Consider the following 57,671-nt stretch of genomic DNA (forward strand, 5'->3'; position numbering starts at 1 on the left):
ACACATGCAAGTCGAGCGGCAGCGGGAAGTAGTTTACTACTTTGCCGGCGAGCGGCGGACGGGTGAGTAATGTCTGGGAAACTGCCTGATGGAGGGGGATAACTACTGGAAACGGTAGCTAATACCGCATGACCTCGCAAGAGCAAAGTGGGGGACCTTCGGGCCTCACGCCATCGGATGTGCCCAGATGGGATTAGCTAGTAGGTGGGGTAATGGCTCACCTAGGCGACGATCCCTAGCTGGTCTGAGAGGATGACCAGCCACACTGGAACTGAGACACGGTCCAGACTCCTACGGGAGGCAGCAGTGGGGAATATTGCACAATGGGCGCAAGCCTGATGCAGCCATGCCGCGTGTGTGAAGAAGGCCTTCGGGTTGTAAAGCACTTTCAGCGAGGAGGAAGGCAATCGTGTTAATAGCACGGTTGATTGACGTTACTCGCAGAAGAAGCACCGGCTAACTCCGTGCCAGCAGCCGCGGTAATACGGAGGGTGCAAGCGTTAATCGGAATTACTGGGCGTAAAGCGCACGCAGGCGGTTTGTTAAGTCAGATGTGAAATCCCCGCGCTTAACGTGGGAACTGCATTTGAAACTGGCAAGCTAGAGTCTTGTAGAGGGGGGTAGAATTCCAGGTGTAGCGGTGAAATGCGTAGAGATCTGGAGGAATACCGGTGGCGAAGGCGGCCCCCTGGACAAAGACTGACGCTCAGGTGCGAAAGCGTGGGGAGCAAACAGGATTAGATACCCTGGTAGTCCACGCTGTAAACGATGTCGACTTGGAGGTTGTGCCCTTGAGGCGTGGCTTCCGGAGCTAACGCGTTAAGTCGACCGCCTGGGGAGTACGGCCGCAAGGTTAAAACTCAAATGAATTGACGGGGGCCCGCACAAGCGGTGGAGCATGTGGTTTAATTCGATGCAACGCGAAGAACCTTACCTACTCTTGACATCCACAGAACTTAGCAGAGATGCTTCGGTGCCTTCGGGAACTGTGAGACAGGTGCTGCATGGCTGTCGTCAGCTCGTGTTGTGAAATGTTGGGTTAAGTCCCGCAACGAGCGCAACCCTTATCCTTTGTTGCCAGCACGTAATGGTGGGAACTCAAGGGAGACTGCCGGTGATAAACCGGAGGAAGGTGGGGATGACGTCAAGTCATCATGGCCCTTACGAGTAGGGCTACACACGTGCTACAATGGCAGATACAAAGTGAAGCGAACTCGCGAGAGCAAGCGGACCACATAAAGTCTGTCGTAGTCCGGATTGGAGTCTGCAACTCGACTCCATGAAGTCGGAATCGCTAGTAATCGTAGATCAGAATGCTACGGTGAATACGTTCCCGGGCCTTGTACACACCGCCCGTCACACCATGGGAGTGGGTTGCAAAAGAAGTAGGTAGCTTAACCTTCGGGAGGGCGCTTACCACTTTGTGATTCATGACTGGGGTGAAGTCGTAACAAGGTAACCGTAGGGGAACCTGCGGTTGGATCACCTCCTTACCTAACGATACGCATTGCGCAGTGTCCACACAGATTGTCTGATAGAAAGTAACGAGCAAATAAGGCCGGACTGAGAGATTAGTCGGGCTTTAGTACCTTGTTGGGTCTGTAGCTCAGGTGGTTAGAGCGCACCCCTGATAAGGGTGAGGTCGGTGGTTCAAGTCCACTCAGACCCACCAACTCATCCTCATAGTGCGTTACAGACACACTCGTTTATACCCATAAACGTCGCGTGACTGCACCTTGTCTGAGAATGAGTTATGCCGATAAGGTATTTTGCTTTTTATATGGGGCTATAGCTCAGCTGGGAGAGCGCCTGCCTTGCACGCAGGAGGTCAGCGGTTCGATCCCGCTTAGCTCCACCATATAAAAAAACTATTTCAAAACGTACTGCGGCCGTAAGGCACAGTGTGTTGTGAAATATTGCTCTTTAACAATCTGGAACAAGCTGAAAATTGAAACATTACAGCTGAAATTTATCTCTCCGTAGATGTACTGAGATAAAAAGTAACCTGTAATAGAGTCTCTCAAATAATCGCAATGCCAATGGGTAATCATTGTTGCAGTGTGAGCGAGAAGACACTCAGCAAGGCGTACAGCGCACAGCAACCGGAGTGAACTTAACGTTCATGAGGATTGCGCGCACTGCACAACATAGCCGAGTGTGTTCACAGCCACACCAATAACGAAAAACACCTTTGGGTTGTGAGGTTAAGCGACTAAGCGTACACGGTGGATGCCTAGGCAGTCAGAGGCGATGAAGGGCGTGCTAATCTGCGAAAAGCGTCGGTAAGCTGATATGAAGCGTTACAACCGACGATACCCGAATGGGGAAACCCAGTGCAATTCGTTGCACTATTGCATGGTGAATACATAGCCATGCAAGGCGAACCGGGGGAACTGAAACATCTAAGTACCCCGAGGAAAAGAAATCAACCGAGATTCCCCCAGTAGCGGCGAGCGAACGGGGAAGAGCCCAGAGTCTGAATCAGTTTGTGTGTTAGTGGAAGCGTCTGGAAAGTCGCACGGTACAGGGTGATAGTCCCGTACACCAAAACACACTTGCTGTGAACTCGATGAGTAGGGCGGGACACGTGACATCCTGTCTGAATATGGGGGGACCATCCTCCAAGGCTAAATACTCCTGACTGACCGATAGTGAACCAGTACCGTGAGGGAAAGGCGAAAAGAACCCCGGCGAGGGGAGTGAAATAGAACCTGAAACCGTGTACGTACAAGCAGTGGGAGCCTACTTTGTTGGGTGACTGCGTACCTTTTGTATAATGGGTCAGCGACTTATATTTTGTAGCAAGGTTAACCGAATAGGGGAGCCGTAGGGAAACCGAGTCTTAACTGGGCGTCTAGTTGCAAGGTATAGACCCGAAACCCGGTGATCTAGCCATGGGCAGGTTGAAGGTTGGGTAACACTAACTGGAGGACCGAACCGACTAATGTTGAAAAATTAGCGGATGACTTGTGGCTGGGGGTGAAAGGCCAATCAAACCGGGAGATAGCTGGTTCTCCCCGAAAGCTATTTAGGTAGCGCCTCGTGAACTCATCTTCGGGGGTAGAGCACTGTTTCGGCTAGGGGGTCATCCCGACTTACCAAACCGATGCAAACTCCGAATACCGAAGAATGTTATCACGGGAGACACACGGCGGGTGCTAACGTCCGTCGTGAAGAGGGAAACAACCCAGACCGCCAGCTAAGGTCCCAAAGTCATGGTTAAGTGGGAAACGATGTGGGAAGGCATAGACAGCCAGGATGTTGGCTTAGAAGCAGCCATCATTTAAAGAAAGCGTAATAGCTCACTGGTCGAGTCGGCCTGCGCGGAAGATGTAACGGGGCTAAACCATGCACCGAAGCTGCGGCAGCGACACTTAGGTGTTGTTGGGTAGGGGAGCGTTCTGTAAGCCGTTGAAGGTGACCTGTGAGGGTTGCTGGAGGTATCAGAAGTGCGAATGCTGACATAAGTAACGATAATGCGGGTGAAAAACCCGCACGCCGGAAGACCAAGGGTTCCTGTCCAACGTTAATCGGGGCAGGGTGAGTCGACCCCTAAGGCGAGGCTGAAAAGCGTAGTCGATGGGAAACAGGTTAATATTCCTGTACTTGGTGTTACTGCGAAGGGGGGACGGAGAAGGCTAGGCTAGCCGGGCGACGGTTGTCCCGGTTTAAGCATGTAGGCGGAGTGACTTGGTAAATCCGGTTGCTTATCAACGCTGAGGTGTGATGACGAGCCACTACGGTGGTGAAGTAGTTGATGCCAAGCTTCCAGGAAAAGCCTCTAAGCATCAGGTAACATTAAATCGTACCCCAAACCGACACAGGTGGTCAGGTAGAGAATACTCAGGCGCTTGAGAGAACTCGGGTGAAGGAACTAGGCAAAATGGTGCCGTAACTTCGGGAGAAGGCACGCTGGCATTAGGTAATGGGACTTGCTCCCGGCGCCGAAGCCAGTCGCAGATACCAGCTGGCTGCAACTGTTTAATAAAAACACAGCACTGTGCAAACACGAAAGTGGACGTATACGGTGTGACGCCTGCCCGGTGCTGGAAGGTTAATTGATGGGGTCAGCCGCAAGGCGAAGCTCTTGATCGAAGCCCCAGTAAACGGCGGCCGTAACTATAACGGTCCTAAGGTAGCGAAATTCCTTGTCGGGTAAGTTCCGACCTGCACGAATGGCGTAATGATGGCCAGGCTGTCTCCACCCGAGACTCAGTGAAATTGAACTCGCTGTGAAGATGCAGTGTACCCGCGGCAAGACGGAAAGACCCCGTGAACCTTTACTATAGCTTGACACTGAACATTGAGCCTTGATGTGTAGGATAGGTGGGAGGCATCGAAGTGTGGACGCCAGTCTGCATGGAGCCAACCTTGAAATACCACCCTTTAATGTTTGATGTTCTAACTCGGCCCCGTGATCCGGGGTGAGGACAGTGTCTGGTGGGTAGTTTGACTGGGGCGGTCTCCTCCCAAAGAGTAACGGAGGAGCACGAAGGTTAGCTAATCACGGTCGGACATCGTGAGGTTAGTGCAAAGGCATAAGCTAGCTTGACTGCGAGAGTGACGGCTCGAGCAGGTACGAAAGTAGGTCTTAGTGATCCGGTGGTTCTGAATGGAAGGGCCATCGCTCAACGGATAAAAGGTACTCCGGGGATAACAGGCTGATACCGCCCAAGAGTTCATATCGACGGCGGTGTTTGGCACCTCGATGTCGGCTCATCACATCCTGGGGCTGAAGTAGGTCCCAAGGGTATGGCTGTTCGCCATTTAAAGTGGTACGCGAGCTGGGTTTAGAACGTCGTGAGACAGTTCGGTCCCTATCTGCCGTGGGCGTTGGAAGATTGAGAGGGGCTGCTCCTAGTACGAGAGGACCGGAGTGGACGAATCACTGGTGTTCGGGTTGTCATGCCAATGGCATTGCCCGGTAGCTAAATTCGGAAGAGATAACCGCTGAAAGCATCTAAGCGGGAAACTTGCCTCGAGATGAGTCTTCCCTGGGGCTTTAAGCCCCCTGAAGGAACGTTAAAGACTATGACGTTGATAGGCTGGGTGTGTAAGTGCAGCGATGCATTGAGCTAACCAGTACTAATGATCCGTGAGGCTTAACCTTACAACACCAAAGGTGTTTTAGATTTGAGAGATAGAAATTTTCAGCGAAGTTCCGAGATTGGGCTGGCTGGCTGTGTGCAGGATTGCATAGCGGGTTAGTTTAGACAGAATTTGCCTGGCGGCCATAGCGCGGTGGTCCCACCTGATCCCATGCCGAACTCAGAAGTGAAACGCCGTAGCGCCGATGGTAGTGTGGGGTCTCCCCATGCGAGAGTAGGACACTGCCAGGCATCAAATAAAGCCGAGACCCCATGCCAAAAGCGTGGGGTTTTTGCTATGGGCAGAATAGTGAAATAGGTATAAATAGTGACCTTAGAGTGGTTGCGTCGCAGGGCTCATAGTCAGACGAGTCAAATATTGCAGGGGCAGGTGAGTCAAATCCGGCCGTCACAGCGATGAATAAAACAAAAGGCTACCTTGATAGGTGGCTTTTTTTGTTTATGGATTTAGCTGTGAGGATTTGAACCAGGTAAGTAAGGTTTTATCGTAGGAATAGCGTGTTTATTGCTGTAGTGGGGTCAGTTTGCCGCTTGATAAAGGCTGTAACCTGTCATTGCACCGGCGACGTCCCAGGCAAAATCCTTCCAGCTCCAGCCAGTCCCACCTTGACGACTATCATATAACTCCTTACCCGCCCCGATCCCGATAGAAAACAGCAGGCCAAAATTACGGCTCTTGGCATCGGACCAATTTTGATGTTCACCATAGGCAGTGCCAGCGGCGGCTAAAACGGCGGAGGCAAAGAAATGTTGTGCCTTATCTTTCCCAGTCCAATTATCATTAGCCATATGCGTGCATGCAGAACTGAGAAAAAACAGTGGGGCGATAAGTAATGGGCGAAGATAAGGTGGGCACCACATGCCGTCTCTCCTCTGGCTAGATACAAAAAACCCGGCATGTAACCGGGCTTTCATATTTATAGAATGCGGCTAATCAGCCGATCGATACGGATCCTGCGCAAACGACGGATCAATTTGCGAACCTTGACTGGATATTGCTGAATATTCTCAAGCTCAAGGTAATGTGAAACAACTTTAGTATGAGTACGGATACACTCCAGCTCTTTAGCGCGCTGCTCGTGCATCTCATGCTTAGGATCGTGGATCAAAATGGCATTTTCCAGATCCAAACGCCATGCGCGTGGATTCAGGTTATTACCGGTAATCAACTGCCAATTATTATCAACCCACATTCCTTTCAGATGATAAGTATTGTCGCCATCTTTCCACAGGCGCACGATTAATTGCCCGCTATCGACAAAACGCTGTAAGCGACTCAGGAAGCGACGCAGGTTGATTTCGTATAAGTAAGGTAACGCGCCAATAATCTTAAACGGTTGATCTTCTGGAATATAAAAGTCATTTGCTGTTTTGTCACCAACAATAATCTCGACCTGTTTGCCTTCACGCAGTAGATAAATGATATTGCGGACTAACAGTGCTGGCAGATTAAAGTAAGGTGTACAAATAGTGAGTCGTTCGTCAGCGGAGGCCATTAAATGATGAATCGTTTTATTCAGTTGACTCTTTTTGCCTAAGCCAACCAATGGGGTGACGGCCAGTTCATCATTACTCGCTTGTGCCGGAAATTGATAGCCGATGTCGCGCAGTGACGAGCGAAACTGTCGGGTCTCATTTTTAATCTCAGGATTGGTCGGCCGATCAGCACGATCCAAGCGTTGCACCGCTCCTGCACTTAGCATCCGTTGTTTCACGTAATCGACCATAATTTCGGCCAATGATGGGTTCGTGATTAATTGGTATCGGTCATAACGATACTTATCGTTTTGATAGAGGTAGACATCATTGATACTGGCACCACTGTAAATCACAGTATCATCAATGATAAAACCTTTCAGATGCAACACGCCAAGTGCTTCGCGAGTATTGACTGGAACACCGTAAATCGGAACGCAAACATTCGGATGATTGGCCGCCATTTCACAGTACCAATCAGCATTGGTATTGACCGCTGCGGCTCCAATACGCCCACGTTGTGCGCGGTGCCAGTCTACCAGCACGCAAATCTCCAGTTCTGGGCGCTGAAGCTTAGCCTGATAGAGGGCATTCATTACGTCCCGGCCTGCATCATCCTGCTCCAGGTAGAGCGCCACCAGATAAATACGTTTGGTCGCCAGGCCTATTAAATCCAGCAGAGTGGAGCGGAAAACCTTGGGGCAATAAAGTGTTTGGACATCATCAACTGACTGAGGGAGTTTGGGCAGTTGTGCAAGGTGTTGTTGATGTTTACTACGTTTGAATTTTGACAACATCACAGTGCGCTTCTTCTCTTGTTATTTGATGGCAGAACCGCCATATCCTAAAAACACTAATCCATTGAGTTGGGCGATAATACCACTACTTTCGCGGATTGTGCGCAAGTTTTGCCTGCCAAAGACCGAATCGTTTGGGGTTGTGGTATATATCACGGTGATTCATGTAACTGAAATCAAAGTGTCAGCTCCAGATTAACGATCCCATCTTCCATCTGTACATCAATACTAAAACCGAGTTTTTTAGCTAAACCGATCATGCCACGGTTGTTGGGCATGGTGACTGCGGTTAACCGTGTTAACCCATGGCTGCGAGTATACTGAATCATCTTTTCTAATAGTTCCCGCCCCAGACCCAGCCCTTTAAGGTCTGAGCGCACCAACACGGCAAACTCGGCGTCAATATTGTCAGGGTCAGACAATGCGCGCGTGACGCCAATAATTTCAGGGCCATTATTTTTTTGGCGCACAGCGACAAATGCCATTTCTCGATCATAGTCAATCTGCGTCATATTCGCCAAATCATCATGGCTGAATTCATTTATTTCACTGAAGTAGCGATAGTAGAGATCTTCTTTAGTGACTTGATCAATAAACAATTTTAGTAGTGGTTCATCTTCTGGCAAAATTGGGCGGAACAGACAGTGAGAACCATCTTTAAGTTCGACCTTTTGTTCCAACTCGTGTGGATAGGGGCGGATCGCCAACCGTGCCTGCGGATCGCCGCTGACAGGTGCCAGTTGCATCGAAACATCCAACAGCGTGAATTCGCTGCCTGACGCAAGTACCGGGTGAATATCTAACCGGCTGATTTCGGGGCAATCGAGAATTAGATTAGAGACTTGTACCAGTAAACGGCTCAAGCCAGGGATATCCAAGGGTTGTAATGATCCACGGCTGCGAATTTTGCCGCCTTTGACCGCTTGTATAATCAGGTAGCGGGCCAGTGCCATATTGAGTGGCGGCAGCGCGACGGCGGCCTGAGTTTCATGATGCCATTCGATGCCACCTTCACCTAACATGATCAACGGGCCGAAAATCGCATCTTGCTCTACTGCAATTCGCAATTCCTGAGCGCCTGCGCGGTTCGCCATACTTTGCACCAGCAACCCGTGGATACGGGCTTGCGGATAAGTGCGCCTTACCCGGTCAAGAATATCGTCAGCAGCCCGCTGTACTTCAATTGCGGTACGAAGATACAGCATTACGCCCTGGACTTCTGACTTGTGCGGGATATCCGGCGAGCGTAGTTTGATGGCAACCGGATAGCCCAATCGTTCGGCGATATGCACCGCTTCTACGCTGTCACTGGCAATCCAGGTTGGCAGTGTGCTGAGGCCATAAGCTTCAAGTATCGGTTGTACTTCATGGGTATCAAGCTGGGTGGCACCTTCTGCCAGCGCCTGGCGAATCAACTGATGCACGTGGGCGGTGTTGGCGGTGAGGCCGACAGGCAGCGCAGGTGTCTCTTTCAATTGCTTCTGGTTACGGCGATATTCCACCATATGCATAAAGGCAGTAATCGCCCCTTCCGGTGTGCGATAGGTGGGGATCCCGGCTTCGGTGAACAGTCGGCGTGCATCTTGCGATGAATATTCACCACACCAGTTAGTGAGCAGAGTAAGGCGCTTGCCACGTGGGTGCTGACGGATAGCGGAAATCAGTAATTCTGCTGTTTTGCTCCCTGGCGCAGCAGCGCTCGGGGAATGAATCAGCAATAGCGCATCGTAGTCGGTACTGTCGAGTAGCGGTTTAAGCGCCGCCAGATAGCGCTCAGCGCTGGCATCATCGCGCAAGTCTATGGGGTTACGTAAGGAAACAAAAGAGGGTAGCACGGCACTCAGCGCCGATTGGGTGGTATCAGACAGTGTTGCCAACTTGCCATTACGGCTGATCAGCTCATCCAGCGCCATGGCCGCCGGGGCGGAACCATTGCTGACAATCAATAACCGTTCACCCCGTAGTGGGTGCATGTGGCTGAGTGTTTCGACGGCGGAGAATAGCTCGTGAGTATCCTGCACCCGCAGCAGGCCTGCCCGCTGAATCGCCGCATCATAAGCCGCGTCCAGCCCTTGCTGACCATTTAGCAACTGCTGAGCACGCTGTGTGCGGCCACTTTTGACCACCAGAATCGGTTTATTGCGCGAAGCGCTGCGCGAGGCGGATAAAAACCGGCGCGCATCACTGATATGTTCGATATACAGCATAATGGCACTGGTTTTGCCATCTCTGGCCAGGAAATCGAGTAAGTCATCGACATCAATATCCAGGCTGTCACCCAGCGCAATAAAATACGAGAAGCCAACTTCCCGCTGCTGCGCCCAGTCGAGAATGGTGTTGGCTACCGCGGCTGATTGAGAGATAAATGCCAGCCGCCCTTTCTTGATGGGAACGGGTGAGAAACTGGCATTTAACCCTTGCCACGGAGCCAGCAAACCCAGGCTGTTGGGGCCAAGTAAGCGCATATGATGGCGTTGCGCGCAGGCTTTCAGCTCTGGGAACTGTTCGGTTGCGGCAGACAGAATGATGACTGCTTTACAGCCACGGATGCCGAGATCTTCCAACAGGGCCAAATTGCGGCTGTCATGAGTACACAAAATCGCCAGATCGGGCGTAATCGGCAGGCTAGCGATATCTGCGTAAGCCAACACACCACATACTGCTTTATGGGTTGGGGTCACCGGTAGAATAGGGCCATTGAAGCCGCCATCCAGCAAATTACGCATCATCAGGAAACCGGCGCGATCCGGTTTTTCAGAAGCGCCGATAACCGCAATAGACTTCGGGCGTAGTAGTGCTTCTAATCCACGTTGGCTCATCGTTTATCCCCGTTATCTTTCAAGTTGCAGGTGTGTTGGCTGCGCTCACTCAGCCTGCGGGCTCGCATCAATACTGTTCAAACTGGTTCCAGAACGATTCGCCGCCTTTCTGCGCCCTGAAATCTATTGGGTATAAGTTAAAGACAGCTTATCTGATTTTATGTGCTTTCTTCGACAGTTGCTGTGACTCGCCCCACTGGATGGTGAGGTTTTCCCGCTAAATATTGCTGGCGGAAATAGAGGAAATGGGCCGTTAATTGGTCTGCGGCCTGAATATCACCCGCTTGTTGTAGCAGAGCAGCGGCGACTTCGACCGTGCAGTGTTGCTCTGGGCGTGGGGCTTCGCGTAACAGATAATCCGAGCTATTAGTGACATTGAGTGACAGCATCGGCAGGTCAGCCAGATAGGGACTTTTGCGGAACATCTTTTTGGCTTCGTTCCAGGTGCCGTCCAGCAGTATAAATAGCGGAGGCTTATCGCTAATGGGCAAGTGATTAAGTATCTGCCGTGGCGGTTCAGCGTATTTTTCTGGGAATACGACATATGGCTGGCGCGCAGGGTCGCCAATGGCCGCCAGCAATGCAGGGTCAACTTCAGTGCGCGCCCAGAGAAAGGCTTGGGTGTCGGGTAGAATATCTGCGATCAAGCGGCCGGTATTGCTGGGTTTTAGGGGTTCGGTATCAAACATAATCAGGCAAAAGCGGCTGGCGGCTGGCTGCGGTTTTATGGTATCGCACAAACAAAAACGCTCTGCCAACAGGCAGCCCTGACAACGTATTGCGCGACAGCCACGGGCACGATAGGCGCGCGTGGATGCGGCTAAACGCTGCCGGCGTAAACGCAGTACGGCATTTTCCGTCGTGAGGATCGTATCTAATAAAGCATGGTCAGTGATCAATATTTCAGTCACGACGGACTCCTGATGAAATAGCGCTATTCTAATCAACCCATACGCTTAGTCATACCATAAAACAAAAAAACAATGCCCCGACAAAAAACTGTCAGGGCATCAATCTCACCGGGCGACTACGTTGCGCCGAGACGCGATAAATGAGTTAAACTAGCTTATCGGGCGGCTGGCTCTACTGATAATTGCTCATCTAGCCAATGATCAAAAGGCGCTTTTGGCAATGCGCCACTGAGCATGTCGACCATTTTACCGTTGCGGTACAGCATAATAGTAGGAATGCTGCGGATACGGAAACGGGTACTAAGCTCGGGTTCGGCTTCGGTGTTAACTTTGACGAAACGGACTTTTCCGGCGCGTTCTGCGGCAACATCTTCAAAGATAGGCGCGAAGCTGCGGCAAGGCCCGCACCACGGAGCCCAGAAGTCGATGACCACCGGCAGGTCATCTTGCAGCAATTTATCCAGCGTTTCAGTGGTGGCGTTAATCACCTCGCCATCAAATAAAGAGTGGCCGCAGCGCCCACATTTAGCGCCGTCATCAATACGTTCTTCCGGTAGGCGGTTAGTCGCCATACAAGCTGTACATACCGTATTCATAAATTAGCCTTTATTTAGTGTCTCTATAGATAGAAGAGAAAACATCGCTGACTTGTTTCCTTGTTGTTATCTATTATGGAGATAAATGGGATAAGTGCCAAAAAGGTTTATTCGATGAATACGATAGTTGCTAGCTTTTAGCGCTTGCTTATGGCTAACCGGGCGGACATCAGGTAATCTTCGCGCCCTGCGCGTTGGTGGAGAAGACAATGAACGATTCATTTAGTGGCAAAAACGGCAAAGTTAAAGTGATGTACGTCCGCAGTGACGAAAGCAGCAGTGACGACCGTAACAACAATAACCGTAGTAAAAACCAGCGTCCGGCAAGCAAAGGTCGTCCAGGTGACAATGCGAGTCGGGGCAGTTCATCGCGTAATAATGATTCACGTCGTAATGATTCCGGCCGTAATGAACGCGTGAGTCCTAGCCGCCCGGCACGTTCTGAAGGCAATGGCCCTTACGATTCACCGTGGAAAACGGTATCCCGTGCGCCATCAGAAGAGCCAGAGTTTGATCATGGTGGCATCAGCGGTAAAAGTCATGTAGATCCGGCGCAATTGCGCCGTCAGCGGGCTGAAGAAACACGTGTTTATGGTGAGAATGCTTGTAAGGCATTGTTTGAAAGCCGCCCAGACGCTATCGTCCGCGCCTGGTTTGTGCAGTCAGTTACCCCTCGTTTTCGCGAAGCGTTGAAATGGATGGCGGCTAACCGCAAGGCTTATCATGTGGTTGAAGAAGAGGAGCTGGCGAAGGCTTCTGGCACTGAACACCATGGTGGTGTGTGCTTCCTTATCAAGAAACGTCAGGGTCTGGATGCAGAAACCTATCTGCAACAGCAGACTCAGGCTAAAGATTGTGTACTGGCGCTGGAAGATGTGGGTAACCCACATAACCTCGGCGGCATTATGCGGACCTGTGCGCATTTCGGTATTAACGGCGTGTTGTTGCAAGATCCGGCGATGCTGGAATCGGGTGCTGCAGTGCGTACGGCTGAAGGTGGTGCGGAGCATATCAAGGCTATCAATGCAGACGATTTCCTCTCGGTATTGGATACCTTCCGTAAAGCCGGTTACACCATCGTGACCACATCGAGTCATAAAGGTGTCAGTCTGTCAAAAGCTGAACTGCCTGCCAAAATGGTGCTGGTATTAGGTCAAGAGAGTGATGGCCTGACCGACAGTGCCTGGCAGCAGGGCGATATGAGTGTGTCTATCGGCGGTACTGGCCGGGTAGAAAGCCTGAATGTGTCAGTGGCAACCGGTATTTTGCTGTCGGAGTGGTGGCGTCAGAATAGCGCCCAATAATACCCTGGTCCTTGCAGCAGCAGGGTTGTTAGCGGCATTGCTTGCTGCCTACCTGCAACTCCAATGACTTTGGGTATATCATTGAGCTAGAAAAATAAAAAAGGGCGCTGATGATAAGTCAGTGCCCTTTTTGTTGCTCAGCGTTAGCCGCTAGTGCGCACCGCCGCCGCCACCGGAGGTAAAGGGTGGCTTGGCAAACCACACCAGCGCCAGCAGCAGCAGGAATACCCCCGCCGAGAGCCAGAAGATCTCATTTGCTGAGATAATCAGCCCCTGATTGGTAATTTCCCGTGCCAGATAAGCCGAGGCTTGTTGCTGATTCATCCCCAGTTTTTCCAACTCCTGATACATCAATGTCGCATTCGGGTTGAACGGGTTAACAAACTCGGTCAGTTGCGAATGGTGCATCGATTCTCTTTGCGTCCAGAGCGTCGTGGTGATGGAGGTACCAATCGATCCCGCCAAGGTTCGCAGGAAGTTAGACAAACTGGATGCTGCGGCCATGCGCTCTGGCGGCAAGCCAGATAACGTAATGGCGGTCAGTGGCATAAAGAAGCAGGCAATAGCAAAGCCTTGCACAAATTGTGGCCACGCCGATGCACCAAAATCCATTCCCGGTTCGAATGTGTAAGCCCGCCAGTAGAAACATACCGCATACATAATGAAGCTGAAGGTGACTAACTGTCGCATATCAATTCGATGAGAGAAGCGGCCAATGATCGGTGATAACAGCACCGGCAATATGCCTACCGGCGCAGATGCCAAGCCAGCCCAGGTGGCGGTGTAGCCATATACCTCCTGTAGTAGTTGTGGCAGCAAGACAATAGCGCCAAAGTACAACATATAGGCCAGGCTGATACACAAGCAACCAATGGTAAAGTTTCTCGATTTGAATAACGAGAGATCAATCACTGGGTGGTCGTCGGTTAGTTCCCAGACTATCAAGAAGGTAATGGCAATCACGGCAATGACCGTCAGGACGATAATCTCGGTCGAGTTAAACCAATCCAGCTCCTTACCTTGGTCAAGCATGATTTGTAACGCGCCGATCCCAACCACCAATAGCACCAGCCCCACCGTATCAATGGGTTTGATTTCAGTTTTGGTCTCACGCCCTTTTAAGGTACTGCCTGCGACCAAAATAACCACCAGCCCGATAGGGATGTTGATAAAGAAGATCCAGCCCCAGTGATAGTTATCGCTGATATAACCGCCGAGGATCGGCCCAAATATCGGGGCCACGACAATTGTCATCGACCACAATGCCAAGGCCATACTTCGCTTGGCTGGCGGATAATTATTCAGTAACAGGCTTTGCGATAGCGGAATCAATGGCCCTGCGACCAACCCCTGAATCACCCGGAAGAAGATAAGCATCCCCAAGCTGTTGGAAATACCACACAACCATGAAGCCAGAGCAAATAGTCCGGTTGCCCACAGGAACAGGCGCACTTCACCAATGCGCTTGGCCAGCCAGCCGGTGATGGGGATCGAAATAGCATTTGCCACCCCGAACGAAGTAATAACCCAAGTGCCTTGCGAATTGGATGAGCCTAAATCACCGGCAATAGTAGGAATAGCCACGTTTGCAATGGTGGAGTCCAACACCTGCATGAAGGTTGCTAATGATAGCGCGACCGTCATCCAGGCGAGTTGGGCACCCTCAAGCGGTTTTTGTGCCACAGAGGCCTCCGGCGCGCTTAACTTGCATTTGCATCAACATTAACCCGCATTCGCATGAACAATGTCGCTAATCATTTGATTAACCGGTGCTAAATCCAGTGACAGCGCGTTAGTTACAAATGCAGGTTCTTTACGCACATTTTGTGCCAGCACTTGGCCGTCGGTATTGGCGGTATCCACTCTAACCGTGGTAGACAGGCCAATACGCAGCGGATGTTCAGCCAGTTGTTTGTTATCCAGTTCGATACGGACTGGCAGGCGCTGAACCACTTTAATCCAGTTACCGGTGGCATTTTGCGCCGGTAACAGTGAGAAGGCGCTGCCGGTCCCCATGTCCAGACCAACCACTTTCCCCTGATAAACCACGTCATCACCATAGAAATCAGTTATGACTGTGGCGCTTTGGCCAATGCGCATATTCGCTAACTGTGTCTCTTTAAAGTTAGCGTCAACCCACATCTGGTTTGCCGGGATAACTGCCATTAATGGCGCGCCATTGGCAATTTCAGCACCCACTTGCACACTGCGGCGTGAAACAAAACCGTCTACCGGGCTGACAACTTTGGTCCGTTGCAAGGAGAGCCAGGCATCACGTAACTTGGCCGCAGCCTGCTCGACAGCCGGTTGTTTTTCCAATGGGGTATTTAAAACCAATGCCTGATTGGCATTGTATTGTGCAATCGCAACATCCAGCGAAGCCTGTGCGGCATCGACGGCATCACGGGCGTGTTGCAGCTCTTCACGGCCAATGACATTAGCCGAACCGAGCACCACACGGCGTTGTAGGTCATTTTGTGATTTACTCAGTTCAGTTTTTTTCAGGGCAATATTCGCCTGATACTGCTTACTGTTAATCATGAGCTGGTGGGTTTGACGCACACTGTTAGCCAGTGCGGTTTTTGCCTGCTCAAACGCCTGTTCGGCATCAGTTGGGTCAAGAGCCAGCAGTACATCGCCACTTTTAACAAAATCTGTATTTTCGAAATTGACACTGACTACGCTGCCGGGAACCTGCGACATGATCTGTATCTGGTTGCCTGAAATATAAGCATTATCAGTCTCTTGATGATGACGTAACACCAAGAACCAATAAATAAAATAGGCCACGCCAAGGATGATAAAAATAACCGTCAGGAGAAGAAGTATGCGTTTACGTTGCTTCTTCTTGTTCTGCGGTTGTTGCGGGATTTGAGCTTCCGCGCTTGTACTCATGGTCTTCCCCACATTTTATATTGTTTTATTTTGTGAACCCTCATTGACCGGGGCCTGATGACCACCACCCAATGAACGGATCAAACTAATCTTGGCCTGCAATAAATGGTTGCTGGCGCTAAGTTCCGATTGTTGCTGTTGTAGATATTGTGATTCGGTTACCAACAGCTCATCACTGCCGATAATCCCAGTTTTATAACGGACGTTGGGCTGCAATATCCGGGTATTAGCCGAGTAAATCAATCGTCAGTTCAGCCCTTAAAAAATGGCGAACAAAGGCGTGAGTCTCCAGCTATGTGGGGATCGCATAGTTGTTTACTTGGATCAAGTAATGCGCCTGGATAGATATATTGGAATTACTGCTCCGGTACTTCCATTTGATCTAAACGAGACAGTAATTTGCGCGTCAGCGTTTCAAGCTGTTGCTGTTCGTCAGCGTCTAGGGTTGACCAAAGAAAATGCAGACATTTATGTTGTGGGGGCAGCAGCTGATTCAAAAACTCAACGCCCGCCTCGGTCAGATGCAAATGCAAACAACGGCGGTCATTGTGGCTTTCGCGGCGCTCAATCCAACCTTTCTTTTCCAGTTCGTCAGCAATGCGGGTCGCATTGGTGCGCGAAGAACCCAGTGCCGCACTCAGTTCAGACGGTTGGATACTGCGACTTTCCTGCGCATCCAGCGTAATTAATGCCATAAATAAGGTTTCGTTAATTCCTTGTGCTTTCAGCATCTTGTTGCGATTTTCTAGCAACTTACTGTGCATATGCATACACAAGCGTGTCAGTAGAATTTCCTGATAAGGGAAATCTTTCTGGCGTTTGGCACGAAAATTAAGCATCTGTTCTATAGGACTAAACGAACTTTCCATTATAATGAGCCTCATTAATTTCAAATGGTACAGTAACGATAGTGACTAATAATGTAAACGGTATAATTCGAGAAAAATTTAGCAATTCGTGTTATTCAGTCACTGTTTGTAAGTAATTAGTATTACTAATTGTAAGGTTATTGTGTTTTAGCTCACAATTCAGGCAATCTCTTATCCCAAAATCATGAGCAATTTGAATGTCAGTCCATAGCTGATCGCGCCAAATAACGTGGCGAAGATAATACTGTTGGTTTTATAAAAGCAGCCACAGATAACCAGAAAGCCAATCAGTGTCGGCATGAGTTTCTGCGGGTTATGCATAATTTCTGGTGTACTGGAAACCACCAATAACGCACAGATAGAAGCAATCCCAATGCTGTCCAACAGCAGTGAAACTCTGCCTCGTTGCAGACCCGCTTGTTTACGTGCTGGTCCCAGGCGCAGTGGCAAATAACGAAACAGGTAATTTACCGTCCCCACCACTAACCCAATAATCAGGACATCTGAATTCATGGTGTCGACTCCTGCTCATTATTTTCACTGTGTTCGGTCACCACTTCTGGTGTGGGTTGCAGCAGGGCGGCCAGGCACCCTGCGCCAATTCCGGCCAAAATCGCCACCGGAATAGAGAACAACACGGCGCCGAGCAATGCGCCACTCAGCGAGGCGATAACGGTTAGGCTGTATTGGCGTTTAAATGAGGCCAGCAGAAAGCTCAAGAACAACGCCGGTAACATAAAGGAGAGGGAGGCCTCAATAGCGGGATAATTCTCCAACGGGCCATTGCCAAACATGGCACCGATTGCGGTACCTGCCACCCAAGATAGCCAAGAGGTAAACGCGATACCGAGCATCCAGTTTTCGCTCCAGCGTCGCTCTTCTTTCATTAACTTGGTGGTGGCAGCAGCAAACACTTCATCGGTCAAACCAAATGCCCACAGCGCGGTTTTTTTACCGGATAATTTGGTCAGAATACGGTGTTTGAGTGCCGGTCCATACAAGATATGACGGATATCCATTGCCATCACGGTTAAGGCGGAAACCCATAATGACATCCCGGCGCTGAGCAGGGCGGTAATAACGAATTGGCTGGCACCGGCATAAATGATGCAAGAGAAGAAAATACCTTCCAGCGGGGTAAAACCCAGTTTTACCGAACTCAGACCAAAGGCGAAGGCGACGGGTAAATAGCCGATAACGATAGGCAGGCTATCGGTAATGCCCTCCGTAAAGGTGGCGGTTGACCGGGTAGCTGGCGGAGAGTCGGTGATTTGGCTTGGCATAAGATCTTTGGGTTACAGGGCAAAATAACAAGTTAGGTAACATTACCAGAGTGGTAATTTTCTTAACACCCTATAACCCAAATTTATATCTGCATTGATTATTAGTTAGCTAACTAATTAAGGTCACTCAACGGGTTGATTAGCGGGAGGATCAAAGCGTTTACCGGCCAGCCACGTCGTAATATTTAGTATGCACAGCACCAAACCGGCCATTGCCACACCATACCAGCCGGCATGTTGGTATGCTGCTGCTGAAATCAGCGAACCTAACGCCCCGCCGATAAAGTAAGTGGTCATATAACCGGCGGTTAAGCGATTTCTGGCTTCCGGCATCATGCGATATATCACGCTCTGATTGGTGACATGCACCCCCTGAACCGCCAGATCCAACACCACAATGCCGATAATCAGCGCGATGATGGAATGCTGCCCCAGGGCGATAGGTATCCAAGACAACAGCAGTAATCCCAAACCAACACTGGTGGTGATGCGGGCTTTACCTTTATCCGCCAATTGGCCCGCTTTGGTCGCCATCAACGCGCCAGCAGCACCGACCAGGCCAAATAGCCCGATAGTAGCTTCTGAGTAGCCGAAGGGGGGAGAAGCCAGTAAGAAGGCCATCGACGTCCACAACACACTAAAGTTGGCAAACGAGAGCGCGCCGAGCAAGGCACGGGTGCGCAGCACGGGTGTGCGAATAAACAGCGAGAATATTGAACCAAGCAGCTGGCCGTAATTTAAACCGGTATGTTGTTTATAGCGCGGCAGGTAGCGCCACAATACCAATGCCATGACGAACATCAGCGCGCTGGCGACCCAATAAATGGTGCGCCAACCGCCAATGGAGGCCAGTGCTCCTGCCACGGTTCGTGCCAGCAAAATCCCCAGCAGTAGACCACTCATAATAATACCGACCACCTTACCGCGTTTTTCCGGCGCAGCCAGAGTGGCCGCCAGCGGCACCAGTAATTGTGCCACCACTGAGAACAAACCAGTGAGCGCGGTGCCAACAATCATCATAGTGAGGTTTTGTGACATTGCGGTAATCAGCATGCCGCCAGCAGCCAGCAAGGTCATGCCCACAATCAGCCCACGGCGTTCAAACATATCCCCTAGCGGCACCAGGAACATTAATCCCACAGCATAGCCCAACTGGGCCGCAGTAACGATAAATCCAGCTTGATTGACCGAGAGATTAAAGGCTTGTGCGATGGTTTCCAGCAGTGGCTGGGCATAGTAGTTGCTGGCAACAGCCAGTCCGGTTGCGACCGACATCAACACGATCAATGCCGGACTTAACCCGGAGTTTTCAGCTTTTTGTGTCATAAGGAATTATTCTGAATTGATAAGAGCGACAGTATTAGATAATTAGGAATGATAAACCAAGGGATAAATTTTATCTCAGTTCAGATCGGGTTTTAGTTGATACTCGATCGGTGATCACTTTGCTTCAACCAAGCAGGCTAATCGAACCGTGGCCGACTCGCTGGCGAATGACAGATAGCACTCAGCATGAAAATTATCTTATTACTGCGGTGGGCTTGTGTGCTATTTTCCGCAAAAATGCTTATGCTGAAACGATAGTTTCATTGGCCGGAGAAGGGTATGAAACAGATTGATGAACGTTTGCGGGCGCATTATGCACAGTTGACCCCGCAGGAGCAGCGCGTTACTGATTTTATTTTTGATCATTTTGACGACCTGATTAGCTATAACAGTGCTGAATTGGCGCGCTTGAGTGGGGTGTCTAAGGCCACGGTTAGCCGGCTGTTTAAGCGCTTGGGGTACGCCAGTTATCGGGAAATGCGTGAAGAAGTACGCACCTTGCGTCAAAGCGGTATGCCATTGACCGATAGTCGTGATGCGGTACAAGGGAACACCTTGCTGGCGCGCCACTATAAGCAAGAAATGGCGAATTTAACGCATTGGGTGAGTCAGTTGGATAGCCGTCAGTTAGCCGAGGTTATCGATGCGATGATACGTGCGCCGCGTATCTTATTATTGGGGCTACGAAACAGTTACCCGGTTGCTCTGCATTTACGTCAACAGTTGTTGCAGGTGCGCCAGCACGTGCAGTTGGTGCCACAAGCGGGGCAGACGCTGGCAGAGGAGTTGGTGGATGTCACGCCGCGTGATTTAGTTATTGTGGTGGCATTTCGCCGCCGGCCAAAAGTTATCCGCGAGATCCTGCTACAAATGCAGGTACAAGGCGTGCCGACGCTGCTGATTTGTGAGCCGCAAGCTCAGTCAATATTGCCGTTAGCACGTTGGCGGTTGACTACGCCGCTCGACAGCGTATCGGCTTTTGATAGCTACTCTTCGGCCATGAGTCTGGCAAATTTACTGAGTAATGCTTTATTGCATGAAATGCTCGCACAGGGCCGTCAGCGAATTCATCAAATCGCTGATTTATATGATGATTTAGGAGAGTTAGAGCAACGGTAGTTTGTTCGCCATATAGGTCAAAAGGCTATCGTTTAGTTCAGTGTCCGAAGGGGTAACACTCTTCTGGCTGTTGCGACAGCTTATGTCACTTTCACCTCCCGGCGGCGCGCTAACGCCTTCTTTTTATCAATTAATGCACTTTTGTGGTGCATTTTGATTGTTGATTTGCACCTTGATTGTGAGTCTCTCTCTTCGATTTATTCCTTGTGATTCGTGTAGTGAGCCTAAATATGGGCCTCTCGTCATAGGTTATCATTGGCATAGTAGTTGCAACGATGGTTTCAGTATTTGCTTTTAAAGAACCCATCGTTTCATTACTGAGTTATTGGAGATATGCTATGAACATGAAAAAGCGGATGTTGGCCTTGCTGGGTGCTGCACTGATATGGGTTCAGGCTCCTTCGGTGTTAGCCGATCAGTTAGAGCAAATTCAGCAGCGTGGTGTGTTGCGGGTCGCCGTTCCACAGGATTTCCCGCCATTTGGCTCGGTTGGTACGGATCTTCAGCCGCAGGGTTATGACATCGACATGGCACATTATTTGGCCGATAAGATGAAACTAAAGTTGCAACTGGTGCCGGTGACCAGTGCCAACCGAGTGCCTTATCTGCAAACGGATAAAGTGGATTTAGTGATTTCCAGCTTGGGTAAAAATCCTGAACGGGAAAAAGCTATCGCATTTAGCCGTGCCTATGCACCGTTTTTCTTGGGTGTATTTGGTGCTAAAGACGATGCACTGAAGCAACCAGAACAATTGGCAGGTAAAACGGTGGGGGTAACCCGTGGTGCAGTGGAAGATATGGTGCTGAGTGAGTTAGCCCCTAAAGATGCTCAGATTAAACGGTATGAAGATAACAACACTACGCTGTCAGCCTACCTGTCTGGTCAGGTGAATTATTTGGCGACGGGCAATTTGGTGGTCAGTGCACTGGTTCGCCAGAATCCAACCCAGGCACCGGTGGCGAAGTTTATGCTGAAAGATTCACCGTGTTATATCGGTTTGCGTCAGGGAGAAACGGCTCTGAAAGCCAAAGTGGATGCACTGATTGGGGAAGCATTGCAGGATAACACGCTAAATGGTTTGTCCGAGAAATGGTTGAAGGCGCCGTTACCGGCTGATTTGGGTGCATAACAGGAGTTGGCTATGACCTATCAGCTTAATTTCTCTGCTTTGTGGCCTTATCTGCCTGAACTATTGTCGGGCCTGTTGACCACCATTGAGCTGACGGCTATGGCCACCCTCGGCGGTATTGCGCTGGGGATAGCGGGAGCCGCAATTCGCTGTGGTGATAGGGTTATATTGCGCCGGATATGGGGCGGTTATGTAGAAATTGTGCGTAATACCCCATTCGTGGTGCAACTGTTTTTTATTGTGTTTGGTTTACCGGCACTTGGCTTGAAACTTAGTGCCGGTCAGGCAGCCTTATTGGCGATGACTATCAATCTGGGCGCTTATAGCACGGAGATTATTCGTGCCGGGATTCAAGCCAGCGCTAAAGGCCAGTGGGAGGCGGGGCGGGTATTAGGGTTACGCCGTAGTCAGACTTTTTTCCGCGTGATCCTACCGCCGTCGTTACAGCGCATTTATCCGGCGCTGGTAAGCCAGTGCATTATTGTGATGCTCGGTTCTGCGGTGGTATCACAGGTGTCATTTGAAGAACTGACATTTGCCGCCAACCTGATTCAGTCGCGCACCTTCCTCAGTTTTGAAGTCTATCTGGTGACCACCTTGCTCTATTTGTTGTTAGCCATCGCAATGCGCCAATTACTGCTGGCGGTTGGCCGTCGATTCTTTGGGAGCCATAACTCATGATGTTTACTGACTGGGATATCATCCGTAACTTGTTATTGGCCGCCCGCTGGACGCTGTTACTGTCACTAACGGCCTTTTTTGGCGGCACATTAGTGACATTACCATTGATGTTGATGCGCTTGAGTCGTTGGTGTTGGGCAGCTCGTTTTGTCCGTCTATATACCGAATTGTTTCAGGGTACGCCGTTGCTGATGCAACTGTTTCTGGCCTTCTTCGGCTTAGCGCTGTTGGGTATTGATGTTAGCCCGTGGGCGGCTGCGGCGATGGCTTTGACACTGTTTACCAGTGCCTTTCTGGTGGATATCTGGTGTGGCAGTATTGCAGCGTTGCCGAAAGGCCAGTGGGAGGCCTCCCGCTGTCTGGGTCTGAGTTTCAGCCAGACGTTATTGCGGGTGATTGTGCCGCAGGCGATGCGTATCGCAATTGCACCGACCGTGGGTTTCTCGGTGCAGGTTATCAAGGGCACAGCACTGGCATCGATCATTGGTTTTGTCGAATTAACCAAAGCGGGCACCATGCTCAATAATGTCACTTATCAGCCGTTTAAAGTTTTTGGCTTAGTGGCGCTGGGCTATTTCCTGATGTGTTATCCGTTGTCGCGTTACAGCCATTATCTGGAGAGGAAATTTCATGCCGCTGATCACCATTAATCAGGTTCAAAAATACTATGGCCAGAATCATGTACTTAAAGGCGTAGATCTGGATATCGAGATGGGCGAAGTGATCTCGATAATTGGCCGCAGTGGTTCAGGTAAAAGTACCTTATTGCGTTGTATCAACGGGCTGGAGGGATATCAGGACGGCAGTATCAAGTTGGGCGGTATGACGGTAACGGATCGTGATTCGCAGGCGCGGGAGATTAGCCGCTCGGTAGGCATGGTGTTCCAGAGTTTTAATCTGTTCCCACATATGACAGCGTTGGAGAATGTGATGCTGGCACCGCGTCGGGTACTGAAAAAGAGCACGACCGCGTGCCGTGAACTGGCGGCGTTGATGCTGGAAAAAGTTGGGCTGGCCGACCGGCTCGATTATTACCCGGCTAATCTTTCCGGTGGGCAGCAGCAGCGTGTGGCGATTGCCCGTGCGCTGGCGATGCAGCCGAAGGTATTGCTGTGCGATGAGATCACCTCGGCTTTGGATCCTGAGTTAGTGGGGGAAGTGTTGAAAGTCCTCGAACAGTTGGCGGCAGAAGGTATGACACTGATTCTGGTGACCCATGAGATGAATTTTGCCCGTGAAGTGGGTGACCGGGTGGTGTTTATGCATCAAGGGCGGGTGTGGGAGCAGGGCGAAAGTCGCGCCTTATTTGCTAATCCACAAACTACTGAATTAAAACAGTTTATATCATCGGTCCGTGGTTTGTAGGCCACATTTCACTGAATTATTTAAGGATGGAGATTTTCTATGTCGGCAATAAACCCTAATCCGCTGTTTTGTCAGATTAACCCACCGGCACGGTTGCTGATGGGGCCGGGGCCGATCAATGCCGATCCCCGGGTATTGCGGGCGATGGCCAGTCAGTTGATCGGGCAATACGATCCGGCGATGACAGAGTATATGAATCAGGTGATGGCGCTATATCGTGGGGTTTTCCGCACTGAGAATCAGTGGACGATGTTGATCGATGGCACCTCTCGTGCGGGTATTGAGGCGGTTCTGCTGTCGGCCATCCGCCCTGGCGATAAAGTTCTGGTGCCGGTTTTTGGCCGTTTTGGTCACTTATTGTGTGAAATTGCCCGCCGTTGCCGGGCCGAAGTCCACACTATCGAGGTGGCGTGGGGCGAGGTATTCAGCCCAGAGATGATTGAAGATGCTATCAAGAAAGTACACCCACGGCTGCTATTGACGGTGCAGGGCGATACGTCAACCACCATGTTGCAGCCGCTGGCTGAGTTGGGCGAGATCTGTCGCCGCCATCAAGTGTTGTTTTATACCGATGCGACTGCATCGCTGGGGGGGAACCTATTGGAAACTGACGCCTGGGGGTTGGACGCAGTATCTGCCGGGTTGCAAAAGTGCCTTGGCGGGCCATCAGGCAGTGCTCCGGTGACCCTCAGCCCACAATTCGCTGAGCAAATTCGGCGGCGCAAATGTATTGAGCAGGGGATCCGTACTCAGGATCATGCTGATGGCGACGAAGAGATGATCTATTCCAATTACTTTGATTTGGGCATGATCATGGATTATTGGGGGCCGGAGCGCCTGAATCATCATACCGAAGCCACCAGTATGCTGTTTGCGGCACGGGAATGCGCACGAGTAATACTGGAAGAGGGATTGGATAACGGTATTGCCCGTCATGCTTTGCATGGTGCAGCGTTGTTGGCGGGCATTCAGGGAATGGGGCTGGCGGTGTTCGGTGATATGAAGCACCGCATGAACAATGTGTTGGGGGTGGTTATTCCGACCGGTGTTCCTGGTGAGCAAGTGCGGCAACTGATGCTAAATGATTTTGGTATCGAGATTGGTACCTCATTCGGGCCGCTAAATGGCAAAATTTGGCGCATCGGCACTATGGGATATAACGCGCGTAAAGATTGTGTGATGCAAACGCTGGTGGCATTGGAGGCGGTATTAAACCGTTTAGGTTTTGCCACGGTTCAGGGCAACGGATTGCAAAGCGCGTGGAATGTCTATCAAGCTGAGAGTGATAAACCGGCTATTGATCCACTAAACGGAGCGAACTGATGGCTGTTACCCTGCCGGATGCCGAGGCAGAGCAGGCTGCATTACGGGTCTTGGCCCGTTGTGATGTGCTGGCGGCAATCAGTGAATCAGCGGATGCGCTGACGCGGGTGTACCTGTCTTCTGAACATTTGCGGGCAAATCAGCAAGTGGGTGAATGGATGCAGGCGGTCGGGATGCGCGTGTGGCAGGATGCAGTTGGTAATATTTGCGGCCGTTATGAAGGGCTGCAACCTGATGCGCCGGCCCTATTGTTAGGCTCTCATCTTGATACGGTGCGCAACGCCGGCCGTTACGATGGCATGCTAGGTGTATTAAGTGCGCTAGAAGTGGTGGGGTATTTGTATCGTCAGCAGCAGCGGCTGCCGGTGGCCATTGAGGTGATTGGTTTTGCCGATGAAGAGGGTACGCGCTTTGGTATCACCCTGCTGGGTAGTAAAGGTATCACTGGGCGCTGGCCGGCCGATTGGTTGAGTAAAACCGATGCTGAGGGTGTCAGTGTGGCGCAGGCCATGGAGAATCTTGATTTTGACCCGGCGGCTATTGTCAGTGCGCGACGTGAGGTGAGTGATTTTTGTGCTTATCTGGAGCTGCATATTGAACAGGGGCCGTGTTTAGAAAAGGCCGATTTGGCATTGGGTGTGGTGACGGCAATCAATGGCGCGCGCCGTCTGAATTGCCGATTTATTGGCTTAGCGGGCCACGCTGGTACGGTGCCGATGGGGCAGCGGCAAGATGCATTGGCCGGTGCTGCGCAATGGATTGGTGCCGTTGAACAGTTGACTGCTTGCTATGGTGAACATTTAGTGGCGACAGTTGGAACACTCAGTTGTTCGCCAGGTGCTGTGAATGTGATTGCCGCAGAGGTGGTTCTGACGCTGGATATTCGTGGCCCGCAAGACTGTCACGTGGACCAGTTACTGGCCAGCTTGTTGGCGCAGGCGCAAGTGATAGCAGCACAGCGCGGCCTGACTTTTTCATCAGAAGAGTTTTACCGTATCAGTGCTACCGAATGTGATATGGCTTTGCGCCAGCGAATCAACGCCAGTATTGATCGGGTACAGGGGCGCTCATTATTGCTGCCCAGCGGTGCGGGGCATGATGCCATTGCTGTTGCTGAGTGCTGGCCAGTAGGGATGTTGTTTGTGCGCTGCAAAGGAGGGGTAAGCCATCATCCTGATGAATCCGTCATGCATAGTGATATTGCGCTAGCCATTCAGGCTTATCTGGAAACGGTGCTATCCTGGCAGCGGGTTTAATACACTTGGGGAGCACTTTTGCGGCACGGCTCCCCCTGGTTTTACCTTTACAACAATAAAAAATCATCAACATCGCGCCATGCCGGAAAGGCTTCGCGATAGCTCTGCAATGTTTCTAAAGACAACTCAGCATCCAGTTGCGCAGCCAGTCCCGGTTCTGCTTGCGCCAACACCTCACCTTGAGCATCCAGAATCACACTGTCGCCCTGATAGTGATGGCCGTTATCATCATCGCCGACCCGATTACATCCGGCGACGTAAGCCTGATTTTCTATCGCGCGCGCTGTCAGTAAACTTTGCCAGTGTTTGGCGCGAGGAGCTGGCCAGTTAGCGACATAGAGTGCTAAATCATAATCTTGCAAATTGCGTGACCACACCGGAAAACGCAGGTCATAGCAAACTTGCATCAAAATTCGCCAGCCGCGCCATTCCACCACCTTGCGCTCTTTGCCCGCTTGATAGTGGTGGTGCTCACCGGCCATGCGGAATAAGTGGCGTTTGTCATAATGATGAACGCGCCCATTCGGTTCAACCAGCAGGAAGCGGTTCACCGCACCCTCGGTGGTTTTCAGCGCCACACTGCCGCCAATCAGGGCATCAGTAACCGTGGCCCAATGGCGTAACCAGTTGATGACCTCACCTTCTGATAATGCATTTTCAGCCGCATTCATGGCAAAACCGGTGGTAAACATCTCTGGCAACACAATCACATCACGCTGCCGGAGTGGCTCCAACAGCATGTCAAAATGGCGCAGATTTGCCTGTGCATCCAACCATACCAATGGCTGTTGCAGCAGGGTCAGTTTTAAAGTTGACACAATCGCTCCGCCGCAGCATCCAGCGTGGCATCCTGTTTGGCGAAGCACAGCCGGATCAGTTTATGGGGAAACGGGCCTTCACAAAATACCGATAACGGTATCGCGGCCACGCCGACATGTTCGGTTAACCATTGGCAGAATTCAACATCATCAAGATCAGAAACCGCGCTGTAATCGGCCAACAGGAAATAGGTGCCTTCACTCGGCAGAATTTTCAGGCGGCTGGTGGACAGCGCATTAACGAAGCGATCACGACGGGCGCGATAAAAATCGGGCAGTTGCTGCCAGTGCTCTGGTTGGGCATTGAGCATATCCGCCAATGCGAGCTGAACCGGCGTGCAAACCGAAAAGGTCAGATATTGATGAATTTTACGTACTTCGGCACTGATAGCGACGGGGGCGATGCAATACCCCACTTTCCAACCGGTCATATGGAAGGTTTTGCCGAAAGAGGACACTGCAATGGCGCGTTGGCGCAGGTGCGGATGAGCCAGCACACTGGCATGGCCTGTGGCGCTAAAGCAGATGTGTTCGTACACCTCATCGCTCAGCACATAGATATTACGTTCAGCAATCACTTGCCACAGTTGTTCAAAGTCTTCCGCCCGCCAAACAGTCGCTGAAGGGTTATGCGGCGTATTGACGATAACCAGACGAGTACGTTCAGAAACCAGATCAGCAAATTCAGACCAGTCGGTGGCGAATGTCGGGGGTTTCAGTGCTATGCGCTTGAGTATGCCGCCCGCCAGTTTAACTACCGGTGCATAGCTGTCGTAACTGGGGTCAAAGCAGATAACTTCGTCGCCTGGGCGCACCAGGGCGGTAATGGCGGCAAACAGGGCTTCGCTGGCACCGGTAGTGATGGTGATTTCGCTGTCGGCATCGGGCTGCCAGCCGTAGATTTTAGCCGTTTTCTCCGCAATTGCATTGCGCAGCGGCGCCACGCCGGTCATTGGGGCATATTGGTTTGCACCTTGACTGACATGATAGGCCAATTGCTGTTTCAAATAGTCTGGGCCATCAAAATCGGGGAACCCTTGCGATAAGTTAATCGCTTGGTGTTTTTGCGCCAATGCACTCATTTGCGTAAAGATTGTAGTGCCTTGTGCCGGCAATTTACTGTCTGGAATAAAGGATAAAGTGCTCATGGCAGATGAATACTCCTGGCGCTGTATGTTGCCGTCAATATAACACGATGTTAAGATTTGGCAATCAAGACGCTTAGATGTTTAAACGGCTAAATGCCGTAATTCGCTAAGCATAGATAAAAATGTACTAAAGCTGATCGTCGGGCAAATTGCGGTTGCTAAATGTGATGACCCACCTACACCACAACAGGGATATGCAATGACAGAAAATGTACAACTTGGCGCGCTGTTAGCCGCCTGCCACTGGATCGGGGAGAAGGGCTGGTGCCCAGCGACTGGTGGTAATATGTCCCTGCGGCTGGACTCGACTCATTGTCTGGTTACCGAATCGGGTAAAGATAAAGGCAGCCTCACCGCTGACGATTTTCTACTGGTAGAAACCGCCAACAACCATGTTCCCAGTGGGCGCACTCCCTCGGCAGAGACCGGGCTACATACCTTGCTTTATCGTCGGTATCCAGAGATCAATGCGGTGTTACATACTCACTCGGTGAATGCCACCGTGCTATCTCGGGTTGAGCGTAGCCATGAATTAGTATTGCAAGGCTATGAAATGCAGAAATCACTATCGGGTCAGCGTAGCCATTTGGATGCGGTTGCCATCCCTATTTTTGATAATGATCAGGATATTCCGGCGCTGGCCCAACGGGTTGCCGCACTGGCAGATAATAACCCGCTACACTACGGATTCTTGGTGCGCGGTCATGGCCTGTATTGCTGGGGAAATAGCGTGGTGGAAGCCCGTCGTCATCTGGAAGGGCTGGAATTCTTGTTCCAGTGTGAACTGCAACGCCGCTTGTTTGATCTCAATTCTAACGTGGGGGCTAAATGATCCAGGCTATTGTTACCGATATTGAAGGCACCACCAGTGACATCCGCTTTGTCCATCAGGTGCTGTTCCCCTATGCCCGCGAGCGACTGACGCCCTATTTGCGTGCACATCAGCAGGATGAAGAGATTGCCGTAGCGCTAACCAGTTTGCGCCATGAACTTGCACAGCCGGATGCTGATATTGAAACATTGATTACCGCGTTACATGGTTTTATGGATGAAGACCGTAAATCCACGGCGTTGAAAGCGATTCAAGGCATTATCTGGCGCACCGGTTATCTGCAAGGGGACTTTCGTGGTCATCTTTACCCAGAAGTGGCCCGGCAATTGGCCGACTGGCAGCAACAGGGTTTGGGGTTATATGTCTACTCTTCCGGCTCGGTTGCTGCGCAGAAACTGTTGTTTGGTTACAGCGATGCAGGGGATTTACGCCCGCTATTCAGTGGCTATTTTGATACCCATGTTGGGGGGAAACGTGAGGTGAACTCTTATCAGAATATTGCTAGTCAATTAGCTATCGCCCCACAAGCACTGCTGTTTTTATCTGATATCCGTCAGGAGTTGGATGCCGCGCAACTGGCGGGTTGGCAAACTTGCCAACTGATTCGCGACTTTCCTGATAACGAAAGCCGCCACCCACAGGTGAGCCGTTTTGATCAAATCGTTTTGGAGGATTTTACAGCATGAGCGGATTAACGATTTTTAGTGATGAGCAGCCGGAGCAACCGCTGTGGCAAAGCCGTGATGCTGAAGAGATCCAGCAGCAACTGACTGCTATTGGTGTGCGCTTTGAGCGCTGGCAGGCAGATCGTGAACTGGGTGAAAATCCACAGCCGGAGGCGGTGATTGCAGCTTATCAACATGAGATTGACCGGCTGGTGGCGGAGAAGGGTTATCAGAGTTGGGATGTGATTAGCATGCGGCCTGATAACGCTCAGCGGGAAGTGTTGCGTGAGAAGTTTTTATCAGAACATACCCACGGTGAAGATGAAGTGCGCTTTTTCGTTGCAGGTGCAGGGTTGTTCTGTTTGCATCTGAACGGTAAAATTTATCAAATACTTTGTGAAAAGAATGACTTACTTTCTGTCCCTGCCGATACTCGCCACTGGTTTGATATGGGGTCTGCACCGAATTTCACGGCTATTCGGGTATTTGATAATCCTGAGGGGTGGGTGGCACATTTTACTGGCGATAAGATAGCCGATGCTTATCCACGTTTGGATTGATCACCTTCTTACTTGAAGCCGCAGCTAACACCGCTGCGGCTTCAATTGCTTTGGGGATAAAATTACAAACATTGCTAATTCTTAGCTTGGAAGAAGCCTGCCGCCACTTGTTCTGGGCTAATGACGCCGCTGTCTAATACCCAACCACTGATCAATGCTGCCGGTGTGACATCAAATGCCGGGTTATACACAGCGGCATCTTCTGGTGCCCAATGGCAACTGCCAAAGCTGCCTGAGACACCGGTCACTTCACTGGCGGCACGCTGCTCGATTGGGATCGCTGCACCATTCGGGCAGTTTGGATCGTGAGTAGTGTGCGGGGCGGCAACATAGAACGGAATATTGTGATAGTGGGCCAACACCGCCAAACTGTAAGTGCCTATTTTATTTGCCACATCGCCGTTGGCGGCAATGCGATCCGCACCAACCCAGATAGCATCCACTTTGCCCTGAGCCATCAGGCTGGCAGCCATCGAATCACAAATCAATTGATATGGAATACCTAACTCACCTAACTCCCAGGCGGTTAAGCGGCCGCCTTGTAGTAAAGGACGGGTTTCATCGACCCACACCTGCTGAATATTACCTTGCTGATGGGCTTTCAATAATACGCCGATAGCGGTACCAATGCCTGCCGTAGCGAGGCCACCGGTATTGCAGTGGGTTAGCAAGTTACTGCCCGGTTTAACCAGTGCCGCCCCATGCCGGGCAATGCGCTCGCACAATTCTCGGTCTTCATCCACCAAATGTAGCGCTTCGCGGACCAAAGTATCGACCCAGTTGGCTTGTAGCAAAGCCTGCTGCATCCGTGCCAGATTATTCATCAAGTTGACTGCCGTCGGGCGGGATTCACGCAGCGCGATGAGTGCCTGCTCAAGTTGAGCTTGCGGCAAACCACGTTCTGCCAGTAAAGCCAATAATAAACTTGCTGACAGTCCAATGAGCGGTGCACCACGGACTCGCAATGTTTGGATATGACCAATCAGTAACTCTACCGTATCAGCTAATAGCCACTCCTGACGCTGTGGTAATGCCTGCTGATCGAGTATCCAGAGCTGGTTATCGATAATTCTTAAGCTGGTGGTTTGTAAATCGAGCCTGTTAAGCGTCTGCATTGTCAGTTAAATCCATGTTGCGTTATTGCATCTGGTTTCTTATTCTGCCAACATATCTTACGGATGTGTAGACGTCTATATGGTTTTACGCCTAAATACGGATTTTTTAGCTCTAACAGAGAATAATTTCACAGCTAAGCAAGTAGTTGGCGGTGAGTGAACCAGAATCGGGTAAAGAATAAAGAGGTCGAAGATGTCGCGCTACCATACATTTACTGCTGCGGATGCTGTTGAATATGCTCGCCAATTTGGTCAGGTTGCTAATCCACTGACCTTAGTGATGGCCGATGAAATTGGGGATGGCAATCTCAATCTGGTGTTTAAAATCCGTGATGCGGCCGGCGTCAGTCGGGTGATTGTCAAGCAGGCACTGCCTTATGTGCGCTGCGTTGGGGAGTCTTGGCCGTTGACCTTGGATCGCGCCAGAATTGAAGCGCAAACCCTGCTGACACACAGCCAATTTTGCCCGCAACACACGGTCAATGTGCTGCATCACGATGCTGAATTGGCGGTTATGGTGCAAGAGGACTTATCTGATCACCATATCTGGCGCAGTGAACTGCTGGCAGGTAAACACTATCCGCAAGCGGCGGGACAACTGGCTGAATATTTGGCGCAAACCTTATTCCATACCTCAGATTTTTATCAGTCGGCACAAGCCAAAAAAGCGGCAGTGAGCTGCTATACCAATCCAGAGTTGTGCCAGATTACTGAGGATCTATTCTTTACTGACCCTTATATTGATCATGAACGTAATAATTTTGATCCGGCATTACTCCCTGATGTACTGGCTCTGCGCCAGGATAATGCTCTCAAGGTGGCGGTGGCCTCACTTAAACATCGCTTCTTGAGTAAGGCCGAAGCATTGCTGCACGGGGATATTCATAGTGGTTCTATCTTCGTTGCTGAGGGGCGTTTGAAAACTATTGATGCCGAATTTGGTTTCTATGGCCCAATCGGCTTTGATGTGGGTACCGCACTAGGGAATTTACTGCTCAATTACTGTGGACTACCCGGCTTGGCCGGCCCTCGTGATGCCGCAGCTAGCCGCGAGCAACGGCTGAAAGATGTGCATATTATCTGGCAAACATTTTCCAGCCGTTTCGTGGCGTTAAGTCAGGAAAAAACGCAGGATTTAGCCTTAGCGACCGAAGGATATGTACAACAGTTCCTGCAACAGGTTTGGCAAGACGCGATAGGGTTTTGTGGTACTGAATTAATTCGGCGTACCATTGGCCTGGCACATGTTGCTGATCTGGATAGTATCGCTGATGAAGAGATGCGCCGGGAATGTCAGCGTCATGCGTTGAGTTTGGGGCGTAGTTTGATATTGGCCGCATCACACATTGATAACATTGATAATTTGATTGCTCGCATCAGGCAGAATGGATAGCAAAAATTATTCATGGTACTCGGTGATGGTCTGAACCAGAATATAGTGACCCCGTTAAGTAATGCGGGGCTTTTTATTATTTAAATTACTATATCTAATTATAATTATAAAAAGCATTGTTCATATTTAAGTGATTAGCGGGTATTTAGGCTGTTTTAAAATACGATTAATGTTTTTTATTGTTATTATTAGTGTTCCATGTGGCTTATTATTTCTTTTACTGTAATTGTAGTTGGTGTTATTTGGCTGGCTGGCTATTATTTTAATGTGTGTTTTCATTTTGTTAAGTTATTACTTCACTCCCTATTTAAATTCTAATTACTTTGATTATTTATTTGTATGTGAATCTATTATTGTTTCATGTCGATAATGAAATATCTACCATAAATAACTATTTGTTATACGTGTGAGATGAATATTAGTCTGAACCAACAGAGGTTACTCTTTGGGATGTTGGTATTTATTAATTCGTCATGCCATTTTACATTCTATTTTATGTTTATTTAATCACTTTATTAACTTGCTAACTAAAATCAACTATGTGGGCCAGTATTAAATGACGGAGGTTGTTATTATTTAAACTGGCGTGATCATCATGCTAAGCAGGCGTATTTTATGCGACATTTTTATTATCCAGAAAAATTACGGTATCAGACTAAACTGAGTTCCACAGTAATCATGTTTGCCCTTTTTTTTTGCTCACAGGTAGTCGCCGCTCCTCAGGTCATAAATGTACCGAATGCGGGTGTGATTAGTAACGAAATACGGCAAACAACGCCGGTGCCATTGCGTGCGCCACAGGAAGCTGAAATCAAACTTCCACCTTTGCTCCTTCCTACATCGTTTGGCGGTTCTACCTCGGCGGGAAGAATCATGTTACGTGAGGTTAGATTCGAGGGTGATACCCAGTTATTACGGCACAGTAACGGAAATAATAAAGCACTACGCGCCGTAATTACGCCTTGGTTGGGGCAACAATTAACCTTTAATGATTTACAAGCCATGACGTTAGCGGTAACTCGCTTTTATCGACAACAAGGATTTGTTGCCACTCAGGCAATATTGCCACCACAAACTATCCGTGAAGGTGTTGTCATAGTTCGTATTATTGCTGGCAGATTAGATAAACCGGAGATTAATAATCAGAGCCGGTTGAATACTGATTTTGCTACTGCGGTGATTGAAAGTAATAGTTGTAGCAAAGAAGTGGGTTTTGTTGGCAATAAAGATTGTGCCGCTTCTCCGGCTGAGTTATCCCGCCTTGAACGCACCACCCTTATTCTTAATGAAATTCCGGGGGTTGATGCTGCTTTGGCATTAAAACCGGGAACTCAATCGGGAATGACGAGAGTTTATGCTGATATTTCCCCAGGACAGACTGCGATGGGATATCTCGGTGTGGATAACCAGGGTAATGATTATTCTGGTCATAATCGGTTATTAGTCGGTGGGGTACTCAATAATATGACCGGCTGGGGTGATCAACTACGTACTGATTTGATTTTATCCAGCTCGGTAGATGTATTCAATGGCATGTTGGATTACAACTTCCCCATTAATACTTATGGCACCCGTGCAGCGCTTAATTATAGTTATCTGGATTATACCCTAAAGGGGCCTTTCGAAATATTGGATGCTCATGGCCATTCTAACACTTGGGGCATTAATTTACGCCATCCGTGGATCCGTAATTCGGCAGCTAGAATTGATGTGAATACCGGTTATTATCAGAGCAGAATGCGTGATTCACTGATTATGCTGCCAGAACAAAAGCGCAATCTGGATGCCGGTGAGTTTGGTCTTGGTGGTACGTTTACCGCAGTACCTAGAGGACTCAGTAATTTTACTTTACTGGGTACGGCAGGCCATCTGTCATTGGATGACGAATTCAGTCAAAGCATGAATTCCTTAACTGGTATTGGTGGCACTTTTGCCCGTTTTAATTATCGTGCCGGTCATGATCAGGGTTTTGGCCCTTATTTCACCTTTTTCAACCAATTTACCGGTCAAATAGCCAGTAAGAATCTTGATAGCTCACAAAAACTGTTATTAGGTGGGCCGCTGGCGGTGCGCGCCTATGGCATTGGTGAAGGGGCGGTGGATAAAGGCACTCTTTTCACTACCGAATTACGCACCCACTGGCAACTCTTACTTCCCACATGGGCAGGAACTGGGAATCAAATCACCTTTGCGGCATTTTTTGACCAAGGGTGGGGCTCTTACTATCGCCAGCCTATCGCGGGCCTGACGGGGAATAATATTAACCTGTCTGGCTTTGGTGCCTATATCACACTCTTTCGTCCGGCAGATTACACCTTGAATCTGACTTGGGCACATCGAACCGGCCAGGCTGCAATTGTACAACCGGATAACGACCAACTTTGGCTTAGCGCTTACAAGATGTTTTAGCGCTTATTGGCATATTTGTCAGATTTAATGGACGTGAATAATGAACAGTAAATTATACAAACTTATTTTCTGCCGTCGGTTGGGATGTTTAATTGCTGTCGGAGAGTTTACCCGAACTTACGGACGGTCCTTTTCGTCTGGCGGCAAAAAAGTCATTAATGACAATAATACAAAAGCTGGAATATTAAGCCACCTGGCCATCATGACGGGATTAGCTCTTGGCATATTACCGCTACGGGTATTCGCCCATCCCTCACTGCCGGTTAACGGCAATATTATTAGCGGTCAAGGTGTGTTGAATGTTCACAACACCACCCTTACCGTGACTCAGCAAAGCGATAAGTTGGCAATCAATTGGGGCAGCTTTGATATCGCGCAGGGGAACAGCGTTATTTATAACCAGCCAGGGCAGCAGAGTATTGCGCTGAACCGGGTGCTTGGTCGCGATGCATCGCAGATATATGGCAGCCTAAAAGCGAATGGACAGGTCTTTTTACTTAATCCGAATGGCATTCTGTTTGGAAAAGGTGCGCAAGTTGATGTTGGTGGTTTGGTTGCCAGTACTAAATCCATGTCAAATCAGGATTTTGTTTCTGGGCGCTATACGTTGACCAGCCGAAAACATGAAGGCAAGTTGGTTAATCAGGCTAATTTGCACACCACCACTGGTGGCTATATCGCGCTGATTGGCCAGCAGGTTGATAATCAGGCTTCCGGTGTTATCGCGTCGCCGCAAGGAAAAGTAGCATTAGCGAGCGGGAGTCGTGTCACCCTTAATCTGGATCACGGCAGCTTGCTGAGTGTGCAAGTCCAGGGTGAACAGGTCAGTACTTTGTTGCAAAACGGCGGGCTGATTCAGGCTGATGGCGGGGTTATCCAACTGACAGCGCGCGGCAAAGAGATGTTAATGAATACTGTGATTGATAATACCGGTATTTTGCAGGCGCATAGTTTATCTGAAAAAAATGGCGTTATTTACCTCGATGGCGGCAGTGAAGGGGTGATGAGCCAGCAAGGTGTTATTGATGTCAGTAGTGCGCAGGGCCGTGGCGGGAATGTTATCTTGCAAGGTGAAAAGATACATTTGGTCGAAACGAGCAAAATTGATGCTCGCGGGGCTGAGGGCGGTGGCAAAGTCCTGGTCGGGGGCGATTGGCAGGGTAAAAATAATGCGATAAAAAATGCCCGAGCAGTCGTCATGGATAAAGGTGCGGATATTGATGTTTCTGCTTCAAACCACGGGTCGGGTGGTACCGCCGTGCTCTGGTCAGAAGATTACACTGGCTTCTATGGCAATATTTATGCTCGTGGTGGGCTACAGTCAGGTAATGGTGGGCAGGTAGAGACATCCAGTAACCGTAATTTACAGGCTTTTGGTCAGGTTGATACTGCGGCTATTCATGGTAGTCAGGGGAGTTGGTTACTTGATCCCGCAGAGGTAAGTATTGTTGGTAGTGGTGCTGAAAGCGGGGTAATGGTTCAGATTGGGGACATTCCTGCTGGATATGTGAAAAATACCCAGGTTTTCGCTCCGACGGTCAAGGTAGCGCAAATATTGAATAGCAGTATCAATACTCAACTCGATCGCGGCACCAATGTGACGGTGACTACCACTAATCACACTTTAACCAATTGCCGCTGGTGCAATATTACGCTAGAGGCTGATATCAATAAAACAGCGGGTGGCGATGCTACGCTGACGTTACATGCTGACGGCAATGTTGTTATTAACAATAATATTACCGCTAATCTTGGCAAGCTGAATCTTAATTTATTAGCGGGTAATTCTACTGCCGACTCTGTTATTACATTAAATAATAGTGATGTGTTGTTAAATAAAGGGGATTTATTGGCAAAACATGCCAATGATAACAGTGCGACTCGTATTATTATTATGGGTGGGAAATATGATGTCGGCAACCTCACTCTTGAAGGAAATGCTGGGGTGGCATCGCAAATTGGGGTGAGTATCAGTCATGCTGCTAATATTTCTGTAGCAGGTGAAACGCGTATAGCGGGTGAAAGTAGTAATGCTAATGGGCAAGGGTGGCGGGGTATTGATATATCTGAGGATTCAGTCTTGACTGGTTCGGGTAATATTTTATTTGATCTTAAGTCTAATTCTAAAAGTTCGTGGGTAGGCACATTTACGAATGCAACCATTACCGGTGATAAAGATATCACATTCCTGGTAAATACCAATGGTAGTGCATATGGTGGAATGGATTTTATTAATGGCAGTATTTATTCTAAGTCTGGCAATGTTTTATTTGATATCAATGGTGATATCTTTACCCAGACTAACCTTGGGTTACGAATAAAGGAATCACAAGTTAATGGAAATAGTGTTAAATTAAATATCAATATCACTGGAGTTGATGGTTTATTACTTAGAGATAGTAACCTTACGGCAACTGCCGGTAATATTGATGTTGATGCCACTACTACCAATAAAGGGCTGTGGATCTCAGGTGACACTAATATAAATGCCAGTGGCGATATTAATCTGAAAGGTGTAACCACGAACTCTACAGTTGCGGGTGCTGATGCCATCAGGATAAGTGGTAACTCCAGTAGTGTTCAGGTCAATATGACTGCCGGTGGTAATATATCGCTGGTGGCGGTTAATGAAGGAACGGAAATCGGTACCACAGTTGTTGCGGATTTTGCCAATATAAAAGCACAGGAAGGAGATTTTAATTTAAATATCAGTGGGGTCAAAGGCAGTCCTTTCAATAATGTCACTATCAGTGCCGATAATATTTTGATGAATGGTAATATCATCGGTAATGAGGTTATATTGATGAAGAATACAGTTCTTACTGCTAAAAATGATATTAGAACCAATTTAACCTCCGCCGCACATAAAGCCTTCGGGTTCAGCGGTAATGGTGCGATGACGGCAGGCCAAGATATACTATTAGTTGCCAATACCTCAGCACTCGCTGTGGAGGCGGTGACAATAAATGGGACCTCATCTAACAAAGTAAATATCACTGCGGGGAAAGATATATCAATAGAAGCCAATAATCATGGCAATACTTCAGGGGCGGGTATTGGTATTGATGGGGCTAATATTGAAACTAAAAACGGAAACTTCACAGTAAATAACAATGGTTCAAAAGGCATAACCTGGGCCAATTTAGATCTCACAGCAAATGAGGTTAACGTTGTCTCTAACTCGACTAGCTCTGCCGGATTGGCAATACGTGAATCTAATATTACTGCTACAACAGGTGATATTAATGCCAATGTAACCTCCGAAAAAGAAGGTATTTTGATTAAGCCAAATACCATTTTTAATGCTAACAAAGATATTAATCTGACGGGAGTTGCCACCGGTGATGGCGAAGGGATTTTTATTCAAGGGGATTCAAATACGTCACATAATAATCTTAATGCACAAGGAAATATCACCTTAAATGGTAAGGCTGATATGGGGGCTGCTACGCGAGCATCTGTCTATCTATTAAATACGACGCTGACATCAACTGAGCACAATATTGATATCAATGGTCTGTCTCAAGGTTCGAGACATGTTTATTTTACTGATGTAGAACTTAATGCTACTGCGGGGAATGTTACTGTTTATTCTGAAACACTGGCTGCTTTACCGACTTCATTAAGCACTGCATTAAGTTTGGGGGGGAATATCAGTGTAAAAGCCAAAAATGGCTCGATGATCGGTAAAGCATTTAATACGACGCAGGGCTCAGGCGTTGGTTTTAGAGCCAATAGTACCTTGTCGGTTGAAGGGAATATTGCGTTTCAAGGCGAGACAGAAGGCAATGGTGCTACCCGCAAAGGGATTGATTTTAATGGGGTGAATACACTCAATATTGCTAAAGGTAGCCAATTATCTCTCCTCGGTGAAAATAAAGGGGCACCAGCGACTGCTGGCGGAGGGGGTATTACCCATACAGATGCAGCTCAGTTAACGATAAACAATAATGGTTCTTTCAAAATGGAAGGGCGCTCAACCAGCGGTGTCGGCATTAACTTTCCTGCCAGTAATAATAGCGTGATATTAAGTGGCGAGGGTGACACTCTCATTAGCGGCAGTAGTGTCGAAGGTATTGGGGTTGCTATTTCCGGTGTGGTTAATAACGGTACCGGCCCGGTCACGATTGAAGGAACCAGTATTGATAGCGCCGGTGTTCACCTCTTCAGTGCCGAGCATCAAATTAATCATATTAATGTCACCGGGAGTTCAACCCATGCCGAAGGTCTGCGCATTAGCGGCAATGCCACTATTACTGATACCACTCTGACCGGAGAATCAATTAATGGCAATGGTGTGAAAATTGATCCACTGCCGGGTTCTAATATTGTCACTCATGCCGTGTTAGATAATGCCACGCTCAATGGCAGTAGTACTAATGGCATCGGCGTAGAGATTGCCAATGATATAAAGGGTGTCCATCAGAGTGTTATTAATGGCAGCACCGATGGTGTTGGTTATGGCATGGATATAGCAGAAAATTTATATGTCATCGGTACCAGTGAAACCGATTTGCTGACACTAAATGGGGTGGCAACAACAGATACCGGTACTGGGATAAAACTCAATGGCAATAATGATTTAAGTAATACCAGCTTAAATGGCTCGGCTGTGGATGGTATTGCATTGCATATCATCGGCCCACTGACCAATCAAGGCAATACGGTATTGAACGGCACTGCTTCCGGCAGCGGTATTGGTGTGTGGGTTAATGGCCAACTGAGCGACAGTGTGGTGAATGGGACTGCGGCCAGTGGCATTGGTGTTCAAGTTATGAATGGTGTGCTTGATGACAGCCGCATCAATGGCATCTCCGATTCTGGTTCTGGGGTTGGCGTCAATGGCGACACGGTGCTGAATGATACCGTGCTGGTGGGAAATAGTTCGGATGGTAAAGGGGTGGAGATCGTGGGCCGCCTGTCAGGTAGCCACGGCAGCGCAGTACAGGGTGAAGTGGTTAACGGCACGGGAGTGTATATCGATAGAGATGCCACTCTCACTGGTGGTGGTACGGACGATCTGTTTGCTGTCAACGGTAATGCGATGGGCGATAAAGGCACCGGTGTGCAACTGGAAGGTAATAATACCCTTGATAATACCACGCTAAACGGTAGCGCCACTCAGGGTACCGGTGTTGATATTGCCGGTCCGCTGGTGAATAACGGCAATACTCGCGTGGTGGGTATTGCCACTGGCGGCAACGGGGTGGCGCTGAACGGGGCGATCGCTGGCGGCACGGTTAATGGCAACTCGGACAGGGGGACGGGTGTCAAAGTTGATGGTGATATCCAACTTAATAACACCATCATTAACGGTAACAGCTCTGACGGCAAAGGGGTGGAGATCGCCGGTAACCTCACTGGCCGCAATGGCAGTGCGGTACAGGGCGATACCACTAACGGCACCGGGGTGGACATTGGTAAACAAATCCTCCTGGAGGGCGGTGGCCTGGGTGACCTGCTCAATGTTACCGGCAACGCCACCGGCGAGAATGGCACCGGCGTGCAGTTTGACGGTATCAATCTCCTTGATAACACCACCCTAACGGGGAATGCCACTAACGGCACCGGGGTGGATATTAATGGCTTACTACAAAATGAAGGTAACACCACGATTGGGGGGCAATCGGAGAATGGCAACGGTGTCCAGCTTGGAGGGGCAGTCAGTGGCGGCACAATTAATGGTACATCAGCTAATGGCAGCGGCATCAAGGTGGCAAATGACAGTAATCTGGACCACGCCATCCTCAACGGCAACAGCCCGGACGGTAAGGGGGTGGAGATCGCCGGTAACCTCACTGGCCGCAATGGCAGTGCGGTACAGGGCGATACCACTAACGGCACCGGGGTGGACATTGGTAAACAAATCCTCCTGGAGGGCGGTGGCCTGGGTGACCTGCTCAATGTTACCGGCAACGCCACCGGCGAGAATGGCACCGGCGTGCAGCTTGACGGTATCAATCTCCTTGATAACACCACCCTGACGGGGAATGCCACTAACGGCACCGGGGTGGATATTAATGGCTTACTACAAAATGAAGGTAATACCACGATTGGGGGGCAATCGGAGAATGGCAACGGTGTCCAGCTTGGAGGGGCAGTCAGTGGCGGCACAATTAATGGTACATCAGCTAATGGCAGCGGCATCAAGGTGGCAAATGACAGTAATCTGGACCACGCCATCCTCAACGGTAACAGCCCGGACGGTAAGGGGGTAGAGTTCGCCGCTAATCTGACAGGTGGCAACGGCAGCGTGGTGCAAGGCGATACCACTAATGGCACCGGTGTTGATATTGGTGAAAACGCCTCGCTCAGTGGCCCTGCAGCGGATGATCTGCTGACGGTGATCGGCAATGCTAGCGGTGAGAAAGGTACCGGTGTTCAGTTCGGCGGCAACAATACGCTGAATGACACCACCTTAGGCGGTAATGCCAGCGATGGTCATGGCGTGGAGATCACGGGGCTAGTATTCAACAGCGGCAATACGACGATTAATGGTGATGCCGCAGGTGATGGTCATGGTGTGCATATTGGTGGCCCAATTAGTGGGGGGAGGGTGAACGGCCGTTCCGGTAATACTCATGGTATTTTCCTCAATGATTATGCAGCGATAACTGACATTACGCTTGGCGGGAATACCGGCTCATATAAGCCATCGGTGTTTTTCACCTTGCCGGAGAATATTGGTGACAATGTGATTATCAATGGCAAACCTGTTAATAAAAATAATTTTGGCGGTAAAGTCAGGTCGGCCCCTAACCCCGGTGAGAAATCGACTGGAGATAGTACGCAGGTAGCTCAGTCTCAGGAGGGGGGGGAATCAGCCTCGTTACTCATAAGACGAAATCAAATTCTCGGCGCCCTCGAAACACAAACTTTACCGCCCTCTATCCTGACTGAATATGAGCATGATAGTACAGACCATATCAGCCTCACGGTTTGTATTCCTAAGGGTATAACCTCCGAACAGGTTACCAATGAGCACGAGCTATGCGGGACCCATGTTCTCGGTAAGTGGAACCCCCTGACTAAAATATCGGGTCAGGAGTAATGGATTTTTAACTCTCTAAATTTGCTAGAGAAATCGTGATGTCGATGTGACAAGGTGAGCTGACAATGGTGGAGAAAACGGCTGAATTAGCATCAGCGGTAGAGCAGTCGACCGCATTTTCATTACCCTATTTCGAGTTTTTAGTGTGTGTGCGGCGCTATGAGGAGGCGGGGCGATTACTGGTCTTGATGTTGGAGCAACTGGACCGCCAATATGGCCGCTGGGATGTTTTTTCGCTTAAGCATCAATCGGTACAGCAACAGGAGCATTACTGTAATCGCCTGGCTGCGGCTATTGGCAACCTACTTTCTGATCCTGGTTTTGTGGTATCCGATAAAGGTTTTTTACAACTGATTAATTTCCATCGCTGGATAGCGTTGATATTTGCCGCATCACCTTTTGGCCATGCGGATCATGTGATTACCAACCTTAATCAAGCGGGGGAGGGATGCGCCCATCCTTTGCGCTTTGAGCACCATAATTTTCTGAAATTTTGCCTGATGTATTTACCTGAATCGGGTATTCCGCTTCAGCCGGATATATTGTGGCAATTTAATCCCCCTGTGGCCGCGGCACTGTTTCTGGCGTTACTGTCGCCACGTATTTTACCCAGCGCTGCTGGGCATGCGAAACGTGAGCGGCTATTAGAGTGGTTACCTGAAAAACTACTAACGCTAGAGAATCTTGAGGGCTTACCTGAACGCATCCTGCACGATGTTTATATGCATTGCAGTTATGCAGATAGAGCAGCAAAACACGCCATAAAACGCAGTATTAATTTTCACTTACGTAACACGCTGCTGCGCAATGGGCTATCTGATAACCACTCCCTCCCACCTGCGCGGGATAAACCATTGATGCTGGTTATCCTGGAGTGGTTTAACAGCGGCCATTCTATTTACCGTACTCACTCCAGTACGTTGCGCGCCGCGCGTGAGCAGTTTTCCACCCATGGCGTCACCATTGTGGGGGCCACTGATGCCATCACCCGTGACGTTTTTGATGATTTTACCGAGGTCCAGCGGGCGGGTGCGGTTGAGGCTATTGTGGCATTGGCGCAACAATTGCGACCGGATGTTATCTACTTCCCCAGTGTCGGGATGTTTCCACTCACCATTGCACTGACTAATTTACGCTTAGCGCCCTTACAGATAATGGCACTAGGCCATCCGGCAACGACCCATTCCAGCTATATTGATGCGGTATTAGTGGAAGAGGATTATCTGGGGGATCCTCAGTGTTTCTCCGAAAAAGTGGTTGCGTTACCCAAGGACTGTCTGCCCTATGTGCCGCCTGCCAATATTTGCCAGCCGGAACCGATACAACATTTCGATGAGCGCCCAGCGGTACATATCGCGGTTTGTGCCTCGGCGATGAAAATTAACCCTCGCTTTATCGATACCTGTGCTGAGATTGCCCGGCAAACATCAACGCCGGTGATATTTCATTTTTTGGTGGGTTTTTGCTGGGGAATTACCCATCGAGTGATGGAAAAAGCCGTTAATGCTGTTATCCCTCAAGCTAAAATCTATGAGCATTTGGCCTATCAGGACTATTTATTGGTCATTAATCAGTGTGACCTGTTTATTAATCCTTTTCCTTTCGGCAATACCAATGGCATCGTCGATACTGTGCGTCAGGGGTTACCCGGTGTTTGCCTGAGTGGGGCTGAAGTACACGAACATATCGATGAGGGATTGTTCCGTCGGCTGGGATTATCTGAGGAGTTGATTGCACATGATTTGGCTGAGTATATTGCGGTTACCGTGCGGCTGATCACCGATATTGAGTGGCGTAATAGCCTACGTCGCCAGTTGTTAACAATTCAGCCTGATAATGTGCTGTTTAGCGGGAAACCTGAGCAATTCGGGCTAATTATTAGAGGCCTGCTTGATGATTGTGGTGCTGAAAGAGGATAAAAAAAGCCTCCTGAATCGGAGGCTTGAGTAGACACTAACATCAATAAGATTTATTTATTACGCTGCTTCAGTTTGCCGTTGTTTGGTTGGCTGCTTTAGTGCGGGCTTGGCTGCCAAGGCATCGGCTGCAAACTCATCGACATTAATTGAGCGCAGGCGACTCTCTTCTGCTTTAGTCAAAATAGCGGCCTCTTCAACATTGATTTTCCCTTCAGCCAGCGCATTTTTTGCCAGCACATCCAGGCGAGTAAATGGCAGGCTTTTACCCGCTTCTTTACTCAGGCGCTTATGAATTGGCTCTGCTGCAATCACATCTTGCAAAGCGGCTTCCAGCAAACCTACTGGATTAAACTCGCTCGGTGTCAGATACTGACCACGACCAATACGGCTGCGGGTTGCTGACGGTACTTGCAGTAACTGCGCCAGTTGATGGTCCAACTGGTCTGACGGTGCCTGATGTACGCGACCAAACGGGAAGACCACCAACCGCATTAACCCGGCAATAACGCCATTTGGGAAGTTACGCAGTAAATCATCCAGAGCCTGCTCTGCCTGATGCAGGGCATCCTGCACACCCCAATGAACCAGCGGCAGATCTTCTTTTTGGCGGCCTTCGTCTTCATAGCGTTTCAACGTTGCTGATGCCAGATACATTTGGCTGAGAATATCCCCCAGACGGGCAGAGATACGTTCACGACGTTTCAGGCTGCCACCCAACACCCCCATTGAGACATCAGACAGTAAAGCTAAATTGGCGCTCAGGCGGTTCAGATGCTGGTAATAACGGCGAGTGCTGTCTTTGGTTGGTGTGGCACTGGTGCGGCCATTGGTCAGCCCCAACCAGAAACTACGGATTTTGCTGCTACCCACATGGCCCAAATGACCGAACAGCGCTTTATCGAAGGCGGCAACATCATTAGATTGTGCTGCTGCCATTTCATCCAGAACAAACGGATGGCAACGGATTGCCCCCTGGCCGAAGATAATCATGCTACGGGTCAGAATGTTAGCGCCTTCAACGGTGATACCGATAGGGGCACCTTGGTAGCCACGGGCTACGAAGTTGGCCGGACCAAGGCAGATCCCTTTACCGCCGGCAATATCCATGGCATCCATCACAGCGCGTTGACCACGGTGGGTACAGTGATATTTAACGATAGCGGATAACACCGCCGGTTTCTCACCTAGCATAATACCGCTGGTAATTAAGGTTGCCGCCGCGTCCATCACATAAGCATTACCGGCGATTCGCGCCAACGGCTCTTCAATCCCTTCCATTTTACCGATTGAGATTTTGAACTGACGACGAATATAGGCGTAAGCACCGATCCCCATCGCCACACTTTTTAAGCTACCAGTGGCATTGGACGGCAAGGTAATCCCGCGGCCAACAGACAGGCATTCCACCAGCATGCGCCAGCCCTGCCCAGCCATTTTTGGCCCGCCGATGATGTAATCAATCGGCACAAAGATATCGTTGCCACGGGTCGGGCCATTTTGGAATGGCACATTCAGTGGGAAGTGACGACGACCAATTTCCACCCCAGGGGTGTTGGTTGGGATCAGCGCACAGGTGATGCCTAAATCAACGGTATCGCCCAACAGATGTTCAGGGTCAGACAGTTTGAACGCCAGCCCGAGCACTGTGGCGATCGGGGCGAGGGTGATATAGCGTTTATTCCAGGTCAGGCGCATGCCCAGTACCTGCTTACCTTGCCATTCGCCCATACAGACGGTGCCGGTATCTGGGATTGCGCCGGCATCAGAACCCGCTTCTGGGCTGGTTAGGGCGAAACAAGGGATCTCGTCGCCACGAGCCAAACCAGGCAAATAATGATTTTTTTGCTCTTCAGTGCCGTAGTGTTGCAGCAATTCGCCGGGGCCGAGAGAGTTAGGTACACCAACAGTGATGGCCAAAATGCCAGACACGCCAGACAGTTTTTGCAGTACACGTGCCTGAGCATAAGCTGAGAAATCAAGGCCGCCGTACTCTTTCTTAATGATCATCGCAAAGAAGCGGTGTTCTTTCAGATACGCCCACAGTTCTGGCGGCAAGTCAGCCAGTTCGTGGGTAATTTGGAAGTCATTAGCCATACGACAGGCTTCTTCTACCGGCCCATCAATAAAAGCTTGTTCTTCGGCAGTTAACTGCGGTTTTGGGTAGTTATGCAGTTTCTTCCAGTCAGGCTGGCCCTGGAATAAATCACCTTCCCACCAAGTGGTACCTGCATCAATCGCTTCTTTTTCGGTGCGTGACATCGCAGGCATGACTTTACGGAACATGCGCAATGCTGGTGCAGAAAACAGTGACTGGCGCAGTGGGGTCAGCGTCAGGGGTAGCAAAACAATCACCAGAGGCAATAATGCCCAGAATGACCATAACTGCAACGCTCCCATCGCGGCGGTGTAAACGACAAGAATCAAACTACTGAGATAGAGGTTCACCTGGTGATAGAACAGCACACCAATAAGAACCAGTAAGGCAACAATGCTAAGAACCATCATAGTGAAGCTCCTGAGATGTAGGAGGTCTGACCTGTTGAGAGATACATTTGTTGTAGTCCATCTCATTATTTTTATCAATACCATTACATGTTATTTACAACTCATCTCACAAACTGCCCGCATTAATAGTTAAAACTCTTATGTCTTATTCATTACAGTGCTTCTCGCTGTTTATGCTATCCGGTACACTGACGGCTGATGAATATCGATGCCATAGAACTATAAAGAGGCTCCCATGTACCAGGATTTAATCCGCAGTGAATTGAATGAAGCAGCAGACACACTGGCAAACTTTTTGAAAGATGATAGCAATATCAATGCTATTGCGAGCGCAGCCGTATTATTGGCTGATTCTTTTAAGGCTGGCGGTAAAGTCTTGTCATGCGGTAATGGCGGTTCCCATTGTGATGCCATGCATTTTGCCGAAGAGTTGACCGGCCGCTACCGCGAGAATCGTCCAGGTTATCCGGCGATTGCTATTTCAGATGTTAGCCATATCTCTTGTGTTAGTAATGATTTTGGTTATGACTATATCTTCTCTCGTTATGTTGAAGCCGTCGGCCGCACAGGGGATGTATTACTCGGTATTTCCACTTCCGGTAATTCAGCTAATGTCATTAAGGCGATTGATGCTGCTCGTGCCAAAGGGATGAAGGTGATCACCCTGACGGGTAAAGACGGTGGCAAAATGGCGGGTACGGCAGATATCGAAATTCGGGTTCCCCATTTTGGTTATGCCGATCGCATTCAGGAAATTCATATCAAAGTGATTCATATCTTGATTCAATTGATTGAAAAAGAGATGGTTAAAGCCTGATATGTCGTGGTGATCAACGGTATTATCAATCTCGTTGATCACCTAGACGGTGAGCGAGAGCAGCTACAACGCTGCAACACCAAGAGCTAAGATATACGCGGGAGGTTGGTTATGTGCGAATTGCTCGGGATGAGCGCAAATGTTCCCACGGATATTTGCTTTAGCTTTACCGGCCTAGTGCAAAGGGGCGGGGGGACTGGCCCACATAAAGATGGCTGGGGTATTACCTTTTATGAAGGTAATGGTTGCCGCACGTTTAAAGATCCCCAACCCAGTTTTAATTCACCCATAGCCCGTTTGGTACAAGACTACCCGATAAAATCCTGTGCGGTGGTTTCTCATATCCGTCAGGCAAATCGCGGTGAAGTGGCGTTAGAGAATACCCACCCTTTTACCCGCGAAATGTGGGGACGAAACTGGACTTATGCCCATAACGGCCAACTTAAAGGTTATCGTCAATTAGAGACCGGTACTTTCCGGCCTATCGGTCAGACTGACAGCGAATATGCTTTCTGCTGGCTACTTAATCAATTGGCAAAGCGCTACCCTCGTACTCCCAGTAACTGGCCAGCGGTATTCCGCTATATCGCTACCCTATGTGAGCAGTTGCGGGCCAAAGGGGTCTTTAATATGTTGCTCTCGGATGGGCGTTTTGTGATGGCGTTCTGTTCGACCAATCTGTATTGGATTACGCGCCGGGCACCTTTTGGTAAAGCGACCTTACTGGATCAAGATGTTGAGATAGATTTTCAACGCCAGACCACACCCAAAGATGTGGTCACGGTGATTGCGACTCAACCCCTGACAGGTAATGAAACCTGGCACAAAATTGCACCAGGTGAATTTGCATTATTCTGTTTTGGTGAGCGAATTTGATTTGGTGAGCGCATATTGCGATACCGGTGCATTGGAGACTGGCGGGCGGCTGAGTACATACTGCCCGTTGATCACTGCAACGGATGGGGGCATCCGGTTTTTGGTAAAATAGGCATATCCCGGCTGCAATTGCCGCCAGAAGCTGTAATCCGACGAGTTACGGTGGCGTTGCATATTTTGTTCAGTCATACGGAATGGATAGATACTGATATCCACTTTTTCCTGACCAAAGATAAATGCCGTTTGCACGTAGTTAAATATCTCGTCCATATAGGCATCGGTCATTGCATAACAGCCGATTGATTTGCAAGCGCCGTGGATCATCAGATATTTCCCTGAATAACCCTGCGACTTATCATAATCATTTGGGAAGCCAATATTGATTGCCCGATAAAACTTACTGTCAGGTTTTAAATGGCGCATATCAATACTGTAAAAACCTTCCGGGCTTTTAAAATCCCCTTCACGGCGTTTTGGGCCAAGGCCACCTGAAAATTCACAGATGCGATAGCTTTGCACTAAACGATATTCACCTTGTAGCCTGGCGTATAATTCCAGGGTACGTTCTTCTTTGAAAATCTGAATATAGACCGATGACCCGAGTAATTGTTGTTTTAGCTCTTTGGATACTGCCACAGGCTCACTGGCTGAGCTGGTGAAGGATACCGCAGGCAAACCAATTATCACCACAAACGTAAGCATCGCAAACAACCGTGCGATTTTGCCCATTTATTATTCCTACTTATATTATGTAAATTATGCCACTGCATTTTTCGATTTATAGGCGCAGATTATCAGTCGGAAAAATTTTAGCAATATATGTTTTGTATAAAATAACCACAAAGTCGGTAAACATGAATTAACGATACGGTTTTACCGAGTGGATAGATAAATTAGCCGTAAAATATTCGTGTTTGCTTGACCCAGGTCACTGCATTTGTCAGACAGTGCGGAATGAAAATGCTAAAATCGTCCACTGCTGATGGCTTGCACATGTAATCGTTATAACAGCCATTTTACCCTGAAATCATTCAATGTGGGTATCAGTACTCATTACCGCGATGCTTTCAATTAGCGTTTATGTTTATCTAATTGACTGGGTATTAAACCGTCGTTTAACTGAACCATGAAAGTATCTTATCTTTATGTGGCTGTACGCTCTGGGCTAAGTACAGCATTTGATATAACTAATAAAGTCGCTCAAACCTATGATTAAAATAAAGAAAGGACTCGACCTACCCATCGCCGGAGCACCTGTGCAGGTGATAGAGGATGGTCCTGCTATTCGTCATGTGGCTCTGCTCGGTGAAGAGTATGTGGGCATGCGCCCCTCAATGTTGGTGCAAGAAGGTGATTGGGTTAAGAAAGGCCAGGCGCTCTTTGAAGATAAAAAAAATCCAGGGGTGACCTTTACTGCGTTCGCCAGTGGCAGAATTAGCGCTATTAATCGTGGTGAACGCCGGGTGCTACAATCTGTTGTGATAGAGATTGAAGGGGATGAGCAAGTACCTTTCCCACACTATGATGCAGCGGACCTTAATCAGCTGAGCAATGAACAGGTGCAAAGCCTATTACTGGCGTCTGGTTTATGGACCGCATTCAGAACCCGCCCGTTTAGTAAAACCCCTGTTCCTAGTAGTCGCCCACGCGCTATTTTTGTCAGTGCAATGGATACCCAACCGCTGGCAGCCAATCCGCAGGTCATTATTGCCACTGAGTCAGACGCCTTTAAGCACGGTTTAACTGTTCTTACGCGTCTAACTGAAGGCAAGGTGCATGTGGGCCATGCCCCGGGGCAGGTGGTTGCCAACCATTCTAATGCCCAGATAACTTATAATGAATTCTCCGGCCCCCATCCTGCGGGTCTGGTTGGTACCCACATCCATTTTCTTGAACCGGTGAGCTTGCGTAAAATGGTGTGGCATGTGGGTTATCAGGATGTGATTGCTATCGGTAAATTATTTACCCGTGGTGAACTCTGTACTGACCGCATCGTTGCGCTGGCGGGTCCACAGGTAAATCAACCGGTATTAGTGCGTACCCGTTTGGGTGCCAGCCTGGCTGAATTAACCGCGGCTAAGTTAAAAGAGGGGGAGAACCGTATTATCTCTGGTTCAGTCCTCAGCGGCACGGCTTTCTCCGCAACTCATGGTTATTTGGGCCGTTTCCACCAGCAAGTATCGGTTATCCGCGAAGGGCGAGAAAAAGAACTATTTGGTTGGGTAATGCCAGGTCGCGATAAATATTCGATCACCCGCACCACGCTGGGCCATTTCTTCAAACGCAAACTGTTTGCTTTCTCAACCGACATGCACGGCGGGGAGCGCGCTATGGTGCCTATTGGCAACTATGAGCGGGTGATGCCACTGGATATCCTGGCAACCCATTTGTTGCGTGATCTGTTATCCGGTGATACCGACAGCGCGCAAGCGCTAGGGTGCCTGGAGTTAGATGAAGAAGATTTGGCTTTATGTACATTTGTCTGCCCCGGTAAGTACGAATACGGTCCGGCACTGCGCGACATATTGACCCAGATTGAGCAGGAAGGATAACTGATGGGCCTGAAAAATTTTCTTGAGAAAATAGAGCACCACTTTGAAGCGGGTGGCAAATTAGAGAAGTACTATCCGCTATATGAAGCCGCAGCCACTATTTTCTATACGCAGGGCAAAGTAACACCGGGTGCTTCCCATGTACGAGATGCAATCGACCTGAAAAGGATGATGATTCTGGTATGGCTGGCGGTATTCCCAGCCATGTTCTGGGGCATGTATAACGTAGGGCTACAGGCTATCCCGGCGCTAAACCAACTCTACAGTGGCGCGGAACTGCAACAGGTTATAACCAGTGACTGGCATTACTGGTTGGCACAAATGCTAGGGGCGTCATTGGCTCCAGATGCTGGCTGGGCAAGCAAAATGGTGCTGGGGGCGGTTTATTTTCTGCCTATCTATGCCGTTGTGTTTGTGGTCGGTGGTTTTTGGGAAGTGGTATTCTCTATTGTCCGCAAGCATGAAATCAACGAAGGTTTCTTTGTTACCTCGATTCTGTTTGCCCTGATAGTCCCTCCCACATTGCCATTATGGCAAGCAGCACTTGGGATCTCTTTCGGTGTGGTTATTGGTAAAGAGATTTTTGGTGGCACTGGGCGTAACTTCCTCAACCCGGCACTGGCTGGGCGTGCTTTCCTATTCTTTGCTTATCCGGCACAGATATCCGGTGATTTGGTGTGGACTGCCGCTGATGGTTTTTCTGGTGCAACTCCATTGTCACAATGGAGTGTCAACGGTAGCCACAGTTTGGTTAATACCATTACTAATCAGCCTATTACGTGGATGGATGCTTTCCTCGGTAATATTCCCGGATCTATTGGCGAGGTCTCTACGCTGATGATCCTGATTGGCGGTGCCATTATTCTTTTCGGCCGCATCGCCTCGTGGCGGATTGTGGCTGGGGTCATGATTGGCATGATTGCTACGGCCTACCTATTTAACTGGGTTGGTTCCACTACCAATCCGTTATTTGCCATGCCGTGGTATTGGCATCTGGTACTCGGTGGTTTCGCTTTCGGGATGATCTTTATGGCGACCGACCCAGTGTCGGCTTCCTTTACCAATAAAGGGAAATGGTGGTATGGCGGCTTGATTGGTGCGATGTGTGTGTTAATCCGCGTCGCTAATCCAGCTTATCCCGAAGGAATGATGCTGGCGATCCTGTTCGCCAACCTGTTTGCACCGCTGTTTGACTATGTGGTTGTTCAGGCCAACATCAAGCGGAGGAAAGCGCGTGGCGAGTGATAAACCAAGAAATAATGACAGCATCAGCAAAACGTTGCTGGTGGTAATTGTGCTCTGTCTGGTGTGTTCTGTGGTGGTTTCTGGTGCGGCTGTTGGTTTGAAAGCCAAGCAGCAGGAGCAACGGCTATTAGACAAACAGCGCAATATTCTAGCGGTGGCGGGTTTGTTGCAACCAAGAATGCCGGCAGAAGACGTTCAGCGGGAATTTGCGCTGCGCATTGAACCACGGCTGCTGGATTTGCAAAGCGGTGCGTTTATTCAACAAGATCCGGCAACCTTTGATCGTGCTCAGGCACTGCGTAGTGACCAAATGAGCATTGCCCTAACGCCCGCACAGGATATTGCTGGCATCCGCCGGCGCGCGAATGTCGTTGAAATTTATCTGGTACGTGGTGAAAGCGGGCAAATCAACAAGATAGTTCTCCCTGTTTATGGCTCCGGTCTGTGGTCAATGATGTATGCCTTTGTTGCCATCGACACTGACGGCAAAACGGTGCGTGGTATCACCTACTACGATCAGGGTGAGACCCCAGGGTTGGGAGGCGAGGTTGAGAACCCAATTTGGCGTAATCAATGGATTGGTAAGCGGCTATTTGACGAGCAAGGCCAACCGGCTATTCGGATTGTTAAAGGGCGCGCACCGGCTAATGATCCTCATGCGATCGATGGTCTGTCAGGTGCAACCTTGACCTCTAATGGGGTGCAAAACAGCTTTGATTTTTGGCTCGGTGAAAACGGCTTTGGCCCGTTCCTGAAAAAAGTGCGCGAAGGAGCGTTAAAAAATGGCTGATAGCAAAGAGATTAAACGGGTTTTATTTGGGCCGTTATTTGATAACAACCCGATAGCCTTACAGATCCTTGGCGTTTGTTCCGCGCTGGCGGTGACCACCAAGCTGGAAACCGCATTAGTGATGACGCTGGCCGTTACCTTGGTAACGGCGTTCTCCAGTTTCTTTATCTCACTGATTCGCAATCATATTCCAAACAGCGTGCGCATCATTGTTCAGATGGTGATTATTGCCTCGCTGGTGATTGTGGTCGATCAGATCTTACGGGCTTATGCCTATGAGATATCCAAACAGCTATCCGTATTTGTCGGCCTGATTATTACTAACTGTATTGTGATGGGGCGTGCTGAAGCTTATGCGATGAAATCGCCGCCGATTGAAAGCTTTATGGATGGTATTGGTAATGGTTTGGGTTACGGCGTAGTGCTGGTGTTGGTGGGTTTTGTTCGCGAACTGATTGGCTCCGGCAAATTATTTGGAGTAACAGTATTTGAAACCGTCCAGAACGGCGGGTGGTATCAGCCGAACGGATTGTTCCTGTTGGCACCAAGCGCATTCTTTATCATTGGTTTGCTGATTTGGGGTCTACGTACCCTGAAACCTGCGCAGATTGAGAAGGAGTAATTGACGATGGAACATTACATCAGTCTGTTTGTCCGCGCGGTGTTTGTGGAGAATATGGCGTTAGCATTCTTTTTGGGGATGTGTACTTTCCTCGCTGTTTCCAAGAAAGTGTCGACTGCCTTTGGCCTTGGTATCGCGGTAACGGTGGTATTGGGTATCTCAGTACCTGCGAATAATCTGGTTTATAACCTGGTGCTGCGTGATGGCGCATTGGTTGAAGGGGTTGATCTTAGTTTCCTCAACTTCATCACCTTTATTGGTGTTATTGCTGCCATAGTGCAGGTGTTGGAGATGATTCTCGATCGCTATTTCCCGGCACTTTATAACGCATTGGGTATTTTCCTGCCACTGATCACCGTCAACTGCGCCATCTTCGGCGGCGTCTCCTTTATGGCGCAACGAGATTACAACTTCCCTGAGTCCATCGTTTATGGCTTTGGTTCGGGTATCGGTTGGATGCTGGCGATTGTGGCCCTCGCAGGTATTCGCGAAAAAATGAAATATGCCAATGTGCCTGCGGGCTTACAGGGGTTAGGGATCACCTTTATCACAACCGGATTGATGGCCTTAGGGTTTATGTCTTTCTCCGGTGTGAATTTATAAAGGCAGGAATAATTCATGGAAATAATTCTGGGCGTAGTGATGTTCACCCTCATCGTACTGGCATTGACGGTGATGATTCTATTTGCCAAATCAAAATTGGTGAATACCGGTGATATTACCGTTGATGTTAATGATGATGCGGACAAAAGTTTTACCGCTCCGGCAGGGGATAAGCTGCTCAACATGCTTTCCAGCCAAGGTATTTTCGTTTCTTCAGCTTGTGGTGGTGGCGGTTCCTGCGGGCAGTGCCGCGTGACAATTAAAGAAGGTGGCGGGGATATCCTGCCGACGGAACTTTCACATATCTCAAAGCGTGAAGCGAAAGAAGGCTGCCGGTTAGCTTGCCAGGTTAGCGTTAAGCAAAATCTGAAAATTGAATTGCCAGAAGAAATCTTTGGGGTGAAAAAGTGGGAGTGTGAAGTTATCTCTAATGATAATAAAGCCACATTTATCAAAGAACTGAAACTGAAGATTCCAGATGGTGAAGTGGTGCCATTCCGTGCCGGTGGTTTTATCCAAATAGAGGCCGAACCGCATACTGTTAAATACGCGGACTTCGATGTGCCTGATGAATATCGCGGTGATTGGGATAAATTCAATCTGTTCCGGTTCGAGTCAGTGGTCGTTGAACCAACGGTGCGTGCCTACTCGATGGCAAACTACCCGGAAGAGCGTGGCATTATCATGCTTAACGTGCGTATTGCCACGCCACCACCGTCAGTTCCTGATGCACCGCCGGGCATTATGTCCTCTTATATCTGGTCACTAAAACCCGGTGATAAGGTGACTATCTCTGGTCCATTTGGTGAGTTTTTTGCCAAAGATACCGATGCCGAGATGGTCTTTATTGGCGGTGGGGCGGGTATGGCACCGATGCGCTCGCATATTTTTGATCAGCTTAAGCGGCTACATTCGAAGCGTAAAATCAGTTTTTGGTATGGTGCGCGTTCACGGCGTGAAATGTTCTATGAAGAAGATTTTGACCAGTTACAGGCTGAGAATGATAATTTCCGTTGGCACGTTGCATTATCAGACCCACAGCCGGAAGATAATTGGACGGGATATACCGGCTTCATTCATAACGTGTTGTTAGAAAATTACCTTAAAAATCATCCGGCACCGGAAGATTGTGAATTCTATATGTGTGGCCCTCCGATGATGAATGTGGCAGTTATCAAGATGCTGAAGGATCTCGGTGTGGAAGACGACAATATTATGCTTGATGATTTTGGTGGCTGATTTGCCATTACACGGCTTTTTACTGCAATTGGGGATATTGTGCAGAAACAGATAACACATTGGTTCATGGCAGTGGTGGGGATTTTGCTGCTCACAGGATGTGGTCCTGAGCAAGTGAATCTCGAAGGTAAAACCATGGGAACTTCATATTCAATTAAGTATATGAGTGACTCATCCACACCCAGCCCAGAGAAGTTACAGCAGGAAATAGACCGCGAGTTGGAACAGGTTAATGACCAGATGTCGACATATCGGCCCGACTCTGAATTGAGTCGCTTCAATCAAAGTCGTGCCGTGAATACACCTTTCGCGGTTTCAGCGGCGACGGCTAAAGTCGTGCGTGAGGCTATTCGCATTAATCGCCTGACCGATGGTGCGCTGGATGTCACCGTCGGACCTTTGGTTAACTTATGGGGCTTTGGTCCTGAAGGGCGGCCAGATGTTGTTCCTACTGAGGCTGAAATTGCCAAACGTCGGGCATGGGTCGGTATTAATAATCTGGCCGTAGAAAATGGTGCCTTGCTCAAACGGATCCCTGAGTTGTATGTTGATCTATCCTCTATTGCCAAGGGATATGGGGTCGATGTTGTAGCCGAATATCTGGAAACGCAAAATATCACCAACTATATGGTTGATATCGGAGGGGAAGTACGGACTCGTGGCAATAATGGGGAAAATAAACCTTGGCGCATTGCGATAGAAAAACCTGTCGCAGGTTCTGCGCAAAGTGCTCAAGAGGTTATCGAACCTGGACGTATGGCAATAGCAACCTCAGGGGATTATCGTAATTACTTTGAACAGAATGGTGTGCGTTACTCACATACGATTGACCCGGATACTGGCCGACCAATTAACCACCGATTAGTCTCAATTACTGTTTTGGACCCAAGCTGTATGACCGCAGATGGACTGTCGACTGGGTTAGATGTCCTTGGGCCAGAAAGAGGGATGGCACTCGCTAATTTACTGGGTATTCCGGTGTTTATGATAGTAAAAACCGATGAAGGTTTTGAGGAACGCTATTCTGATGCGTTCAAACCTTATCTGCAAAAACGGCCTTGATAGGAGAGGATATGTTGACTGTTTTTATCGCATCCTTTGTCTTTTTTCTATTGGCCATCGGCGGGATGTCGTTAGGTTATATCGTAAAACGTAAAACCTTACAGGGCAGTTGCGGAGGAATAACGGGTTTGGGGATGGAGAAAGTATGTGATTGCCCTGAGCCTTGTGATTCTCGTAAGAAGCGCTTGGCTAAGGAAGCCGCTCGCCAGAAAAAATTGGATCAATACCGTATCCTATAAGATGTGTTATAGATTACGATGCTTTAATGCCGAGCATTCTGTATAAAACGTGGTTATATGCACGACAAGCAAATTTAGACATAACCCCCCAGCCAACTCAGTGTTGACCAGGGGGTATTTACGCTTTAGTGCTATTCGTGGCTGATTAGTCTACGTCGATAATGCTGTTTTTTCATTTTCTGATTTACGTCTATACCATTGTGGTTGTTCTTTACTTATTTATTCTTACTTACTCACTATACTTTTAAAAAGTGCGGGAGAATCAACCATAACTCCATTTGCCTGTAATTCCCTCGCTTTTTTATAATCTTCGGGAGTATTGATGCCGAAGAAAATAATATGTGCGTTGGTATTCCTTCTAAAACAATCCATCGCCTCTTTATCCCAACTTAATACTGCATCAGAACGCCCTTCGCCCAACGTGTATTTTTCTACCACTTGTACTTTGCGATGTAACTCTAAACCATACCAACGCTCTTTATTATCTGCTGGCAATTCACATTTATGATCCATCGTAATATTAGCTAATTGAGTCCGAGTAAAGTTGCGGCTTTCAAATCGATTGATTTTATGTGAGATATCACTGGTTTCATTCACTTTATCCAGTGCTTCCAGATAGTTATCATCCGTAGAGTAAACTCGGGTACGTGCGAAGCGATCTTTTTCTCCTTTGCTGGTTGCGGTAAGCGTCTCTTTTAGGGCTTTGGCAAAGGTTATTGGGTTGGCATCGGGCGATTTAATGTCCAGATAGAATGTCGTGTCAGGATACTTCTTCAGCACTTCATCAAGTGTGGGAATACCTGTGTGTGTGCCAGCCTTCGGTTGAATATGATGTTTATTATCATAGGCAACGCTCGCATCCACTTTAGCCAGTTGTTGTGCAGTATAACCTGAGATGGTACCGGACTTATCTGTCAACTCTTTGAGGTCTATAGGGCGATACAATACCGGAA

At 49.1% G+C, this 57,671-nt stretch carries 42 protein-coding genes, 2 tRNA genes, 3 rRNA genes and 1 pseudogene (2 of these 48 running past the window's edge); 30 read left to right on the plus strand and 18 right to left on the minus strand.

Features of this window, described 5'->3' with window-relative positions:
• The 5 genes from Q2T72_RS04890 to rrf all read left to right on the plus strand — a co-directional run.
• Positions 1 to 1,493 (plus strand): 16S ribosomal RNA (locus tag Q2T72_RS04890); it begins 50 nt to the left of the window's first position.
• 102 nt (positions 1,494 to 1,595) lie between these two features.
• A tRNA-Ile gene (locus Q2T72_RS04895) sits at positions 1,596 to 1,672 on the plus strand.
• A 110-nt stretch (positions 1,673 to 1,782) separates the two neighbouring features.
• Positions 1,783 to 1,858: transfer RNA gene (locus tag Q2T72_RS04900), tRNA-Ala, on the plus strand.
• 344 nt (positions 1,859 to 2,202) lie between these two features.
• A 23S ribosomal RNA gene (locus Q2T72_RS04905) occupies positions 2,203 to 5,110 on the plus strand.
• A gap of 113 nt (positions 5,111 to 5,223) precedes the next feature.
• Positions 5,224 to 5,339, plus strand: a 5S ribosomal RNA gene (gene rrf / locus Q2T72_RS04910).
• The 16S, 23S and 5S rRNA genes sit together here with 2 tRNA genes alongside, the layout of an rRNA operon.
• A gap of 288 nt (positions 5,340 to 5,627) precedes the next feature.
• On the opposite strand, the gene Q2T72_RS04915 is transcribed toward rrf, so the two are convergent.
• The 5 genes from Q2T72_RS04915 to trxC form a co-directional block, all read right to left on the minus strand.
• Positions 5,628 to 5,969 (minus strand): YfiM family lipoprotein, encoded by a 342-nt coding sequence (locus Q2T72_RS04915; RefSeq protein WP_083160207.1) that lies wholly within the window; start codon positions 5,967 to 5,969, stop codon positions 5,628 to 5,630.
• A 56-nt stretch (positions 5,970 to 6,025) separates the two neighbouring features.
• Complete coding sequence (gene pssA / locus Q2T72_RS04920) at positions 6,026 to 7,378, minus strand: CDP-diacylglycerol--serine O-phosphatidyltransferase (protein WP_372559835.1); 1,353 nt, start codon at positions 7,376 to 7,378, stop codon at positions 6,026 to 6,028.
• Between the two features lie 179 nt (positions 7,379 to 7,557).
• On the minus strand, positions 7,558 to 10,200 hold the full coding sequence (locus Q2T72_RS04925; protein WP_083160203.1) for a bifunctional acetate--CoA ligase family protein/GNAT family N-acetyltransferase: 2,643 nt from the start codon (positions 10,198 to 10,200) through the stop codon (positions 7,558 to 7,560).
• Positions 10,201 to 10,358: 158 nt separating this feature from the next.
• Positions 10,359 to 11,111, minus strand: coding sequence for a tRNA-uridine aminocarboxypropyltransferase (locus Q2T72_RS04930; protein ID WP_083160201.1), 753 nt, complete (start codon positions 11,109 to 11,111; stop codon positions 10,359 to 10,361).
• A gap of 155 nt (positions 11,112 to 11,266) precedes the next feature.
• The gene (gene trxC / locus Q2T72_RS04935) at positions 11,267 to 11,707 is read right to left on the minus strand and encodes a thioredoxin TrxC (RefSeq protein ID WP_372568735.1); all 441 of its coding nucleotides are present in this window, start codon (positions 11,705 to 11,707) and stop codon (positions 11,267 to 11,269) included.
• Positions 11,708 to 11,916: 209 nt separating this feature from the next.
• Between trxC and Q2T72_RS04940 the strand changes: the two genes are divergently transcribed.
• Positions 11,917 to 13,011, plus strand: a complete 1,095-nt coding sequence (locus tag Q2T72_RS04940) for a tRNA/rRNA methyltransferase (protein ID WP_083160197.1) — start codon at positions 11,917 to 11,919, stop codon at positions 13,009 to 13,011.
• A 150-nt stretch (positions 13,012 to 13,161) separates the two neighbouring features.
• On the opposite strand, the gene emrB is transcribed toward Q2T72_RS04940, so the two are convergent.
• The 7 genes and pseudogenes from emrB to Q2T72_RS04975 form a co-directional block, all read right to left on the minus strand.
• Entirely contained in the window at positions 13,162 to 14,694 is a 1,533-nt protein-coding gene (gene emrB / locus Q2T72_RS04945; protein ID WP_083160195.1) for a multidrug efflux MFS transporter permease subunit EmrB, read from the minus strand.
• Between the two features lie 39 nt (positions 14,695 to 14,733).
• Entirely contained in the window at positions 14,734 to 15,906 is a 1,173-nt protein-coding gene (emrA, locus tag Q2T72_RS04950) for a multidrug efflux MFS transporter periplasmic adaptor subunit EmrA (protein WP_083160193.1), read from the minus strand.
• Positions 15,907 to 15,921: 15 nt separating this feature from the next.
• Positions 15,922 to 16,113: pseudogene (locus Q2T72_RS04955) on the minus strand (transporter); the annotation flags it as partial.
• 149 nt (positions 16,114 to 16,262) lie between these two features.
• The gene (gene mprA / locus Q2T72_RS04960; protein WP_083160191.1) at positions 16,263 to 16,775 is read right to left on the minus strand and encodes a transcriptional repressor MprA; all 513 of its coding nucleotides are present in this window, start codon (positions 16,773 to 16,775) and stop codon (positions 16,263 to 16,265) included.
• Positions 16,776 to 16,946: 171 nt separating this feature from the next.
• The gene (gene ygaH / locus Q2T72_RS04965) at positions 16,947 to 17,288 is read right to left on the minus strand and encodes an L-valine transporter subunit YgaH (RefSeq protein ID WP_083160189.1); all 342 of its coding nucleotides are present in this window, start codon (positions 17,286 to 17,288) and stop codon (positions 16,947 to 16,949) included.
• The gene (locus Q2T72_RS04970; protein ID WP_372568736.1) at positions 17,285 to 18,058 is read right to left on the minus strand and encodes an AzlC family ABC transporter permease; all 774 of its coding nucleotides are present in this window, start codon (positions 18,056 to 18,058) and stop codon (positions 17,285 to 17,287) included. Before Q2T72_RS04970 ends, ygaH begins: the two co-directional genes overlap by 4 nt.
• 123 nt (positions 18,059 to 18,181) lie before the next feature.
• Complete coding sequence (locus Q2T72_RS04975) at positions 18,182 to 19,384, minus strand: MFS transporter (RefSeq protein ID WP_102970463.1); 1,203 nt, start codon at positions 19,382 to 19,384, stop codon at positions 18,182 to 18,184.
• Between the two features lie 279 nt (positions 19,385 to 19,663).
• On the opposite strand from Q2T72_RS04975, the gene Q2T72_RS04980 reads away from it, so the two are divergent.
• The 7 genes from Q2T72_RS04980 (at position 19,664) to hpxK (ending at position 26,258) form a co-directional block, all read left to right on the plus strand.
• Complete coding sequence (locus Q2T72_RS04980; RefSeq protein ID WP_083160185.1) at positions 19,664 to 20,503, plus strand: MurR/RpiR family transcriptional regulator; 840 nt, start codon at positions 19,664 to 19,666, stop codon at positions 20,501 to 20,503.
• Between the two features lie 338 nt (positions 20,504 to 20,841).
• Positions 20,842 to 21,633, plus strand: a complete 792-nt coding sequence (locus Q2T72_RS04985) for a transporter substrate-binding domain-containing protein (RefSeq protein ID WP_083160183.1) — start codon at positions 20,842 to 20,844, stop codon at positions 21,631 to 21,633.
• A gap of 12 nt (positions 21,634 to 21,645) precedes the next feature.
• On the plus strand, positions 21,646 to 22,314 hold the full coding sequence (locus Q2T72_RS04990; protein ID WP_083160181.1) for an amino acid ABC transporter permease: 669 nt from the start codon (positions 21,646 to 21,648) through the stop codon (positions 22,312 to 22,314).
• Positions 22,311 to 22,964 carry an amino acid ABC transporter permease gene (locus Q2T72_RS04995; protein WP_372558134.1) on the plus strand — a complete coding sequence of 218 codons (654 nt, stop codon included), beginning with the start codon at positions 22,311 to 22,313 and terminating at the stop codon, positions 22,962 to 22,964. The genes Q2T72_RS04990 and Q2T72_RS04995 overlap by 4 nt, the downstream gene beginning before the upstream one ends.
• On the plus strand, positions 22,945 to 23,679 hold the full coding sequence (locus Q2T72_RS05000; RefSeq protein ID WP_083160177.1) for an amino acid ABC transporter ATP-binding protein: 735 nt from the start codon (positions 22,945 to 22,947) through the stop codon (positions 23,677 to 23,679). The genes Q2T72_RS04995 and Q2T72_RS05000 overlap by 20 nt, the downstream gene beginning before the upstream one ends.
• A gap of 39 nt (positions 23,680 to 23,718) precedes the next feature.
• Positions 23,719 to 25,002 carry an alanine--glyoxylate aminotransferase family protein gene (locus Q2T72_RS05005; RefSeq protein ID WP_102970462.1) on the plus strand — a complete coding sequence of 428 codons (1,284 nt, stop codon included), beginning with the start codon at positions 23,719 to 23,721 and terminating at the stop codon, positions 25,000 to 25,002.
• Entirely contained in the window at positions 25,002 to 26,258 is a 1,257-nt protein-coding gene (gene hpxK / locus Q2T72_RS05010) for an allantoate amidohydrolase (protein WP_372568737.1), read from the plus strand. Before Q2T72_RS05005 ends, hpxK begins: the two co-directional genes overlap by 1 nt.
• A 47-nt stretch (positions 26,259 to 26,305) precedes the next feature.
• On the opposite strand, the gene Q2T72_RS05015 is transcribed toward hpxK, so the two are convergent.
• Positions 26,306 to 27,076, minus strand: a complete 771-nt coding sequence (locus tag Q2T72_RS05015) for an amidohydrolase (protein WP_083160173.1) — start codon at positions 27,074 to 27,076, stop codon at positions 26,306 to 26,308.
• Entirely contained in the window at positions 27,064 to 28,224 is a 1,161-nt protein-coding gene (locus Q2T72_RS05020; protein ID WP_083160171.1) for a pyridoxal phosphate-dependent aminotransferase, read from the minus strand. Before Q2T72_RS05020 ends, Q2T72_RS05015 begins: the two co-directional genes overlap by 13 nt.
• Before the next feature lie 199 nt (positions 28,225 to 28,423).
• Here Q2T72_RS05020 and Q2T72_RS05025 point away from each other — a divergent pair, with 199 nt between their 5' ends.
• The 3 genes from Q2T72_RS05025 to Q2T72_RS05035 are packed head-to-tail and all read left to right on the plus strand — an operon-like array spanning position 28,424 to position 30,281.
• Complete coding sequence (locus Q2T72_RS05025) at positions 28,424 to 29,056, plus strand: methylthioribulose 1-phosphate dehydratase (protein ID WP_372568738.1); 633 nt, start codon at positions 28,424 to 28,426, stop codon at positions 29,054 to 29,056.
• Positions 29,053 to 29,742 (plus strand): acireductone synthase, encoded by a 690-nt coding sequence (gene mtnC / locus Q2T72_RS05030; RefSeq protein WP_372568739.1) that lies wholly within the window; start codon positions 29,053 to 29,055, stop codon positions 29,740 to 29,742. Before Q2T72_RS05025 ends, mtnC begins: the two co-directional genes overlap by 4 nt.
• A complete protein-coding gene (locus Q2T72_RS05035) occupies positions 29,739 to 30,281 on the plus strand; it encodes an acireductone dioxygenase (protein ID WP_083160165.1) in 543 nt (180 codons plus the stop codon). The genes mtnC and Q2T72_RS05035 overlap by 4 nt, the downstream gene beginning before the upstream one ends.
• 74 nt (positions 30,282 to 30,355) lie before the next feature.
• On the opposite strand, the gene mtnA is transcribed toward Q2T72_RS05035, so the two are convergent.
• Entirely contained in the window at positions 30,356 to 31,396 is a 1,041-nt protein-coding gene (mtnA, locus tag Q2T72_RS05040; RefSeq protein ID WP_372568740.1) for an S-methyl-5-thioribose-1-phosphate isomerase, read from the minus strand.
• 193 nt (positions 31,397 to 31,589) lie between these two features.
• On the opposite strand from mtnA, the gene mtnK reads away from it, so the two are divergent.
• The 4 genes from mtnK (at position 31,590) to Q2T72_RS05060 (ending at position 44,168) form a co-directional block, all read left to right on the plus strand.
• Positions 31,590 to 32,789, plus strand: coding sequence for an S-methyl-5-thioribose kinase (mtnK, locus tag Q2T72_RS05045; RefSeq protein ID WP_083160161.1), 1,200 nt, complete (start codon positions 31,590 to 31,592; stop codon positions 32,787 to 32,789).
• A 615-nt stretch (positions 32,790 to 33,404) separates the two neighbouring features.
• Positions 33,405 to 35,198 carry a ShlB/FhaC/HecB family hemolysin secretion/activation protein gene (locus Q2T72_RS05050; protein ID WP_372568741.1) on the plus strand — a complete coding sequence of 598 codons (1,794 nt, stop codon included), beginning with the start codon at positions 33,405 to 33,407 and terminating at the stop codon, positions 35,196 to 35,198.
• Positions 35,199 to 35,238: 40 nt separating this feature from the next.
• Positions 35,239 to 42,249 (plus strand): filamentous hemagglutinin N-terminal domain-containing protein, encoded by a 7,011-nt coding sequence (locus Q2T72_RS05055; protein WP_372568742.1) that lies wholly within the window; start codon positions 35,239 to 35,241, stop codon positions 42,247 to 42,249.
• Between the two features lie 65 nt (positions 42,250 to 42,314).
• Entirely contained in the window at positions 42,315 to 44,168 is a 1,854-nt protein-coding gene (locus Q2T72_RS05060; RefSeq protein ID WP_372568743.1) for a glycosyltransferase, read from the plus strand.
• A gap of 57 nt (positions 44,169 to 44,225) precedes the next feature.
• On the opposite strand, the gene fadE is transcribed toward Q2T72_RS05060, so the two are convergent.
• Complete coding sequence (fadE, locus tag Q2T72_RS05065; RefSeq protein WP_083160153.1) at positions 44,226 to 46,673, minus strand: acyl-CoA dehydrogenase FadE; 2,448 nt, start codon at positions 46,671 to 46,673, stop codon at positions 44,226 to 44,228.
• A gap of 235 nt (positions 46,674 to 46,908) precedes the next feature.
• Between fadE and lpcA the strand changes: the two genes are divergently transcribed.
• Entirely contained in the window at positions 46,909 to 47,490 is a 582-nt protein-coding gene (gene lpcA / locus Q2T72_RS05070) for a D-sedoheptulose 7-phosphate isomerase (protein WP_372568744.1), read from the plus strand.
• 111 nt (positions 47,491 to 47,601) lie between these two features.
• Positions 47,602 to 48,366 (plus strand): class II glutamine amidotransferase, encoded by a 765-nt coding sequence (locus tag Q2T72_RS05075; protein WP_102970460.1) that lies wholly within the window; start codon positions 47,602 to 47,604, stop codon positions 48,364 to 48,366.
• Here Q2T72_RS05075 and dpaA read toward each other — a convergent pair.
• Entirely contained in the window at positions 48,340 to 49,095 is a 756-nt protein-coding gene (gene dpaA / locus Q2T72_RS05080; RefSeq protein WP_083160149.1) for a peptidoglycan meso-diaminopimelic acid protein amidase, read from the minus strand. The genes Q2T72_RS05075 and dpaA overlap by 27 nt on opposite strands.
• Before the next feature lie 479 nt (positions 49,096 to 49,574).
• Here dpaA and Q2T72_RS05085 point away from each other — a divergent pair, with 479 nt between their 5' ends.
• Genes Q2T72_RS05085 through nqrM form a run of 8 tightly spaced genes read left to right on the plus strand, consistent with a single transcriptional unit; the run spans position 49,575 to position 56,718 of the window.
• On the plus strand, positions 49,575 to 50,918 hold the full coding sequence (locus Q2T72_RS05085) for a Na(+)-translocating NADH-quinone reductase subunit A (protein ID WP_372568745.1): 1,344 nt from the start codon (positions 49,575 to 49,577) through the stop codon (positions 50,916 to 50,918).
• Positions 50,919 to 50,921: 3 nt separating this feature from the next.
• The gene (locus Q2T72_RS05090) at positions 50,922 to 52,163 is read left to right on the plus strand and encodes an NADH:ubiquinone reductase (Na(+)-transporting) subunit B (protein WP_372568746.1); all 1,242 of its coding nucleotides are present in this window, start codon (positions 50,922 to 50,924) and stop codon (positions 52,161 to 52,163) included.
• The gene (locus Q2T72_RS05095; protein ID WP_083160142.1) at positions 52,153 to 52,953 is read left to right on the plus strand and encodes a Na(+)-translocating NADH-quinone reductase subunit C; all 801 of its coding nucleotides are present in this window, start codon (positions 52,153 to 52,155) and stop codon (positions 52,951 to 52,953) included. Before Q2T72_RS05090 ends, Q2T72_RS05095 begins: the two co-directional genes overlap by 11 nt.
• Positions 52,946 to 53,575: an NADH:ubiquinone reductase (Na(+)-transporting) subunit D gene (locus tag Q2T72_RS05100; protein WP_083160140.1), complete on the plus strand. Its 630-nt coding sequence runs from the start codon at positions 52,946 to 52,948 to the stop codon at positions 53,573 to 53,575. Before Q2T72_RS05095 ends, Q2T72_RS05100 begins: the two co-directional genes overlap by 8 nt.
• A gap of 6 nt (positions 53,576 to 53,581) precedes the next feature.
• Positions 53,582 to 54,178 carry an NADH:ubiquinone reductase (Na(+)-transporting) subunit E gene (nqrE, locus tag Q2T72_RS05105; protein ID WP_004392325.1) on the plus strand — a complete coding sequence of 199 codons (597 nt, stop codon included), beginning with the start codon at positions 53,582 to 53,584 and terminating at the stop codon, positions 54,176 to 54,178.
• A 15-nt stretch (positions 54,179 to 54,193) separates the two neighbouring features.
• The gene (gene nqrF, locus Q2T72_RS05110; RefSeq protein WP_372568747.1) at positions 54,194 to 55,417 is read left to right on the plus strand and encodes an NADH:ubiquinone reductase (Na(+)-transporting) subunit F; all 1,224 of its coding nucleotides are present in this window, start codon (positions 54,194 to 54,196) and stop codon (positions 55,415 to 55,417) included.
• Between the two features lie 39 nt (positions 55,418 to 55,456).
• Positions 55,457 to 56,479, plus strand: coding sequence for an FAD:protein FMN transferase (locus Q2T72_RS05115; protein WP_083160136.1), 1,023 nt, complete (start codon positions 55,457 to 55,459; stop codon positions 56,477 to 56,479).
• A gap of 11 nt (positions 56,480 to 56,490) precedes the next feature.
• Entirely contained in the window at positions 56,491 to 56,718 is a 228-nt protein-coding gene (nqrM, locus tag Q2T72_RS05120; protein ID WP_083160133.1) for a (Na+)-NQR maturation NqrM, read from the plus strand.
• A 225-nt stretch (positions 56,719 to 56,943) separates the two neighbouring features.
• On the opposite strand, the gene Q2T72_RS05125 is transcribed toward nqrM, so the two are convergent.
• Positions 56,944 to 57,671 carry the 3' portion of a glycerophosphodiester phosphodiesterase family protein gene (locus Q2T72_RS05125; protein WP_372568748.1) on the minus strand. 205 nt of this gene lie beyond the right edge of the window, so 728 of the gene's 933 nt are visible here — the last part of the coding sequence; its start codon lies off the right edge, out of view — the gene reads right to left on this strand; its stop codon occupies positions 56,944 to 56,946.

The organism is Yersinia sp. 2466 StPb PI, from assembly GCF_041538325.1.
Lineage (GTDB): Bacteria > Pseudomonadota > Gammaproteobacteria > Enterobacterales > Enterobacteriaceae > Yersinia > Yersinia enterocolitica_E.

Excerpts from the sequence above, each read along its gene's own strand:
- dpaA (WP_083160149.1), bottom strand. The coding sequence starts at position 49,095 with ATGGGCAAAATCGCACGGTTGTTTGCGATGCTTACGTTTGTGGTGATA.
- Q2T72_RS05005 (WP_102970462.1), top strand. The coding sequence starts at position 23,719 with ATGTCGGCAATAAACCCTAATCCGCTGTTTTGTCAGATTAACCCACCG.
- Q2T72_RS04980 (WP_083160185.1), top strand. The coding sequence starts at position 19,664 with ATGAAACAGATTGATGAACGTTTGCGGGCGCATTATGCACAGTTGACC.
- ygaH (WP_083160189.1), bottom strand. The coding sequence starts at position 17,288 with ATGAATTCAGATGTCCTGATTATTGGGTTAGTGGTGGGGACGGTAAAT.
- nqrF (WP_372568747.1), top strand. The coding sequence starts at position 54,194 with ATGGAAATAATTCTGGGCGTAGTGATGTTCACCCTCATCGTACTGGCA.
- Q2T72_RS04970 (WP_372568736.1), bottom strand. The coding sequence starts at position 18,058 with ATGCCAAGCCAAATCACCGACTCTCCGCCAGCTACCCGGTCAACCGCC.
- Q2T72_RS04940 (WP_083160197.1), top strand. The coding sequence starts at position 11,917 with ATGAACGATTCATTTAGTGGCAAAAACGGCAAAGTTAAAGTGATGTAC.
- Q2T72_RS05020 (WP_083160171.1), bottom strand. The coding sequence starts at position 28,224 with ATGAGCACTTTATCCTTTATTCCAGACAGTAAATTGCCGGCACAAGGC.
- hpxK (WP_372568737.1), top strand. The coding sequence starts at position 25,002 with ATGGCTGTTACCCTGCCGGATGCCGAGGCAGAGCAGGCTGCATTACGG.
- mtnA (WP_372568740.1), bottom strand. The coding sequence starts at position 31,396 with ATGCAGACGCTTAACAGGCTCGATTTACAAACCACCAGCTTAAGAATT.
- Q2T72_RS05035 (WP_083160165.1), top strand. The coding sequence starts at position 29,739 with ATGAGCGGATTAACGATTTTTAGTGATGAGCAGCCGGAGCAACCGCTG.
- Q2T72_RS05085 (WP_372568745.1), top strand. The coding sequence starts at position 49,575 with ATGATTAAAATAAAGAAAGGACTCGACCTACCCATCGCCGGAGCACCT.
- Q2T72_RS04995 (WP_372558134.1), top strand. The coding sequence starts at position 22,311 with ATGATGTTTACTGACTGGGATATCATCCGTAACTTGTTATTGGCCGCC.
- mtnK (WP_083160161.1), top strand. The coding sequence starts at position 31,590 with ATGTCGCGCTACCATACATTTACTGCTGCGGATGCTGTTGAATATGCT.
- Q2T72_RS05025 (WP_372568738.1), top strand. The coding sequence starts at position 28,424 with ATGACAGAAAATGTACAACTTGGCGCGCTGTTAGCCGCCTGCCACTGG.
- Q2T72_RS04915 (WP_083160207.1), bottom strand. The coding sequence starts at position 5,969 with ATGTGGTGCCCACCTTATCTTCGCCCATTACTTATCGCCCCACTGTTT.
- fadE (WP_083160153.1), bottom strand. The coding sequence starts at position 46,673 with ATGATGGTTCTTAGCATTGTTGCCTTACTGGTTCTTATTGGTGTGCTG.
- Q2T72_RS05075 (WP_102970460.1), top strand. The coding sequence starts at position 47,602 with ATGTGCGAATTGCTCGGGATGAGCGCAAATGTTCCCACGGATATTTGC.
- Q2T72_RS04925 (WP_083160203.1), bottom strand. The coding sequence starts at position 10,200 with ATGAGCCAACGTGGATTAGAAGCACTACTACGCCCGAAGTCTATTGCG.
- trxC (WP_372568735.1), bottom strand. The coding sequence starts at position 11,707 with ATGAATACGGTATGTACAGCTTGTATGGCGACTAACCGCCTACCGGAA.
- Q2T72_RS05100 (WP_083160140.1), top strand. The coding sequence starts at position 52,946 with ATGGCTGATAGCAAAGAGATTAAACGGGTTTTATTTGGGCCGTTATTT.
- Q2T72_RS05060 (WP_372568743.1), top strand. The coding sequence starts at position 42,315 with ATGGTGGAGAAAACGGCTGAATTAGCATCAGCGGTAGAGCAGTCGACC.
- Q2T72_RS05050 (WP_372568741.1), top strand. The coding sequence starts at position 33,405 with ATGCGACATTTTTATTATCCAGAAAAATTACGGTATCAGACTAAACTG.
- emrA (WP_083160193.1), bottom strand. The coding sequence starts at position 15,906 with ATGAGTACAAGCGCGGAAGCTCAAATCCCGCAACAACCGCAGAACAAG.
- Q2T72_RS04990 (WP_083160181.1), top strand. The coding sequence starts at position 21,646 with ATGACCTATCAGCTTAATTTCTCTGCTTTGTGGCCTTATCTGCCTGAA.
- mprA (WP_083160191.1), bottom strand. The coding sequence starts at position 16,775 with ATGGAAAGTTCGTTTAGTCCTATAGAACAGATGCTTAATTTTCGTGCC.
- Q2T72_RS04985 (WP_083160183.1), top strand. The coding sequence starts at position 20,842 with ATGAACATGAAAAAGCGGATGTTGGCCTTGCTGGGTGCTGCACTGATA.
- Q2T72_RS05055 (WP_372568742.1), top strand. The coding sequence starts at position 35,239 with ATGAACAGTAAATTATACAAACTTATTTTCTGCCGTCGGTTGGGATGT.
- lpcA (WP_372568744.1), top strand. The coding sequence starts at position 46,909 with ATGTACCAGGATTTAATCCGCAGTGAATTGAATGAAGCAGCAGACACA.
- mtnC (WP_372568739.1), top strand. The coding sequence starts at position 29,053 with ATGATCCAGGCTATTGTTACCGATATTGAAGGCACCACCAGTGACATC.
- nqrM (WP_083160133.1), top strand. The coding sequence starts at position 56,491 with ATGTTGACTGTTTTTATCGCATCCTTTGTCTTTTTTCTATTGGCCATC.
- Q2T72_RS05090 (WP_372568746.1), top strand. The coding sequence starts at position 50,922 with ATGGGCCTGAAAAATTTTCTTGAGAAAATAGAGCACCACTTTGAAGCG.
- nqrE (WP_004392325.1), top strand. The coding sequence starts at position 53,582 with ATGGAACATTACATCAGTCTGTTTGTCCGCGCGGTGTTTGTGGAGAAT.
- Q2T72_RS05000 (WP_083160177.1), top strand. The coding sequence starts at position 22,945 with ATGCCGCTGATCACCATTAATCAGGTTCAAAAATACTATGGCCAGAAT.
- Q2T72_RS04975 (WP_102970463.1), bottom strand. The coding sequence starts at position 19,384 with ATGACACAAAAAGCTGAAAACTCCGGGTTAAGTCCGGCATTGATCGTG.